Origin of the sequence: Bacteroides mucinivorans, from assembly GCF_034654355.2 — a bacterium.
Taxonomy (GTDB): Bacteria; Bacteroidota; Bacteroidia; order Bacteroidales; family Bacteroidaceae; genus Bacteroides; species Bacteroides nordii.
Map to the genome: position 1 here is coordinate 5,824,819 of NZ_CP178179.1, position 57,671 is coordinate 5,882,489.

A 57,671-nucleotide genomic window follows, 5' to 3' on the forward strand; every position below is an offset into this window, starting at 1 on the left:
GAAGTGTCCTCCATTGCTGTAGATTGCTTCAACCAGATATGGGTAGGTACATGGTTCAACGGACTTTGCAGAATATACAAAGACTCTAAAGGTAAATACCAAACAGAAATATTGAGACAGAGCAAACCGGATTATCCGGCCTTCACGCCCGAAAGAATCCTTACGGTATATGCAGATTCCATCCGGCCGGAAATACTTTTCTCCTCCGGCGAAAAACTCACACGCATCTTTCTGAATGAGGATGGAACAGTGAACAAGACATTAATCTATCAGGCAAATAACAACAAGCAACACTCCCTCAGTTCCAATTTCATCTGTTCCATTGAGCGGGAAGATGATTCTACCCTATGGATAGGCTGTATCGGTGGAGGACTAAACAAAGTTACTCTCCTGAATGACGGCAATTACGAAGCACAAAGTTTCTTTGATAAAGAAGGACTTAAACTGAAAGATGTGGAGTGCCTGCAAAAAGATGGCCAGGGAAATATATGGCTCGCAGGTAATGGTATCGTCAGGTACCACCCGGAAACGAATACATTCAAACCATACACAATTGACAATACCTACACAAACAGTTATAAAGTAGGAGCATCGTATAAAGGAAAAAGCGGGAACATTTATTTTGGAGGGATCAACGGGCTCATCTACTTTAATTCCAAAGAAATAGCAGAAAACCCTTTCCTGGCCCAACCTGAGATTTCAGCTATATCCATTAATAACCAATTGGCAGAGGTTCAAAAAGAGAACCGGTTATTACCCCAAAGCATTACTTACCTTGAACAGATTAAACTACATTACAACCAGAATAATTTCACTCTTTTTTTCACCCCTTTGCATTATGCCAATCCGGGAAACTGCAAGTTTCGTTACAGGCTATTAGGTTATGATAAGGAGTGGAACGTAATTGAAGGTAATAACCCATATGCCAGCTATGCCAACCTCCCCTACGGAGATTATATATTTGAATTGCAGGCAGCTAACAACGATGGATTGTGGAATAATGAAATCAGGACTTTAAAGATACTTATTACTCCTCCCTGGTGGTTATCTCTTCCTTCAAAAATAATATATGGTATACTTATCTTAGCCTGTCTTATCATTATCTACTATTATCTTCTGCGTTGGGTCGGATTAAAGAAACAACTTGAGTTCAAAAACATGGAAGAAAAGAAGAATGAAGAGATGCACCAACTACAACTACAGTTTTTTACAAACATATCTCACGAATTTCGTACACCGTTGACTCTTATTCTTGGCACAGTAGAGCAAATGTCACTAAATAAAGCAGAAAGAGGTAGGAAAGAATATATTAATATTCTATCTAAAAATGCTCAACGTCTAATGAGGTTGGTCAATGAGTTAATGGACTTCAGAAAAGCAGAGACCGGAAGTTTTCACCTCATCGTACAAGAAAAGTACATAAATGATTATTTGGAGATGATTACAAATGAATTTCATAGCTTAGCGCAAACAAATGAAATCCATTTTGAAATTTATATGGATAAACAATATGAAAAAGTTTGGTTTGACCCACAACTGATAGAAAAAATCTTCCTGAATCTACTAAATAATGCATTCAAGTATACCAAGAAAGGCGGATATATCGAAGTCAAAGTCTTATCAGAGATCAAAAGATATAAATCTGCATTTGCTAACAGTTATACAATCGACAGTGGATTTAATGGTAATAAATATTTTTACATATGTATAAAAGACGATGGGATCGGGATATCAAAAGATTCCATAGACAAAGTATTCAATCGTTATTATCAGATAGAAGATTCAGAACATGACCCACATCTCGGCTCCGGCGTTGGACTTGCCTTAGTAAAAAGTCTCATTTTACTCCACAAAGGCCGGCTCACTGTTTACAGCGAAAGAGATAAAGGCTCTGAGTTTATTGTGGCTATTCCATGCGAATACAACGATTATTTAGAAGAGGAAAGAACGCTTATTTCACAAACTCCTGCCATTCTGACTCAGCATTTCTCCGGAGCTGATACATATACGGAAACAGAGTCCAAACTTTCTCTCGTCAACAAAGCCAACCTCCATATTCTGTTAGTTGAAGACAATGACGACGTAAGGCATTTCTTATCCCAGTCTCTAAGTGAGGCTTATAATATCCGTGAAGCAATCAACGGTGTAGACGCCCTTGCCAAAATAGAAGAAGATAAACCCGACCTGATCATCAGTGATCTGATGATGCCACAAATGGATGGAAATAAATTATGTTCCCGCCTGAAAGAGAATAGTATAACCAGCACCATTCCTTTTATCATGCTTACGGCAAAGGACACTTTGGATGCAAGAATAGAAGGTCTTAATTCCGGAGCAGATGCCTATTTGAGTAAACCAGTCAGCATTCAATTATTACTTTCTACTATCCAAAACCTATTGACTCAGCAGAAACGAATAAAAGAACATTTATCCTCCAATTATCTTTCAACAGCTATTGACGATACGATGCAAATGAAAGATAAAGATTTTTACGACCAATTGATTTTAGTAATAGAATCGAATATTGCCAACATAGACCTGGATGTCGATTTCATCAGCAAAGAGTTAAGCCTGAGTCGTACAAAACTTTATCAACGGGTTAAAGATCTTACCGGTAAACCGATTATGGAACTTGTACGTTCTATACGCCTGAGGAAAGCTACACAGATCATGGTAGAAGAAGATATCTCCATTCAGGAAATTATCACAAAAATCGGAATACAAAGCCAGTCTTATTTTACGAGTTCATTCAAAAAAGAATTTGGTAAAACCCCTACCCAGTTTCTAAAAGAATTGAAAGGAAATCCAACAGATACCAACTCTTGATCATTCATAAATGATCAAATCGTGAAAAGTCTACATCCTTCTTATAAAGTAGTTATACATAAAGAAAGGATGTTGGCTAACTTTCTAAAAGTGTATTATTTTAATCGGAATAATATCAGTGATCATTCGTCTTTCAGATAATCAGCCAATATTATTTTCCCCATTTTGTATCTCTTCTTACCATCCGACTCACTATAAGGAAGTTCAAAAACAGGTGTGCCATCTTCCTGCCCGACAGAAACATACAAACTATATTCTCCAGGGGTACAGGTACGAGAAAAGCAATTAATCTTATCTTGAAATCTGGGGGCTACCCGAAAACCGGAATTCAATGTTGAAAAGGCTATTTTAGTTCGCTCTGCCACAGAAAGAAACTTTACATTAAAACTCTTATCCACCAATACTGATACAACTCCTCCTTTTGCATCTTTCAGAGTAAAGCAAGGATAGCCTCCGCGATAGCAAGGAGTTACCCCGGAGTTATACCATTGTGACTGAATAAAAAACACTTCTCCAAGATGGACAACAAGTGGATATTTCAGGGATTGTAACTGAATACGATATCCCATTCTTAGATTGATTTTACGAATAATGTCTTTATTCTCTTCCAGAAATATATCCGGCCACCAATGAATTGACATATAAGCAGCATGGTAATCCTCTACTGATTTTAACAATAAATCTTTATCCCATGCACCTTTCTTCTTCGACCCTCCATAATGTTCATGTTCCAGAATAACTGGTAATGAAGGCCAAAACAATTGAGCCATTTCACTATGGTACCAATGCCTGGGGATTTTCTGTACCAGTATACTGTCATCCCGCATCGAAACACCTCTCGAAAAAGCATAATCCATTATAGGAAAACGTTCACCTGGTAAATCGTGTCCCGCATAATCATCAGAAATACATAATAATGTTTGTTTGAAATGACGAAGATATAAATCGATATATTTCTTTTGTACTTCTACACCCCACGATTTACCATGTTTCGGAGTAGTCAATACCGTATGCCCTTCTCCCCACATTCCATAATGGCCTATATCTATAAATGCTACATTCGGATTACCATCATACCTCTCTCCCATAGCACGAACGAAATTTTCCACCTTTTCCAGAAAGACAGGATCGTCATAATCAGGTTCATAAATCGTACCGTCAACATCATATCCTTTAGCACCGGCATCAAATACCCATTCGGGAGTAGCTTTATACATCCAACTCTCTGTTGCAGTAATCCTTATCGAAATCTTCTTGCCTTTATCAATCCATCTTTGAGCTGGTGTATCTAAGGTTTCCCAGCAAAATTTTCCTTCTTCCGGCTCAACAAAAGCCCACGGTATACGAAGGTATACTGTACTTAATCCGGGAAAATAATCCAGTGTATCAGCCGGTTCCAGCCGGGAACCATAGTTTTCAAGTAAGTTGGAATAGAAATGCATCGTCCATCCCATATCAGGATTTATCAGAGCTTCGCCATGATCAGTCGGGTAAACTACACATAGTTCATTTACCTGTTCTAATTCCTCAACAGTTGCAAGATACGGTCTATTCTGCTCCGGAAAAGCCTGTAATACTGAGAATTTATCTCCAACAGCCAATGCAGCTGCTGATAATCCGACACGCCGTATAAAAGTACGCCTGTTTATTGATTTCATTTTTAGTCTATTTCTTAAAGAAGTATTAACGAACTACCGGAAATGCAACAATACGAATTTTAGTACATCCATAGGGAATCAGGCAAATCTGTTCCTCATTATTACCAACCAATCCTTTATAATATCCTTCTCTGTCAGTAACAGGTTGTTTTAAGACTCCCGACTCACCAGACTTCCACCAAGGTAACTGTTTTGCCGGTGCTACCAACTCAATAGGGGCATGTGCCTGATTCCAGACAAAAAGAGAATCTACAGGATCAAGATAAGACACTTTTATATGGGTTGCAGGATCATTTATTACACATTCATGTAAGGCATAATTCCATTTCGATTCAGGGAAAACACTCCAATAGTTTCCTTGTATATCACTATGCCCTTCTTCCCAACGCTCTTTAATTTTTAGTCCATATATTAGGGGACCTCTCTCCACCGTATGAGAGTTACGGGCCCAATTAGAAATGAATATGCTCATTGGTAAACGTAATTCTAACACATCGCCATTCTTCCACTTACGATTCACAACAATCAATGAGTCCTTACCATCAACTTCTCCTTTTTGGCCATTTATATATATTTGCGCTTTTTCACACCAAGAGGGTATCCGAAGGTGAAAAGGAAAAACAGTCTCTTTATCTAATGTAAAGTGAAAACGGATATTTTCTTCAAACGGATAATTGGTTTCCTCCCAAATTGATAAATTTGCATCTCTGAGTTTAGTAATTATACGGGAAGGAGCATAAATCAAGGCAGCAATTCCTTCATCGGGAGTTGAATACCAGAGAGAAGAAGTAAATTTTGTCCAACCCTGATGCATATTAGCGTAACAACAGGTATAACCGCTGGCCGTTCCATATACATTTGATGTTCCTTGATAAGCAGTTAATGAAAAATCAAAAGAACCTAAACAGGCTTGTGGCTGATTGGGTATCTGAAAATATTGTTTATAATTATAATCATCTGTAGTTTGTGCCGGAAGTGCATTAAAGGCAATACGCTCCAATGCATCCATATAACTATTTTTTCCGGTAATGGCTATTATATTTTCCAACGAATACATAGACTCAACTATTGTGCAGAGTTCGGTTCCCTGTGAAGGTTCATTTCCGTGTATGTCCTCATCACCGGAAATACAACCATTCGGTAAACCATGAAGTAACATCAAATCTTTAAAGCATCTGTCTTGAATCGCTAAAAAAGCAGTATTGCCAGTCCGTAAATAATCAATAGCCGGTGATTTCATTGCCATTGCAACATTAACAGAATGACGTTCCATCCAGTTTTCTCCATTCTGATTGGCGGCCGCTCCCATCACCCAATCTCGTTTTTCGAACCATTCGGTCCATTGAAATGATTGTTTTCTAATTCTATCGGCGAGACACAAAAGTTCATTCTTTCTAGTAATTCTGTAAAGCCAAAGAATCATATTTATATTTTCAATACCACGAGCTTGTGACCATTCCGACCAATGACCAATCGAAATATTCTTCAATGCTTCTTCCTGATACTGAAAATATTTACTCATAAATGTAATAACACGTTCATCATGAGTAGCACTATAATATTGTTGCATAACCTTTAGCATGATCATACGTGGCCACCAATCCTCTCCTTTATCCGCAATTTGTGTTGTTATTAGCTTCCCACTTTCGCGTTCGTAAGTCGTAATGGGACCAAAATAGCCGGAAGGCCGCTGATTGTCAAGACTCCAATTGATATATTTTTCAACTTTAGCTATTAGGCCCTTGTCCTTAGTGAGATATGCCAAAGGAACTGCTCCATCAAGCCAATACGGAGTTTCTTCCCAAGCATCTCCTTTACCTCCCAACCAAGCATTATCATTTTTTACTTTGTCATAAATCTCATCCAGATGCCCAGAAGATCCATCACACATTATATCTAACTGATTTTTTAACCAACCTTCCGGCTGAATATCGCTGATTGGTACAGGCACATATTTTAGCTCTATAATATCATTATCTTTCAATAAAGGCTGCACACATCCCAATAATCCAAATAAGCCAGTCAAAGCGATAACAAGTTTGCCATTGTTCTTCATCATCATTTCAATTATAAAGTTTACCTGACAAAAATACGACCAACAACCAATATCGCTTTGTTCGAACGTACATTTCATTTGCCGGAGCATCCTCATTTACACATAAAGTGGCGAAAACCCATAACCGGAAATACCTGAATACAGATGTAATACTTAATTTTATTACCTTTGCAGCGTTTTTACTGATTAACGCCATCCCTTGATATGAATAAACTAAATGGTTTCCTGTATGGTCTACTGTCTTCGGCATCCTTCGGCCTCATCCCTATGTTTACCATTCCTGCAATGCAGCAAGGGATGCAGTTTGAGTCCATTTTGCTATATAGATTCGCTTTTGCCACACTGGCCTTAGGAGTTATTTTGTTAATTGACGGACAGTCATTTCGTATCAACCGTCGTGATATACCTTCCCTTCTTTTACTGGCATTTTTTTATCTTATATCTGCGGTGTTCTTATTCTGGGGATATAAATTTATGGCAAGTGGGATAGCTACAACTTTGCATTTCATGTATCCTGTATTGACTACACTGATCATGATGCTATTCTTCCGGGAAAAGAAATCGATCTGGCGATTTATGGCCATAGCTCTGGCTGTGGCGGGAGTATTCTTTCTTTCTCAAGGAGATGATTCGGGAAGTATTACATTTATAGGTATTTTTATCGTTCTCCTCTCTGCTTTGGGATATGCGCTCTATTTAGTCACTGTGAGCCAGCTAAAAGTAGGTCAGATGAAGGGGCTACGGCTCACATTCTATGTCTTCCTCTTCGGAACCCTGCTCCTTTTCATAGGAATTGGTACAACAGGACATATCCAACCGATCCCCAACCTGCATACAGCCGGAAATCTGGTAATGCTTGCCATTATCCCAACCGTTATTTCTAATCTTGCACTGGTAAGAGCAGTAAAATGTATCGGTTCCACACTCACCTCAGTCTTGGGAGCAATGGAACCGGTAACAGCTGTATGTGTAGGTATCTTCATGTTCGGCGAACCCTTCACGAACAGCGTAGGTTTGGGAATAATACTCATTATTACCGCAGTAACAGTGATCATTCTCAAACGGTAGAAAGATGCATATTACTCGCTTTTACCGGATATCTAACTCTTTTATAAGGTTGCCTGCTTCTCCATACTTCTCAATAACGAAAAGTATATAACGTACATCTACGCCGATACAACGCTGCAAATCGGGTTCAAAAACAATATCACTGCTCATCGCTTCCCAGTTGCCATCAAAAGCAAGCCCGAGCAATTCTCCTTTGGCATTAAACATGGCACTACCGGAGTTACCACCTGTTATGTCATTGTTGGAGATAAAACAGACTCTCATTTCGCCCTTTTCATCGGCATAACGCCCAAAGTCTCCGGCACTGAACAATTCCAGTAAACGAGGACTGACCTCAAAATCCGGATCGTCCTGATGGTCCCGCATCTTTTCAAAAATCCCCAACGGAGTAGTATAATAGTTATAAATAGCGCCATTAAACGGAGAATAACTGCAAACCGTCCCGAAACTAAGCCGCATGGTGGAATTGGCGTCAGGATAGAAGTTACGGTCGGCATACATCCGGCGAACAGCCGCATTAAACAACCGTTCATCCTTTTCTATGCTTTGCGAAGCCTCCACGATGGCCTGGTTCATATCATAATAAGACACCAGCAGATCAATGCCCAAAGAAATGGCTGGATCATCCAGCATACTAAATGTTGTATCACGCTCCAGATAGCGTTTCAATCCCCGTGGAGTAGTTATCTCGGAGCGAGCATACAAAGTGTCGATATAGGCCCGTTCATTGCCGTTATACAGCGTATCAATCGTCTGATACATCGGTGGCAGATATTCAGGAGAAACCTTTTCACGATATTCTTTCAGAAGTGCAGTAAACACATCTTTATCGATCGAAAGGTCCAGATTGTCATATTTCTCCAATAATTTCTTCAACCGCGCAACAACCTGCTTTTCTTCGGCTTCAAAATCGAAGTTAAGAATCTCAAGAGACAGCTGTACCAGCTCGGGCCCATTGATAAAGGATTCACCGAAATAGGCCAACGCACGGTTGGTTTCCCGACGGCTCTTATAGTTCAGTTCCAGGGAAGATAACAAATGCATCAGTTTCTCCCGTTCGGCAGGAGTATTCTGAATCCATTGACGGAGGGTCGTTTCCAACTCTCGTTTCTTTTCAAGTACTTTCAGCTTGCGGATGGCTTTGTTTGTCCCGATACTGTTTTTCCAGTAATTGGAGCTTTCATCATACTTTGAAGCATATTTGATACGAATATCTGCCCGCCGATCCATCTCACGCTTCCAAATAGCCTGCTTTACACCACGCACATCTATCATCGCCTGGTTCATACCATTCATCATCTCCTCAATGCCGAAGGAAGAGAGGAAACGTTCCGTACTACCGGGATAGCCCAAAGTCATACAAAAAGACCCTTCTTTATATCCGTCAAGCGAAACAGGCGCTACATAGGTCGGATGATAGGGTACATTGTCCGGTGAGTAATCAGCCGGACGATTCTTTTTATCGGCATAAATGCGAAAAACACAGAAGTCACCGGTATGGCGGGGCCACATCCAGTTATCCGTATCCCAACCGAATTTTCCAATAGAAGAAGGAGGAGCAAACACCAGACGAACATCGTTGAAATCGCGATAAACTGAAAGCCAAAACTCATTTCCACCATAATAAGCATCAACGACTCCCACAAGAGTAGAATCTTTGAGACTCACTTCGTCTGCTATAAGACGCGAAATAGAATCAACAGCAACCATACGTTCCTGCTCGGTCATAGCGTCATGGGTTACTTTCAGCACCCGCTTGGTCACATCTTCGGTGCGAAGCAGAAAACGAACATAAAGCTCCGGATTGGGTAACTCCTCGTCCCGGTTACGGGCCACAAAACCATCTTTCAGGTAATCGTGTTCTACGGTGGAATGTTGCTGCACACTGCTGAAACCGCAATGGTGATTAGTAAAAACCAATCCGTCTTCTGAGACAACTACCCCCGAACAAAACCCACCAAAACTAACAACGGCATCCTTCAACGAAGCCTTCTTAGGATTATAGAGTTTATTGGCAGGCATCTGCAAACCCAGTTCTTTCATCGTTTGCCGCGTTTGTTTATTCAGGTTCCCCAATAGCCACATTCCCTCGTCAGCATGAACAGCCGATGAGATGAAAAGGGCAATAATTGTAAATAGTTTAAGTCTCATCTATATTGAATTTAGCAGTCAGTTTTTTATTTTACTCTGTTATCAGACGTAGTTTCTTCGCCCCTACACGGGCTTGCAGCCATTCGGTTATTTTCCTCTTCTCACTCTCACTCGGATGACGGGTAAACTTCAGTACAGCCAATGCAATCGTATCCGTTTTCAACGAATCCACCGTAGTTTCAAGTGTATGCGAGATCGAAACGGTTGTCACTGAAGGGTACAATACCTTTAGTTCCGGTATAATAGTACGACTCATTTCATCATAAGATTTATACTTCTCAAGGTTCTTTTCCAGAGAGGAAATCTTTTTTTGTTGTTCTTGCAGCCGTTGTTCACTGTTCTTATAAAAGTCTTCCATGACCATGGCACGAATGGACGAAATATCCATTGCATCGTTGTTCATACCTTGTAGCACAACCAACTTTGTTTCCTCCAGTTTATACTGTTTCATCTTACTACGCGCCAGAGCAATAGAAGCCTCAGGAACTTCAGGACCAATAAGCACCACACGAATCTCCCGGTGTTCGTAACTAATCTTCTTATCAAGCACCTGTGTATTTTCAAAATTCAATTCCGTATTGATAAAGTGATTGGCAGCCGTTTCATAAAAAGTGCTTTTGATAATGCCGAATGTCAGATAAACAGCCGGGCACATCGTAAGGACAACGATCAGGATAATATATTTGCGTACCGTCTTCTCACGTTTCTTGTCTACAAATTCCTTCCGTTGGAAATGCATCACCCGTACTCCGATAAAGGTAGCCAGGCTAATGAAAACGGAGTTGATAAAATAGAGGTAGAAAGCGCCTAAAAAATAAATCAGGTTACCCGAAGCCAACCCGTATCCTGCCGTACAGAGGGGAGGCATCAATGCCGTAGCAATAGCAACACCCGGAATCACGTTTCCCTTTTCCTTTGTAGAGAGGGCAACAACACCTGCCAATCCACCAAAGAGTGCGATGAATACGTCATAAATCGTAGGTGAAGTACGTGCCAGCAATTCCGACTGCGCCTCGGCAATGGGGGTGAAAAGGAAAAAAACAGTTGCCGTAGTAACACTGAATGCAGTGGTTATGAGGAAACTCTTTAAGGAGCGTTTCATCAATTCAAAGTCGTTCAGCCCGACGGATAACCCCACTCCCATAATAGGTCCCATCAAGGGGGAAATCAACATCGCACCGATAATTACTGCGGTAGAGTTCACATTCAGTCCTAACGAAGCCATAAAGATTGCGAAGATCAGAATCCAGAGGTTAGCTCCTTTAAATTCCACTCCTTTACGGATAGAGTCAATGGTTTCCAACTCATTGTCCTTGTCCTTTCGCAAATCGAGATACTCACGAAGAAAGCTCTTTACGGCAAAAATGTTTCGGTTGTCTGTTTTCATAATCACTTCTTCACAAAACGGTTAATAACTGGAATTTGCTTCAACGGCAAATCATGTTTGATGATATATCCTATAAATACAAACAGTAGCAACGTACGTAAAAGCAGGCGGAGCAACATATTATCCACCGGTATCCACTCTCCTGCCACATAGATCATTAATGCCAAAAGTACGTATCCACCGATACTCTTCAGGTCATATGCGATCGGGTATTTCTTTTGTCCCACGAAATAAGAGAGCAACATGGCAACAGCATATCCGGTGAAACCTGCCCAGGCACAAGCCATATAGCCATACACAGGAATCAGAAAGGCATTCATCAGAATAACAATCGTACAAGCTGTCAGCGAAAAGTAAGCTCCCCATTTCGTCTCGTCCGTCAGTTTATACCAGAACGAGAGATTAAAATACACACCCATAAACATCTCGGCAGCCATAACGATAGGCACTACTTTCAACCCTTCCCAGTAATCACGTCCGATAACATAACGCAATATATCGAGATAAAACATCACCGTGAGGAAGGCTAAAAGAGTGAAAATGATGAAGAACTTCATGGCTTGTGCATACATTTGCCGGTTATCCTTCTCTTTACTCTTACCAAACACAAATGGTTCGTAAGCAAAGCGGAATGCTTGTGTAAACATAGCCATAATCATCGCTATCTTACTGGTGGCTCCATATATACCCAACTGCACATCAGCCTCTACCGGATCGGGATAAACAAACGGAAAGATAATCTTATCAACCACCTGGTTCAGTATACCCGCAATACCTAATATAAGAATAGGAAAAGAGTAACGAAACATCCGCTTCATCAAATCACGATCCAGTGTATAACGGAAACCGCGCAGTTCGGATATCAGGCAAAGCATTACCAGCGATGTACAAATAAGATTAATCAGAAAAGCAGCGCCTACATTGGTTCCTTTCATAAACACGAAGTAGACAATGTTGAGAATAATGCTGGCAAAGATGAATAACATCTTTAAAGCTGCAAACTTAATAGGACGATTTTTATAACGCAGATAAGCAAAAGGGATAGCCTGTATAGCATCCATTGCGATCACAATGAGCATCATCCCAAGATACCAGGGATGCTCTTCATACCCCATTACTCCGGCTATCGGCTCAAGAAACAAAAGACATACGGCAAGAAACGAAAGAGAAATAGCTGCTACAGTCAATAAGGTAGTAGAGTAAACTTTCACCGGGTCTTCTCCGCCCTTATTGGCAAAACGGAAAAATCCGGTTTCCATACCGCATGTAAGTAGTACAAGCAGAAGTGCCGTAATGGCATACATATTCGTAATAATACCATATCCTCCCGTAGAAGCGGGCATAGAAATTGTATAAATAGGCACCAACAGATAATTGAGGAAACGCCCTACTATGCTGCTAACACCATAAATGGCAGTATCTTTGGCTAATGACTTTAATCCACCCATGTTAATTAGTGATTAACGAGTTAGTGATAAGTGATTAGTTTTGGCTGTGCAGATACTTGCTGTTAGCAACTTCATTATCTCTTCGGCATCAGTAAACATACTACTATATTCTTCTGTATTTAAATACGAAGTTTCATGAAGTAACTCCAGCCAATAAAGAGACTCGTTACATTCTTTCTGCGCAATAGCATATTTATGAACGAAATCAAGTTTACTTTCTGCATATTCTCCTTCGCGTTGTAAAGCACCAATAGCTGTACCCGAACGTAGCAATTGTTTTGACATTATATGTTCATTTTTAGTTTGTGACAGATACTGATAGAGCTTTACAACACGTACAGCAAAAGCCTTGGTCTTAGTTTTCAAAATCCCTTTTCTATATTCCATACGCTCAATCGCTTATCACTAATCATTTATCACTAATCACTAAAACAGTGTTTGTTGACTACTATAAAGACTCCTCCCCAAATGTTTGTAAGCCAGTTCCGTCACTTCACGCCCACGAGGGGTACGTTTCAGGAAACCTTCTTTAATCAGGAACGGTTCGTATACCTCTTCGATTGTTCCGGCATCTTCACCCAAAGCGGTGGCAATGGTAGTAAGTCCTACCGGACCACCCTTGAACTTATCGATAATGGTACAGAGGATCTTGTTGTCCACTTCATCCAATCCGTATTTGTCGATATTCAGTGCTTCAAGTGAAAAAGTAGCAATCTCCGTATCAATAGAACCGGAACCCTTCACCTGAGCAAAGTCGCGCACACGACGAAGCAGTGCATTGGCAATACGAGGGGTACCCCGGCTACGCGAAGCAATCTCTCCCGCAGCGGGTATCGAACAAGGTACATCAAGGATAGCAGCCGAACGACGGATAATATTACTCAGCACATCGTCATCATAATATTCAAGATGCAGGTTAATGCCAAAACGCGCACGCAACGGAGCTGTCAACAGCCCACTACGGGTAGTAGCTCCCACCAGCGTAAAAGGATTCAGATCTATCTGAATACTGCGTGCAGAGGGTCCTTTATCTATCATAATATCAATCCGGTAGTCTTCCATAGCAGAGTACAGGTACTCCTCTACCACAGGTGACAGACGGTGGATCTCGTCAATAAACAGGACATCGTTCGGTTCAAGACTGGTAAGTACACCCGCCAGATCACCGGGTTTATCGAGAACCGGGCCCGAAGTGACTTTAAAGCCTACTCCAAGTTCATTGGCTATAATGTTTGAGAGAGTTGTTTTTCCCAATCCGGGAGGGCCATGCAGCAATACGTGGTCTAATGCTTCACCACGAAGACGGGCGGCTTTTACAAAAATGCGGAGATTCTCCACCACCTTATCCTGCCCGCTGAAATCCTCGAAGCTAAGGGGACGGAGCGCATTCTCAAAATCCCGTTCCCGGCTTGTCAACTGATGATCGCGTATATTGAAATCTTCTTCCATAAAATCACATCCTCGTTCTTTTATATATCGTACAAAGATAATGCAAACCGAGAGTAGAATAAAATGAACGCGTTCATTTTTTATGCCAAGGTGCAGCTTATCTTCGCTTTTTTAACAAAGATAGTACAAATCAGAGAATAGTTGTATCGAGCAGACAGGATAATTGCCTCCTTTTCCGAATATACCTCTGATAAAGTAGCCGGAATACATGGATTATCTCAAACTATTTCATCTTGTTCAATTAGCGCTGCATATAGTGTTTCCGCTCTTCATCCGTCAACTTCTCTATCGAATAGCGAAGCATCGTACGGGGCATTTCACGTGCATACTTATCAAGAAACTGTAGTAATAAGTCCCGATTCCGTTTCCCCATTTCACGAAGCATCCAGCCGATAGCTTTCTGCATCAGATCGTGTTTGTGATGTAACAACAGTTCCGACAAACGGAGGATATCGACGAAATCGTTGTTTCTTATCAATGTAGCCGTAGCAACTACCGCGATACGCTGCTCCCAAAGAAGCGTACTACCGGCAAGACGATACAGATCTTCACGCGATTTGTCTCTCAGATACTCTCCTACAATATAGGGAGCTGACAAATCCACCAAGTCCCAGTTATTGATCCGTTCCGTTTGTGTCAGATAGAAATCATAGATCTCTTTTTGCTCCTTTTCACCGGACTTCTTGAAGCGCTCTACCAACATAAGCAATGCGCAGAGGCGGCACTCGTGCCAGTCACTTTGCAAGAGCTCTGCCATCACCTCAAACGGTTCTTCTTTGTGCCGCTTTGCCACCAGACGTGTATTGGGAACTACTACTCCTAAAAACTTATCACCTTCTCCGTATTGCCCCTTCCCTGTCTTAAAGAAATTGGGCAAATACTCCCTTTTCACCGGGTCAATATATGCTTCCAGCTCTTTCTGAATACTCTCAACTTTTGTCTTCATATCGTTATCTGTATAAATATAGCAAACCGAATCCCCGCCAAAAATAAACAAAATATGGATGATTAATGGAAAGTTATATCTATTTTTGCAAATAATACAGTAAGTACATTATGGTTCTAAATTACATCTGGATAGCATTCTTCATCATAGCTTTTATCGTAGCACTCGGAAAGCTTATCTTCACAGGAGACACACAAATATTTACCGAAATCATCAACTCTACGTTCAGCTCATCCAAAACGGCTTTTGAGGTTTCTCTCGGGTTAACCGGGGTTCTCTCCTTATGGTTGGGCATCATGAAGATTGGTGAAAACAGCGGTCTTATCAATGCACTGTCGCGTTGGTTGAGCCCGGTATTCTGCCGCCTGTTTCCCGATATCCCCAAGGGACACCCCGTAATGGGATCTATTTTTATGAATATGTCTGCCAATATGCTGGGACTTGATAATGCTGCTACTCCGATGGGGCTCAAGGCAATGAAAGAGTTACAGGAACTGAATCCGAAAAAAGATACGGCCAGTAACCCAATGATCATGTTTCTTGTTATCAACACTTCCGGACTGATACTGATACCTATTTCAATCATGGTATACCGTGCCCAAATGGGAGCTGCACAACCTACGGATATCTTTATCCCAATTCTGCTCAGTACATTCATTTCAACATTAGTGGGAGTTATTGTTGTTAGCATTTCCCAACGCATCAACCTGATAAACAAACCCATATTGATATTAATGGGAATATTGAGTCTTTTCTTCGGAGGTTTGATTTACCTTTTCACTGTTCTTTCACGTGAAGAAATGGGAACTTACTCTACGCTGATTGCCAATATCATACTATTCGGAGTAATCATTCTCTTTATCCTGACGGGCATGCGAAAGAAAATAAATGTTTACGATTCTTTTGTAGAAGGAGCCAAAGAAGGGTTCAGTACTGCCGTACGAATCATACCTTATCTGGTAGCTTTCCTGGTAGGTATTGCAGTCTTTCGCACTTCGGGAGCAATGGATATTCTTGTCAACGGAATCGGACAGGTTGTAGGATTTTGTGGACTGGATACCAGCTTTGTCGGTGCTTTGCCTACCGGACTGATGAAATCTCTGAGTGGCAGTGCTGCCAACGGATTGATGATTGACACCATGAAACAGTTTGGCCCCGATGCCTTTGTATCCCGCGTCAGCTGTGTAGTTCGCGGTGCATCAGACACCACATTCTATATTCTGGCTGTCTACTTTGGCAGTGTAGGCATTACAAAAACAAGAAATGCCGTTACCTGCGGTTTGATAGCCGACTTTTCGGGTATCATTGCTGCCATATTTTTCAGTTATTTATTTTTCTTTTAAAACAATACATTATCATGGCTGTAACTTATCAGACAGAGGGCGTAAAGATGCCCGATATTAAGAAACGGGAAACCACAGAATGGATCAAATCCGTAGCTGCCACTTATGGAAAGAGACTCGGTGAAATCGCCTATATTTTCTGTTCGGACGAAAAAATATTAGAAGTGAACCGGCAATATCTGCAACACGATTACTATACAGATATCATCACATTCGATTATTGCGAAGGAGATCGTCTTTCGGGTGATCTTTTTATAAGCCTCGATACTGTAAAGACCAATTCTGAACAGTTCAATACCACCTATAACGAAGAACTTCACCGTACCATTATTCACGGTATCCTTCATCTTTGCGGCATCAATGACAAAGGACCGGGAGAACGGGAAATAATGGAAGCGGCGGAAAACAAAGCACTGGCGTTACGATAGAGTTGAAAACTCTACATATATTGTCCATTATAAGGGGTAGCATTGTCCAAATGAACTATTATGGCATTTACTTAAACAAAGGATACAGACTGATTCCGGTGAAAAAACCTTTATTTGCATAACTGCTGGCGAGGGGTAAGTGCTTTTTGTATCTCACCGGCAGTTAAGCTTATTAAATACATAATCTTAAAAAAGTAAAGGAAACACCATGAAACATCTATTTTCAAGTTGGGCAATCAGCCTGTTTGCCCTGTTTATTATTGTCCCCAACAGTTTTGCCGCCAAATGGAAAGCCGAACATGTCGTTCTTATCGGTCTCGATGGATGGGGAGCTTATAGCGTAGAGAAAGCAGATATCCCAAACACCAAGAGTTTAATGGAGAACGGTAGCTATACTTTAAAAAAACGTTCTACACTCCCCTCTTCAAGTGCTATAAACTGGGCTTCCATGTTCATGGGAGCAGGTCCGGAACTGCACGGTTATACCGAATGGGGATCTAAAACTCCGGAACTTCCCTCACGCGAATTGAACCAGCACGGTATTTTCCCTACCATTTTTCAAGTACTGCGGGATGCTGCTCCGAAAGCAGAGATTGGTTGCCTGTACGAATGGAACGGCATTAAATATCTGGTAGATACACTTGCATTGAGCTATCACAAACAGGCACCGGATTATAACAAGTATCCCACTGCTCTGTGCGAAATGGCAGTTAGCTATCTGAAAGAAAAGAAGCCGACCCTCACACTGGTTGCTTTTGATAATCCCGATCATATAGGTCATGGTGCAGGTCACGACACACCGGAGTATTATGCCAAACTGAAAGAACTGGACGGATATATCGGACAAATTATTCAGGCTACCAAAGATGCAGGAATATTTGACAAAACGATCTTTATTGTTACTGCAGACCATGGTGGCATTAACAAAGGACACGGCGGAAAAACGATGAATGAAATGGAAACCCCATTCATCATCTGCGGAAAAAACATCAAAAAAGGATTAAACTTCAACGAGAGTATGATGCAATTTGACGTAGCATCAACCATCGCCTACATCTTCGGACTGAAACAACCGCAAGTATGGATCGGCCGCCCGATGAAACAGGTTTTTAACAAATAAGAAGTCACGACATAGAGTACTACAAAAGTACGTACTTTATAGATATAAACTATGCATTTTAACTGTGCGTTAAATACGTATTTAACGCACAGTTAAAATGCATAGTTTGTTTTACCGATTATAGTATCTTGAATTATATATCCAAGAAACATTTGCATAGCATCTATAATTTGGTTAGCGTCCTACAGTTAGATAACAAAAATCACATTCGGAACCACCTTTCATTTGTAATTATTTAGAAAGATAAACAGAATAAAAAAGAGAATTGACACATCAAAAATAAGCGACACAAAGTAAACCTACAACTCATTGGCAATCAAGACATTACAAAACACAATTTTCCTCTACGAGAAACGACCCGAAACTCTACGGAGATCGGGTCGTTTCTCGTAGAGCATCGGAGTGATCTTCGTAGAGTTTCAAGATGAAAGTTCACAAAATTGACAATCGGTATAAAACGAAAATAAACCGCACGACTTTATTGTAATAATTTATTCATACCACAAAATCAAGATCCATCTCAAATAATTAAATGGATTGATTCGGGACAATAGCCCTATTTTAGAAATAAAACCTCAATCCGCCCAATACATTGACGCGATTTATTCCGCTCTTTTCATCCTTCTTTAGTTCAACTCCATCCCGTTTCGGCAAGTTACTTGCAATTGAACTGGCTGATACGCCAAGTCCCACATGGCTCGACAACATATATTCTAATCCCATAGTGACATGTGCGCCAAATCCGGCAGTACTGTAATAGGGTTCATTATAAAGAAAAAGCCCCATGCCTACTCCGCACTTCAGAATCCATTTATCAAACTTTGTACGTAATGCAACCTCCGGTGCCAGATAAGACAATACCATATCTCCTCCCGGAAGCTCCGCTTTAAAACCAGAAGTCAGTACAAAAATATCCCCTTTGTCATCGTCGTCATACCTCATTGTCTCTCCACCCAAGGAAGCCGAGCAATTTGATACATCGTAACGGAAGTTTCCCTATGAGCCTCTTACTATCGATATTGTTTACAATATTATTCCTAACATCAATAAAAAGGAATAAAATCTTTACTATCTTTGCTTCCAAAGCGTAAAAACAGCTACCAGGCCGTAATATTAAATAGGTTGACAGTATAGTACTATCTATACATGCCATGATAGTCCATTTATACTATCTCTCAAATAAGATAAAGCAAGAAAAACAGATTGTAGAAATATAAAGAAACATGAACAGAACCACTAAACCAATTGCAAAATGCTTAAGCATTCTATTATTAATCACCTTATTTGCTTGTCACACGAATAAAGAATCGGCCATTGAGTTGTTTGAATACGGAAGGATTATGGAAGAAAGAATGCAACCTGATTCTGCGGTAGTTATGTATCAGAGAGCTATAAAGCAATCCATGGCCTCCAAAGATACAAAGCTAATTGGATTAATTTATAATCAACTGGGAGACTTATATCTGTCCCATTATCTATTTAATAAATCTCTTTTATCGTATCAGTCAGGGTTAAAATATAACCAATTATTCCTTGACAAAATTAATGCATCCAAATCTTTAAGAGGAATAGGGAAGAGTTATACATATCGTTCCATGCCCGATTCCGGTCTAATTTATCTATCTCAAGCCTTGCAACTATCCGAATCAATAAATGATAAGGAAGAAGTTGTTCGTATCCATAATAATATATCGAATGCTTACTTTGAACTGGAACAGTTTGATGAAGCGTTAAAACACAACATCCAAGCATTAAATATGACTAAAGATAGTACAAGCAAATATATTAATAGTTTTGCAAGAGCTGATATTATGTATCAATTACAGAAATATGATTCTGCACAATATTATTACACCATTAGTACTCAGTGCAAGAATCTTAACACCCAGGCTGGTAGTTATTATATGCTCTATGAGCTTTCAAAACTGTTAAACAATTCGGATACAGCATATTATCTCAGTCATTTTACAACACTTCGGGATTCAATTGAGGAAATTAGCCATCCGGACTTAATTCAATCAGCAGAGTATAGTTATTTCACTGACAACATTATCACGGAGCAAAAGAATAATCTAATATTTTGGATAGGCTTTGTTTTGTTTCTTTCATCTGTCGTGTTCTTAGTAACAATATCTATGCACAAAATAAAACTCAGAAATATTGAAAAAAACAGAAGAGAGGAAATAAAAAAATTAGTTAAAGAAATGAATAGGCTACACCGGAAGTTAGCCATACACATTAAAGAAAAGGAAAAGCAAACAGCGAAACTCTCACAAGTCGAAACAATGCAAAAGTTATCATTAATACAAAACAGAATTATTGATGAGATGAAAAAATATGCTACCGGATGCAACGAAAGTTTTGTGAAATCGAAATTCTGTGTCGAAATGAGAATACATTTCAAAAAATATCCTTCATTACTAACGGCTAAAGAACAAAAGAAGTTTTCAGAAGTAGTAAATACAAAATATCATGTATTCATTCAATATTTACAGGCATTTACTGATATGCCAGAAGATGATTGTCTTTTTTGTTGTTTAGCCTTGGCGCAATTTACAACTAAAGAATGCGCATTTATTCGCGGCGTCACAAATGACGCGATTCGTTCTCAAAAGACTCGGATAAAGAAAAGATTAGCAGACTCTTTTGCCTCAATAGAATTATTTGAGTTCATTTTTTCTTCAAAAATAAAAATGAATTGCTGATTTAACACAATATTTAGCTCTACATCATTGATGATCTGCAATTTACACAAAATTCACTTCGCACATCATTTAATTGTCCATACTTGAACATCGCGTTATATTTGCATCATAATAACTAAGAAACATGAGAAAAATTATTTTCATTATTACACTGGCTGTAAATGTAAGCATTCTAATGCAGGCTCAGCCAAGAGTACCGACAAGAGTAATCATCTTAACAGGTAAAGGACAACTTACTTCTCAAAACGTTGAAGTGCAAATGGATTGGAGAGGTGTTTTATTAACAAGGTTTAATCAGCCGTTAGAAAATGCTACTATTGAGATTGTGAATGCAGATGGAAAAGTTACCTATCAGCAAGACATTGATGCTAAAACTGATGATGCTATTTCTATTGAATTATCTCCCAACAAACCGGGCAAATACACCATTGAAATTATTTCTCCTCAAGGTACATTGGAAGGAGAATTTTATCTGTACAATTAATCACAAGCCCTCGCTTAATTAGTTTATACTATTGAATTTAGAAAAACCTTATAAACAAAGAAGTTGCAAAATAGAAATAATATAAACAATTTAGGGTGACGGTAAAGTGTTACTAATATGTAAATAAAACATAATAAAATCACAAATGAAATCATCAGCTATAGTCACATCTATAGAGACATTTTCAACATAAAACCACTATGTTATTCTTTACATATTACATAGTTGACACATGAGATAAAATATTGATTATGAAAAATAATACCACATTTTAAAGCGAATTATTATAGAATATAAGTTTTTTAACACTAAAATTTATTATTATGAAATGTACATTATTACTTGCTGGCTTATTGTATTTTGTAAGCAGCTGCTCACAGGATGAGAAAGTGAATACTGATCCTCCACAACCCAAGAGTGAAATTTCTGAAATGTCCGACGAAGAACTTGAAGCCTATGCGGAATCAATAGGAGCAATAACAATGGACTCATTAATGTCATGGATTAAGGCATATGAAGCAGAACATCCAATTAAAGAAGAAGTTGAACATCGGAATAGGTTGTCCGAGCTTCCTCAGACTCGGGCTCAGGAAAGTGAAATTATATATGTTTATGGATATTCTTCGAAATCTGATGAGCCCATCCCTCCCAAAAACAGAAAAACTATTATTCGAAATTCTCCTACAGGAATGGCGGATGGTGTCTATTTTTGCAATTTGTACAATGTAGCAAAGATGGTGTATCTCCCAGAAGGTGCTTTGGGAGTAGGTCTGCCTTCGCCAAACTGTGGATTAGATCCAAATGCAATAGGCGGCGGTAGCCGAGGGTTTTCATTCAGTCAAACAGGTAATAAGTTTTATATGCGAACAATTGGGTATGTGATTGAATATGACATTACAGGAATAAACTGGGGACGTTGGGATCCGCCTTTGAACAGCCTGGAATATAGATATAAGTACTTTTATTAACATACAAATATCATATGCTTAAACATTTCATCTTAACTATTAGATGTTTAATTATATGACATAGTAGGTGGGGTATAATTATCTTAATAATATAGAGCTCTAGATAATTCTTCCATGAGAGTTCAGGGTCTAGAGCACAAGATTCTATTGTTAGAAACTAATTTAGCTCACCTACTTATGTAAATTTAATTAAAAGCTTTATGCTTTGGAGTATATTTATAATTTATACCCTAAAGATGCTCCGATATTAAAAGTCCGATTATTCCCAAACATTTTATTGGTACTACTATTTTTAAATGTCTTCGTAAATGTCGGAAGGTAATCACAATATATACCCAACTGAAAAGGAAAAAGATCGTAATAAAATCCTGTAGTGCATTTTAGCCCGATTGAAATTTTATTAATATGCGGAATATTGGGTTCAACAAGCTCGTGTATTGATGCATTGTTAAAATCAACCCCATCTTTCATATTTATGTCAAATCGAGGGCCTATACCGCAATAAAATATTGATTTTCTCAATTGAGCTTTCAAATTGAAGGTAGTGTTTACTGTTATGCAATCTATATATAGCGTTTCCACTCCACTACTACTGAAATATTCCTCTACAAGGCCTAATGTTACTTTTCCTCCTTTTCTAAAATATCCGACATTGCTTGATAAAAAACAGAAACCTTTATCAAAATAATCTAAACCAATAGACAGTTGGAAATGATTTGCTCTTTCTTCGTACATAGTTTTTTTTGTAGAAGAAAATGAAACTCCGCTCTCTATCTTTAACCTTTGAGTTAAAGCATTTTGAGAAAAAACTATCAGAAAAAATAACACCAATAAATATTTAAACATAATATTTGAATTTGATTTAATTAATTAACGTAAACAAAATATTTTTATTACATTTATTCGGTATTTTTTTACAATAAATATCAATAATATTTTTAGAATAATAAAATGAACATGAAAACAAAAAACTATCTACTATTGTTATTTGGCATTACTTCTATATTATTTATTAACTGTTCTAATGAAGAAGAGATTACAGGTATTAATACCATGCAAGATGTTGATTTCTCACGCATGTCTGATGAAGAACTTAATATTTATGCAGAATCTGTAAAAGCTATAACGATGGACTCGCTTTGTTCATTGATTAGAACCTATGAAAAGGAAAATCCGAACTTGATGGAAATCGAGCATCAAAAGAAGATTGATAAATATAAAAGCACGCATCCTGCTACCAAGGACATGCCACCTTTGCCACCATATAAGTTTTTCTATGGATATAGTAGCTATGAATTGCTTCAAAGTAAAGTCAAGGTGCTTTTGAGGAATTCTCCGACTAACATTGGTACTGGAATTTATTTTGTTGATTTATACAATGTAACCAAGATTGTATATATGTATATTGATGGTTTATATATGGTTCCTCTCCCTTCACCAAGTTGCGGTTTTGACCCTAATGCAATCGGTAAAGGAGAAAGAGGCTTTACTGTTAGCCAAAATGGACGACAATGTACTATGCGAACAGTTGGATACCAAGTGTTATATCACGCTACAGGTGGAGGTGTTTACAAATTCGACCCCCCTCTGGACGAACTAGAGTACAGGTATAAAATTTTGGATTTTAACAATTAGTATAAGGCGCATGTATCAGGTATAACACATGCGCCTACCACAATAAAAACCTTTGCAATTAAATTTTATTATGTTTTTAAACATGAGATAGGAACGAAGAGTTTATTTAGCTCAAATGACTACTCCCCCATATGGAAAATATAAAGAAAAATGTTCTTAATCTATCATCAGGTTTCACATACTATTCAATAACTGTATGTTTGTTTACCGGATCAAACAATTAAATAAATCTATATTGAGGCAACAGGCCTATTTTAGAAATAAAACCTCAATCCGCCCAATACATTGACACGATTTATTCCGCTCTTTTCATCCTTCTTTAGTTCAACTCCATCCCGTTTCGGCAAGTTACTTGCAATTGAACTGGCTGATACGCCAAGTCCCACATGGCTCGACAACATATATTCTAATCCCATAGTGACATGTGCGCCAAATCCGGCAGTACTGTAATAGGGTTCATTATAAAGAAAAAGCCCCATGCCTACTCCGCACTTCAGAATCCATTTATCAAACTTTGTACGTAATGCAACCTCCGGTGCCAGATAAGACAGCACCATATCTCCTCCCGGAAGCTCCGCTTTAAAACCAGAATATTGCATACCTACTCCCCATCCGGAAGTCCATATATGCTCATAGCCAAGCTTCCACTCTAAACCGCTCTTACTCCCCAAAGACACATTATTAGCATCATAGATTTTACTGCTTATCCAACCATACCCCAAGCTAACTTCAAAGGTATTAGCAGGTGCCGGATTCCTCCGCTCAGGTTGCTTCTTGTCTCTGGCCACTACGAAGTTCATATCGATGGCATACTGTACAGGATTTGCCCTCAATGTATCCACCACATTATCTTTCAGGTAAAGCATCAATCCGGATATCTGATGGCACGAACTTCTCCAGAAAGACGGATCCTCATGCCAGGTTATAGCAAAACCATTTCCACCGGCTTTACCAACAGCCTCCTGTGCAAGATGAACGACCTCATTATACCGGCATTTTGTAGCCGTACCGGGATCTATAACAGAAACGCGTCCAATGGCTTCGGCAGTGTTGGGCACTGTCTCTCCCAATTCAAAGACCCGAACAGAATCGGCCGGAACTGGATTTGGATAAGTTTTTATCAGATTTGTCACGACTTTGGGTGAACAGGAAGCTAAAAGTAGCAATACGGAGATTGACAATAGATTAGTTAGTTTCATAAAGCTTTGTATTATTAAGTTTGTTTTAATGTATGAGTTTTGCCATCTGTCTGCAATATTCGAGCAACATCTTCTTTTATACACAGAAAATAATGATTCCTTATTTCAATGTCTCTGCATCCCATATTACTCCAATGACAAAGATAAACACATTTTTTAATTAAAATACAATAAAGGAGTGCGTAATAGGGTTCAAATATCTATTTTACTGCCGAAAAGGAGAGCTTTTTAATCACGTAGCCAGACAATATACACCAAATAGCAGAACTTTTTTCGTAACTTTGCACCGTTTGCAAATAAGGATTGAACAAATGGATTTTAGGTATGATGTTATTGTAATTGGTGCCGGACATGCAGGCTGTGAAGCGGCTGCCGCTTCGGCCAATCTGGGTTCAAAGACTTGTCTGATCACGATGGATATGAATAAAATCGGGCAGATGAGTTGTAATCCGGCTATAGGTGGTATTGCCAAAGGACAAATTGTACGCGAAATAGATGCACTTGGTGGACAAATGGGGCTGATAACAGATAAAACAGCTATCCAGTTTCGCATACTAAACCGGTCGAAAGGGCCGGCAATGTGGAGTCCACGCGCACAATGTGACCGCAATAAATTTATAGGAGCATGGAGAGAAGTATTGGAAAATACTCCCAATCTGCATATCTGGCAAGATACAGTGAAAGAATTACTCGTTGAAAACGGCGAAGTAACAGGGTTAATTACCATGTGGGGGGTCACTTTTCATGCGAAATGTATCGTACTCACAACCGGAACTTTCCTCAACGGATTGATGCATGTAGGTAAAAATATGCTTCCCGGAGGTCGTATGGCAGAACCTGCATCTTACGAATTAACCGAATCCATCGCACGCCATGGAATCAGTTACGGACGGATGAAAACAGGCACCCCTGTACGAATAGACGGACGAAGTGTACACTATGAATTAATGGACACACAGGATGGAGAAGCCGACTTTCATAAATTCTCATTTATGGATACAAATGTACGCCATCTTAAACAACTGCAATGCTGGACCTGCTTTACCAATCCGGAAGTGCACAACATTCTTCGTGAAGGATTATCAGAATCCCCCCTTTTCAACGGACAAATTCAAAGTATAGGACCGCGTTATTGCCCTAGCATAGAAACCAAGATTGTTACCTTCCCGGATAAAGAACAGCACCAGTTATTTCTGGAGCCAGAAGGAGAAACCACACAAGAATTGTATCTGAATGGTTTTTCATCTTCATTGCCTATGAACATACAGATCGAAGCTCTGAAAAAAGTTCCGGCATTTAAAGATCTGGTTATATACCGTCCCGGGTATGCGATTGAATACGATTTCTTTGACCCAACCCAATTAAAACATACGTTGGAATCGAAGATAATTAAGAATTTATTCTTTGCCGGACAAGTAAACGGAACTACCGGATACGAAGAAGCAGGTGGCCAAGGTATCATTGCCGGCATCAATGCACACATTAACTGCCAAGGTGGAGAACCATTTACACTGGCACGCGATGAAGCATATATTGGCGTATTAATCGATGACCTCGTTACCAAAGGAGTAGATGAGCCCTATCGTATGTTTACTTCCCGTGCAGAATACCGTATTCTTCTTCGCATGGACGATGCTGATATGCGTCTTACAGAAAAAGCCTGGAAATTAGGACTCGTCAAAGAAGATAGATATACTCTGCTGAAAAAGAAACGCGAAGCAGTGGAACGTATTATATCTTTTGCACGAAACTATTCGATAAAAGCGGCTCTTATTAATGATTCTCTTGAGAAATTAGGTACTACCCCGCTGCGTCATGGGTGTAAGTTAATTGATCTGATTAATCGTCCGCAGATAACAATAGAAAACATCGCAGAACATGTGCCGGCATTCAAACGTATACTTGACGAGATCACGGAGAGAAAAGAAGAAATTATTGAAGCCGCGGAAATTCTTATTAAATACGAAGGCTATATCGGACGAGAGCGTATCATTGCAGACAAACTGGCCCGATTGGAAAGCATCAAGATCAAAGGCAAGTTTGATTATAATTCTATCCAATCGCTTTCAACGGAAGCACGCCAAAAGCTAGCAAAAATAGATCCGGAAACAATCGCTCAGGCAAGTCGAATTCCAGGAGTATCGCCAAGTGACATCAACGTATTGCTGGTGCTTTCGGGAAGATAAGAACATGCGTTTCACGTGAAACAAAACATTTAAGAAAACGAAATAAATCCATGATTATGAGCAAAGAAAGGCTTATCAAAAGCATCCGGGAAATACCCAATTTCCCCATACCAGGAATTCTTTTTTATGACGTAACCACTCTATTCAAAGATGCTGTATGCCTGCAGGAACTTTCTGACGTAATGTATGAGATGTACAAAGACAAAGGCATCACAAAAGTAGTAGGTATTGAATCAAGAGGATTCATAATGGGCCCGATTCTTGCGACCCGTTTAAACGCAGGATTCATCCCTATACGTAAACCCGGTAAACTTCCGGCAGAAACCATCGAAGAGAGTTACGATAAAGAGTACGGAAAGGATACTGTGCAGATACACAAAGATGCACTCGATGAAAACGATGTAGTATTGCTACATGACGATTTATTGGCAACAGGAGGAACAATGAAAGCAGCTTGCGAGCTCGTAAAGAAACTAAAGCCAAAGAAAGTATATATAAACTTTATCATCGAACTAAAAGAGCTGAACGGTAAAGCAGTGTTTGGAGATGAGGTAGAAGTAGAATCCGTATTGTCTTTATAGATATAAATGTTATATTTGCAGGGCGTAGTTATTTTACTACGCCTTCTTTATATGGAAACAAACCAGGAACTGAAAACCAACGAATACTTGAAAGGGATTGTATCTAACCTCCCTGAAGGCCCCGGCATTTATCAATATCTGAATGCCGAAGGTACCATTATATACGTAGGAAAGGCCAAAAACTTAAAAAGAAGAGTATATTCCTACTTCAGCAAAGATCATGAGCCGGGGAAAACCAGAGTACTCGTCAGCAAAATCGCAGATATACGTTATATTGTCGTCAACTCTGAAGAAGATGCCCTGTTATTAGAAAACAACCTTATAAAAAAATATAAGCCGCGATATAATGTTCTGCTGAAAGACGATAAAACATACCCGTCTATTTGTGTACAAAATGAATATTTTCCACGAATATTCAAAACACGCAAGATCATTCGTAACGGTTCTTCGTATTATGGACCATACAGTCATGCACCATCCATGAATGCAGTGTTAGACCTAATAAAACATCTATATCCACTACGAACATGCAGCTTGAACTTGTCACCGGAAAACATACGCGCAGGCAAATTCAACGTTTGCCTTGAATACCATATAAAGAATTGCGCCGGACCTTGCATAGGACTCCAATCACAAGAGGAATATCTAAAGAATATCGATGAAATCAAGGAAATATTAAAAGGAAACACCCAGGAAATAAGTCGTATGTTATTCCAGCAAATGCAGGAATTAGCTGCTGAAATGAAGTTTGAAGAAGCACAAAAAATAAAAGAGAAATATACACTTATAGAAAATTACCGTTCAAAATCAGAAGTAGTAAGCTCGATATTACACAATATCGACGTATTTTCTATTGAAGAAGACGAGCACAATTCAGCATTTATCAACTATCTGCACATCACAAACGGAGCTATCAATCAGGCTTTCACCTTTGAGTACAAGAAAAAGCTAAACGAAAGCAAAGAGGAGCTTCTTACACTGGGAATCATTGAAATGCGGGAACGTTACAAAAGCTTTTCACGTGAAATCATCGTTCCTTTTGAAGTAGATATGGAGTTGAATAACGTCGTTTTCACCGTGCCCCAGCGAGGGGACAAAAAGAAACTGCTGGATCTCTCATTGCTCAATGTAAAACAATACAAAGCAGACCGGATGAAACAATCAGAAAAACTAAATCCGGAACAAAGAAGCATGCGACTAATGAAGGAGATCCAACAAGAGCTACATCTGGAAAAACCACCTCTACAAATAGAATGCTTTGACAACTCCAATATCCAGGGCTCAGACGCCGTAGCAGCTTGTGTTGTATTCAAGAAAGCAAAGCCATCGAAACAAGATTATCGAAAGTACATTATCAAAACCGTAGAAGGAGCCGATGACTACGCATCCATGAGAGAGGTCGTGAAACGGCGTTATCAGCGCGCTATAGAGGAAGATAGCCCCCTACCCGACCTCATCATTACAGACGGAGGAAAAGGGCAAATGGAGGCCGTAAGACAAGTTATGGAGAAATTACATTTAAACATCCCTATTGCAGGCCTTGCCAAAGACCGGAAACACCGTACCTCAGAGCTCTTATTCGGTTTCCCGCCTCAAACAATCGGATTAAAACAACACTCTCCACTTTTCAAATTACTGGAGCAGATACAAGATGAGGTACACCGTTTTGCTATTACTTTTCATCGTGATAAACGCAGTAAACGCCAGGTGGCTTCTGCCCTCGATACGATCAAGGGTATCGGAGACAAAACAAAAACCGCATTACTAAAAGAATTTAAGAGCGTAAAACGTATCAAAGAAGCCTCTTTAGAGGATATTAGCGCCATTATAGGCGAAAACAAAGCAAAAGTAATAAAAGAAAATCTGCAATAACAGAGACATTAAATACATTCACAGGTCATATGTCTCATTATAAATAAACGCAAAGCACATGTGATTTTACGAAAAAACTCCGTGAAACATGATTTTTCTATAGCGATTTTTGTAAATTTGCCTTTCCAATAAAACAAAAAAAGAGAAATGAGAGTAGTTATACAGCGCGTCAGCCATGCCTCAGTTACCATCAACGGAAATTGCAAATCGGCCATCAAAAGAGGAATGCTTATTCTGGTAGGCATCGAAGAAGCTGATGGAACAGAAGACATCGACTGGTTGTGTAAGAAAATAATAAATCTCCGCATCTTTGATGATGAAAATGGAGTCATGAATAAATCTGTCATAGATACAAACGGCGAAATACTGGTAATAAGCCAGTTTACTCTACATGCATCTACAAAGAAAGGTAACCGTCCGTCGTATATAAAAGCAGCCAAACCAGATATTTCAATCCCACTGTATGAACAATTCTGCACAGAACTTAGTTCTCTACTTGGAAAGGAAGTAGCCACAGGTGAATTCGGAGCAGATATGAAAGTAGAATTATTGAATGATGGTCCGGTAACTATTTGTATAGATACAAAAAACAAAGAATAATGACACTGGAAGAAGCACAAAAGCAGGTTGACCTGTGGATCAAGAAGTATGGAGTACGTTACTTTAGCGAACTCACAAATATGGCCGTACTCACCGAAGAAGTAGGCGAACTGGCACGTGTAATGGCCCGTAAATATGGTGATCAATCCTTCAAAGAAGGAGAAAAAGACAATCTGGAAGACGAAATGGCAGATGTACTTTGGGTACTCCTCTGCCTGGCTAACCAGACAGGCGTAAACCTCACTGAGGCCTTTACACGCAATCTGGAAAAGAAAACCAAAAGAGATAAGAAAAGACATATAAACAACCCCAAACTGAGTGACCATGGAACAGAATGACAGCCATCTGACTAAGTATGAAGCCGCATTGGCAAAGTACAATACAAACCTGAGCGACGCTGATGTACAAGCCCGGGTAGCTTCAATTATCGAAAACAAAGTAGCGGAAAACAACACAGAAGAGGTAAAAAAACTCCTTTTCAACTGTATTGATCTCACTACCCTCAACAGTACGGATAGTGACGAAAGCGTTATGAAATTTACTGAAAAGGTAAACAAGTTTGACGATGAATTTCCCGATTTAAAGAATGTAGCAGCAATTTGTGTATATCCCAACTTTTCAGAGGTAGTAAAAAACACATTAGATGTTGACGGCATTAATATTGCTTGTGTATCAGCAGGATTCCCGTCGTCACAAACGTTTATTGAGGTAAAAATAGCAGAGACAGCCATGGCACTGATGGAAGGTGCAGACGAAATAGACATTGTTATTTCTATCGGTAAATTCCTGAGTGGAGATTATGAAACAATGTGTGAAGAAATACAAGAGTTAAAAGACACTTGTAAAGAACGCCACCTGAAAGTAATTCTTGAAACCGGAGCACTGAAAACTGCTTCGAACATTAAAAAAGCCTCCATCCTATCAATGTACTCCGGAGCAGATTTTATCAAAACATCCACAGGAAAACAGCAACCGGCAGCCACTCCGGAAGCAGCTTACGTGATGTGCGAAGCCATTAAAGAGTATTACGAAAAGACCGGAAACAAAATTGGATTTAAACCTGCCGGAGGCATTAATACGGTAAATGATGCATTGATTTACTACACAATAGTAAAAGAGATTTTGGGAGAAGAATGGCTTAACAATAAGCTTTTCCGAGTGGGTACCAGCCGATTAGCAAACCTATTACTTTCTGACATTAAAGGCGAAGATATAAAATTCTTCTAATTCAAATAATCCGTGAGGATATGCCAAAGAGGCTTTGTGTTTTTTAAATAAAACATCAGATCCCCCCTTTTGTATATCCTCATTTATTATTCAAATATTTCCATCCGGTTAACCTTAGCACGAATATCATATCTATAATTAAGAAAAACTAAACTTCCTTACTTTAAGATACTCATTTTTTTACTATCTTTGCCGAGTATTAGCCCATAGAGAAAAGGCTAATAAACTGTATTAGAGAACGTTTCATTTATTATCTTTTCCTGGAATTCGGCAAAATTCATGTTATGAAAGGTAATAGGCAAACGGGTCTCACGCACCTTCACGTATATACTCTTGTTATATATCGAATGGAGCGTGAGACTGTTGCTTGTATCGTCATAACGGCTTGCCGAAGCCCCAGGAAAGATACAGAGCAACAGTTCTCACGCTTTTCGGTTAACAAAGAATTAAAAAAAACAAGGGTATGAAACAAAGCAGTATTTCATTACGGTTCAGCCGGAACGGAAAAGGCAATGCCTTATTAGCCAACAAAGAGCAAAGCCTGCTCATTGGACTTATTTCCAGTATACAAACAGGTCTTTTCGTGGATAGTCTGGAGACCGGCATGAGTAAAGATAAAGTCCGCCAGCTACTGGCAGAAATACCTCAACTCAAGCAAGAATCCTTCATTACAGAAATGCTGACTCTCCTCAAAAATGAAGGAGAACGTACTACATATTCCATCCTTTTACCTTATCTCCTGTCATCAGACAATGAAGAAGAGACAGAAACCATCCTCCGCAAGCGTTTTTTCGGCATAGAATCGTTTATACAGCGCGCTCACCATCTGCACTGGTTTATGAAGTATATACGCGAGAAAAACATCGTATCCATCGAAAAAGAAGATTTCGAACGAGGTATTCTGGCATGGGACATGGGGGAACTAATCACCTTAACACGTATGGCATTCGAAACAGGATATATTGATGAGCAGACTGCATGGGAATATATCAGATTTGCCGGTGAAAAATGTCGACAGATATTTAAAAATTGGGAAGAGATAGGTAAGAGTTACCTCATCGGACAGGCTATGAAAACGAATAAAAAAGAAGAAATAGACAACACAATCATAAGCTTCCTCTCAGCCACACAGAATGCAGAGAGTCCATGGAAAAAGTATTATTTATCTCTGTCAACTACATAATCAAGGTAAGCCTCAAGTGCAGTACATACATCAGAAGGGGGAAGCGAATGAAGCAAGTCAAGCGCTTTACCCTTATATAGCTCCATCATTTCAACAGCATACTCAATTCCTCCATTACACTTGGTAAAATCAACTAAACGCCCGATTTCATCAGGAGTAGCAACTCCTTCTTTGACTTTGACAGCCAGCTCTTGCGCCCAGGCACTATTTGTAGAATTCAGAGCATAAAGGACAGGTAATGTCAATTTACCTTCCAGCATATCATTTCCTGTTGGTTTACCTATCTCTTTACTTTCAAAGTAATCAAAAATATCATCCTTTATTTGGAAGCAGATGCCAATATATTCACCAAATAAACGCGAAAATTCCGCCTCTTCATCGCTTGCATTAACAGAAAGCGCAGCCGATTTAGTACAAGCAGCAAAAAGGGCTGCCGTTTTCTTACGAATAACATCAAAATAGATTTCCTCGGAAAAATGAGGATTACTTACATTGGAAAGTTGTAACAATTCTCCATCGGCAAGATCCTGACCTAAGCAAGATACAACATTAATAATTTCGTGACTCATCGTCTTTCCGGCATGCACAAGGCTTGTAGCCAACAAAAAATCACCAGCCAATACCGCCACTTTATTATTAAAAACGGCATTAACAGAAAGCTGTCCACGACGTTCTGTACTTTCATCAACTACATCATCGTGTACTAAACTGGCTGTATGAAGAAGCTCTAAAGAAACAGCAGCATGAAAAGTAGCAGGGCGTATAGCACCGTATAAACGTGCCACGAGGAGTACCAGGATAGGACGCATCATCTTCCCGTTTCTCCGCCGAATATGAGCAATCACATTATTTAGCAGGAAATTTGAACTGGAAAGAGAACTATCAAATAGTTTTTTGAAATCTTCCAGTTCCGTATTTATCGGAGACTTTATAAGAGACGAGCTATCCATATAATAACACTATTTGAGCACAAAAGTAATAATAAAACGGTTAATACCGTATTTTTTTGTACTTTTACCATGAAAAATTAGATAAATATGGACCAAAACAGTAAACTTTTCTTTTTAGACGCTTACGCACTTATATATCGGGCGTATTATGCCTTTATCAAAAATCCACGGATCAACTCCAAAGGTTTCAATACTTCAGCCATTCTCGGCTTTGTAAATACATTGGAAGATGTACTGAAAAAAGAAAACCCTACACATATCGGAGTTGCTTTCGATCCTTCGGGTCCTACTTTCCGGCACGAAGCCTACGAGCAATATAAAGCACAGCGCGAAGAAACTCCGGAAGCGATCCGCCTTTCCGTACCTATCATAAAAGATATCATTCGTGCTTATCGTATCCCTATCCTTGAAGTAGCGAGCTATGAAGCAGACGACGTTATCGGAACACTGGCAACCAAAGCCGGACAACAGGGGATCACAACCTATATGATGACACCTGACAAGGACTACGGCCAACTGGTAACAGAACACGTATTCATGTACCGTCCCAAGTATGGCGACAAAGAATTTGAGGTTATGGGTATAGAACAAGTCAAAGCGAAGTTCGATATTCAGTCACCTTCACAGGTTATTGATATGTTGGGGCTCATGGGTGATGCTTCAGATAACATTCCCGGATGTCCAGGTGTCGGAGAGAAAACAGCGCAAAAGTTAATTGCTGAATTTGGTAACATCGAAAATCTACTTGAACATACCGACCAATTAAAAGGAGCACTCAAAACAAAAGTAGAAACAAACCGGGAAATGATAACCTTCTCCAAATTCCTGGCAACCATAAAAACAGATGTACCTATCGAACTTGACATGAATGCATTGGTACGGGAACAGCCGGATGAAGAAGCACTTCGAAAAATTTTTGAAGAGCTGGAATTTCGTACACTAATGGAGAGAATCTTCAAAAAAGAGAGTCAGCCTCTCCCCTCTTCTGCAGGTCCGCTTTTTACACAAGAAAGTGGCCCAATTCAAGGCGATTTATTTGCAGAAATTACGCCCAACGGACCGATTGAAGAAAAAAAATCGAATCTAGACACATTAAAAACACTCAATGTCGACTATCAACTAATTGATAATAAGGAGAAAAGGAACAAAATTATTCAAAAGTTACTTACAACTAAAATTCTTGCGTTAGATACAGAAACAACTGGGACTGACCCAATGGAAGCCGAGTTGGTAGGAATGAGCTTCAGCGTTACCGAAAATCAGGGATTTTATATACCAATCCCTGCAGATCGGGAAGAAGCGTTAAAAATCGTAAATGAATTTAAAGAAATATTCGAAAACGAAAAATCGTTAAAAGTCGGGCAAAACATCAAATATGATATGATCGTTCTCCAAAATTACGGAGTTGAAGTAAAAGGTCCTCTTTTCGATACAATGGTAGCACATTATGTTCTTCAACCCGAACTTCGTCACGGAATGGATTATCTGGCGGAAATTTATCTGCATTATCAAACAATCCACATCGAAGAACTTATCGGACCGAAAGGAAAGAATCAGAAGAATATGCGTGATCTTGCCCCCGAAGCTATTTATCAATACGCCTGTGAAGATGCGGATGTTACACTGAAACTAAAGAATATATTAGAAAAAGAATTGAAAGAGAACGGTGCTGAGCAATTATTCTATGAAATAGAAATGCCTCTGGTACCTGTATTGGTAAATATCGAAAGCAATGGAGTACTTCTGGATACAGAAGCGCTCAGACAGTCTTCAAAACATTTCACAACACAAATGGAGGCTATTGAACAAGAGATTTATCAGTTGGCAGGCGAAGAATTCAATATCGCTTCACCCAAACAGGTAGGTGAGGTATTATTTGATAAACTCAAAATTATCGATAAAGCAAAGAAGACCAAGACCGGCCAATATGTTACATCAGAAGAGGTACTCGAAAGCCTGCGTCACAAACATCCTGTAGTAGAAAAAATTCTGGAACATCGTGGACTAAAGAAACTGTTAAGTACCTATATCGACGCTCTTCCTCTGTTAATAAACCCACGTACAGGCCGTGTACACACCTCTTTTAACCAAACGGTAACAGCGACCGGACGCCTTAGCTCCAGCAATCCGAATTTACAAAACATCCCCATCCGGGATGAAAATGGAAAAGAGATACGCAAAGCATTCATTCCTGACGAAGGTTCTCTTTTCTTCTCTGCCGACTATTCACAAATAGAGCTACGAATTATGGCGCACCTGAGCGAAGATAAAAATATGATAGACGCATTCCTAAGCGGTTATGATATTCACGCAGCTACAGCAGCCAAAGTATATAAAACCGATATAAAAGAGGTAAATCCGGATATGCGCCGTAAAGCTAAAACTGCCAATTTTGGTATCATTTATGGTATCTCTGTCTTCGGTCTGGCTGAACGAATGAATGTAGATCGTAAAGAGGCTAAAGAGCTCATAGACGGCTATTTTGAGACCTATCCCCAGGTAAAGGCTTATATGGATAAAAGTATTGAGGTAGCACGCGAAAAAGGCTATGTAGAAACTATTTTTCACAGGAAACGCTTCTTACCGGACATCAATTCACGCAACGCTGTAGTACGCGGATATGCTGAACGCAATGCTATTAATGCTCCGATCCAGGGAAGTGCAGCCGACATCATCAAAGTTGCAATGGCTCGTATCTACGAACGCTTCAAACGTGAAGGATTAAAAGCAAAAATGATATTACAAGTACACGATGAATTGAATTTCAGTGTTCCGGTAGAGGAAAAAGAACAAGTGGAACAAGTTGTCATTGAAGAAATGGAGAAAGCTTACCGGATGCATGTTCCTCTGAAAGCTGATTGTGGCTGGGGAAAAAACTGGTTAGAAGCTCATTAAAAAGACAATTATTACCTGCTGAAACATTTATAACATTAATTAACTTATCAAACAGAAAGCTGCTAAATACTTCATTAAACACGCGAACTGTTTAAACATATATCCGGCAAATAATCTGCCGGATATTTTTTTATCATTAACACCTGCAAAAAGAAAGTTATACAAGAGAACACACACTATCATTATGACAATAAATTAATTCATTTTAAGTATTAATATCCATTTAATATGTAACTTTGCAGCAAATAAAGAGATTTAATATAACATAATGATAATATAACCCTAAAAACAGTATAGTCATGAAAGTAAATGTTTCCATAAGAACAATCGCATTATCAGCAGCTCTTTTTGTAGGTAGCCTGACCGTCTCAGCTCATAATAACGACAGAAATCTCATCTACAACTCAGAAGAAAAAGACGGAGTAATGGTAGAACAAACCGTTTATAAAAAGGAAGGTACTGCACTCGCTAACTATATGAAATACAACTATAAGTATAACGATCAGAAACGTATGACAGAAAGCGAAGCGCTCAAATGGAATGCCAGCAGCCAAAAATGGGAAAATAGCTTGCGCATTACTTATACTTATGAAGGCAAAACCGTAACTACCAATTATTACAAATGGAACAGCAAGAAGAATAGCTATATTCTTGTTCCGGAAATGACAGTTACAATGGACGATACAAATATCTGATACAAATATTCTCTCTAATTTTACACTTTACATTAATACAACAAAAGGCTGGAATTTATATTCCGGCCTTTTCTGTGCCACGTGGAACAAATCGATAAGTGCTAAGACATTACAAGAAATTTAGTATCTTTGTTTTCTCTTTATTAAGTAAGATTTTCCCAGATGGACGAACAGTTAAAAGAATACATAGAAACGGTTATTATTCCACAGTATGAATCGTTTGATAAAGCACATAATTTAATGCATGTAAATGCCGTAATAGCGGAGAGTCTGGAACTTGCCAAAGATTACCCTGTACGTGCAGATATGGTATATGTCATTGCCGCCTATCATGACACAGGACTGTACAAAGACAGGGCAACTCATCACCTTATTTCAGGAACTATTCTTGAAAATGACACGAGACTCCGTCAATGGTTTTCTGCCGAAGAAATACAAACAATGAAAGAGGCCGTAGAAGATCATAGAGCTTCTTCAAATCACGAGCCACGCAGCATTTATGGAAAAATTGTAGCCGAAGCAGACAGGATCATAGACCCAGAAATTACATTGAGAAGAACTGTACAATATGGATTAAAACAAAATCCATCAGGAAACAAGGAATGGCATTATGAACGCTTTCTTAATCATCTCCTGAATAAATATGCCGAAGGAGGATATTTAAAACTATGGTTTGAAAACTCAAAGAACGGAGAAAGGCTAAAAGAGTTAAGAGCTCTAATAAATAACCGAAAACAGCTAAAAGAGACTTTTGCCAGAATGTTTATGGAAGAAAAATAATCACAAGAGTTATATAAAAAACAAATCTACACCACCATTTCACAACATTCGGTTCGCCTTTTTGTTATAAGTACCAAATGGGCGCTCACAAACAGAACTCATCAATAAAAAAATAGCCGGAGACTTTTTCACAAAAGCTCCGGCTCAACCAGTTACATAGAATTGATCATCTAAAAACCAAAAAACATTCAATTCCTACCTAACATCACAAAGATAACATTAAAAAGGATAATATGAAATACCATTTTTGCGAAAAATGAGTATTTTACCGCAAATCACATATAAAATGTCTAAATAAGTGCTTATACAACAAAAAAAATCAGATAAGACAGAAACGTTCCTGTAATTCTTTCAAAAATCCACGCGAAATACACAGGTCTTTTCGCTCATTAAAAGGGGGATAAAGCTGACATTGCTTGCCATTAATAACAGCCAAATAGCCGACATTAATAATAACCGACTGGCTGATCTGTACAAATGATACTGAATAACTTATAATATCCTCTGCTTTTGTATTCTTTTTAAGACTTAGTTTTGTCTGATTAAAAAGAGTCACCTGCCACTGCCGTTTATCCTTAGAATATTCAAAAAAACCAATTTCCTCAATACGAAGTAGTTTGAAACCAGTTACACTACTGATCATAAACGTATCCCGCTGTGGCAATAACGCAGCGATAGATGCCGAAAATGAAGGAGTAACCTGATGAGTGGCCATTGCCTTCCGGTAGCGTTCTATAATCCCATCTAATTCTTCTGTACCGAAAGGTTTCAATAAGTAATCAAACGCCGACTCCCGCAAAGCCTGAAGTAGATATTTATCATATGCCGTATAGAAAATAACTTTCATATCCCATACAATCTCATCACGCATGTCACTCAGTAGTCTGATACCCAGCACATCCGGCAACTCTATATCCAAAAACAGTAAATCCGGACGTTGTTCCATTATTATTTTCTTCCCTTTAACTCCATTGACAGCCGTACCCCTGATTGACATATCAGGATAAGCCGTAAGCCTCTTTTTCAAATCTTCTGTCGCCGTATAGTCATCATCTATAATTACGACTTTATAAATTTCGTTCATTGTCATCATAAATCATAAGAATATTTGCATGGGATATACACAGAAATACAAGTCCCTGTTTGTTGTCCATCGGCAAGATTTTTTATTTCAAAACAGATCTTCTCTCCCTTATTTTTCTGATTGAGTAACTGGATAGTCTGATAAAGAACTTTCAAACCTGTACCCGTTCCTCTGGAGGGAGATATCATATGGGGAAGATATCCCCTACCATTATCTACAATTATTATCCGAACACCATTGCCTTCAGGAATTACAGAAATAGTAAGCCGCTTCTCTCCTTCGATTCCGGCAAGTCCATGTTTCATAGCATTCTCTACCGGAATCTGTATAATCATAGAAGGAATAATAACCTGTTCTGTATTCAATTTGTCATCGACTGACAATGTCAATATAAAATCATTTCCCAAGCAGATCCGTTCCAAGTTAATATAAGTCTGCACAAAATCCAGTTCTCCCCGAAGCGGAATACTTAACTTTTCGGTTAACTCCAGGCTTTTTCTTAAAAGTTTTACTAAGCCTACCAACCCCTCCCGTTCTTCTTCAGAACCTTTGAAATGACTAATCTCTCTATTCAGTACATTAAAAGTAAAATGAGGCGAAATATGATTACGTATGTTTTCCATGCGAAGACGACTTATCTGGTTCAAATGCCGTTCCTGCAAGAAAGCACGCTTTTTCTTCATCAACCAGTAAAAAACACTCAATGCAGCTATTAAAACGATACAACCAATAGCCCAGATAAACGATGTCAAACGCAACACCTGCATTTCACTCTTTTGCCTCTCTATCACCAATTCACGCCGCATCACAATCGTATCCTGACGATAACGCATGTCAAGTTCCGCTACACGCGTACGAACCCGCTCGTTCCGAATAGAATCATTCAGTGCGACATCCTGCTTCAGATACTCATAAGCACGTCTGTAATCACCTGTACGTTCGTAATAATGCTCCAGATATTGATTCCGGATATTTATCATATTCGCATCAATGTGTACGCCAGGCGTTGCATTGGCAATCAACCTGCCAGCCCGTGAAATATCACCTTGCTTTAAAGCAAGCTCTATCAACTGGGTTTCTATGTAATAAAGTGCTGAACGGTTATTTATCTCCGTGAAATAGCGATAGCTGTCATTCAGATAGATTTGAGCCGAGTCCAGTTTACCATTCAACATATAAAGTTCTCCCAGATTTCCTTTACTAAGATTCCGCTCAAAAATCATTTGAGGATAATCATCCAATACATGTAATCCTCTACTGATATAGTATTCGGCTTGTAAGTAATCCTTTTTGTAATAAAAATGATTCCCTCTGTTATTGAGATATCCCCATTTCTCATATGGATTCATTTCCTGATAATAACTTCCTGCCAGTTCATAGTAATAATTGGAAAGTTCAAAATCACGTAACTCCATGTAAGTCTGCCCTAATCCCCAGTAAACAGTCCATTTCTTTGTATCAGGTAACTGGAGTGAATCACAAATAAACAATCCCCTACGATAATAGAAGGCTCCATCGGCATAATTACCCAAATGATTACTGGCATCTGCCAAATTAAAACAAAGTTCGGGAAGATTAAAAACATTATTTCCCAACCGCTGCTCTTCATATGCCTTTCGATAATATGCCAGAGATGAATCAGGCTCTGCTTTCTGTATCCAGTAATTACCGGTCATATTATAAACATTCGTCTTAATATCATGTACGGAAGGAGAATCGGGCGCTTCCCTGCAAAAGCGGGAAATTATCTGATTATAATATAGCACAGAGTCAAAGTCAGAAGAGGCAAAGCAAGCTTTTACGTAATGATTCATTAATCTATAGAAAGTAAGACTATCTGTGGCTTTTGCCATTCCGTTACGCAACAGATTACGGGCATACGTATTATTAGCAAATAAAGAATCTCTTGCCTGTTTTTCCAGCGAATCAGTCTGAGTATTCTTTTTTATTGCTTCTCCTGTTTGTGTGTGTTCTCCGCAACCATTGATACACAAGAATAAACAAATTATTGCAAACCCTTTGATGGTTTTATTCCCCATAAACTTCTTTGTTAATAGAATGTCGCAACAAAGATAGAAAAATGTGCATAATATTTCTTACCTTTGTAGCCAATTAATTAGAAAAGGAATCTAATGAGTCCACTAAATTTCACCCACATTCTGACACAGGCAGTCGATGAGCTTTCGGAAAGCGAATCATACAAAGGACTGTTCCATCAACACAAGGACGGCGAGCCCTTGCCTTCGGCACGGGTATTGTGTGACGTCATCGAGCTGGCACGCTCTATTCTTTTCCCCGGATATTTTGGAAATTCTACTATCAACAGTCGTACAATCAACTATCACATAGGGGTTAACATTGAAAGATTATTTGATCTGCTGACTGAGCAGATTTTAGCCGGACTCTGTTTCGGAAGTAATGAAGGATGTGATACCTGCAATGATTCTTTACGAGAAGAAGCTGCCCGCCTGGCTGCTAAATTTATCAGCAAATTACCACACATGCGTCGTGTATTGGCAACAGATGTAGAAGCAGCCTACAATGGTGATCCTGCAGCTCAGAGTTTTGGCGAAGTAATTTGTTGCTATCCAGCTATCAGAGCTATCAGCAACTATCGTATCGCTCACGAACTATTAGAACTGGGAGTACCACTGATCCCCCGTATTATAACAGAAATGGCCCATAGCGAAACAGGTATAGACATTCATCCCGGAGCACAGATAGGTAGTTATTTCACCATTGACCATGGAACGGGTGTGGTAATCGGAGCAACCAGTATCATTGGCAATAACGTAAAACTCTATCAGGGTGTCACACTAGGAGCCAAAAGTTTCCCTCTGGATACTGATGGTAAGCCGATTAAAGGTATTCCCCGCCATCCGATACTGGAGGATAACGTTATAATCTACTCAAATGCAACTATATTAGGACGTATTACCATTGGACGCGATGCCACAGTAGGGGGTAATATCTGGGTAACAGAAGATGTTCCCGCAGGAGCGAGAATCGTACAGACGAAAGCAAAGAAATAATGGCCCAATGTGCGAACATGCCAATGTGCCAATTGAGAGAATCAGATATTAACAATTTGAAAAAATAACAACTTTAACGCGCCAGCCAATTGGCATATCACCACATTGGCATATTGGCACATTATTCATTATGAGCGAACAATTTGAAATGATTGCCAAAACCTTCCAAGGACTGGAAGAAGTACTGGCCGAAGAACTGACAGTGCTGGGAGCAAACGACGTACAAATAGGCCGGCGAATGGTTTCATTCTCTGGAGACAAGGAAATGATGTATAAAGCAAACTTCTGCCTGCGTACTGCCATCCGCATTCTGAAACCAATCAAACATTTCAAGGCCAAAGATGCCGACGAGGTTTATGATCAGATCAAAGCCATTGCCTGGGAGGAAATACTCGATGTAAACAAAACATTCGCTGTAGATGCCGTCGTATTTAGTGATGAATTCCGTCATTCTAAGTTCGTTTCTTACAAAGTTAAAGATGCCATTGTCGACTATTTCCGTGAGTTGAATGGTAAACGTCCGTCCGTTCGCATTAATAGACCGGATGTATTACTGAACATTCATATTGCGCAAACCACCTGTACCCTTTCACTAGATTCCTCCGGTGAATCACTTCACCGCCGCGGCTATCGTCAGGAAGCTGTAGAAGCACCACTCAATGAAGTTCTTGCTGCCGGAATGATTCTAATGACGGGATGGAGAGGAGAATGTGACCTTATTGACCCGATGTGCGGTTCAGGTACCATCCCTGTAGAAGCTGCATTGATTGCCCGTAACATTGCTCCGGGAGTATTCCGTAAGGAGTTCGCATTTGAAAAATGGGTGGATTTTGATCAGGATATGTTTGATAATCTATATAATGACGATAGCCAGGAACGTGAATTCACACACAAAATATATGGCTATGATAATAACCCTAAGGCAAACGAAATAGCCACACACAATGTGAAGGCAGCAGGGGTTTCTAAAGATATCATTCTGAAGTTACAACCCTTCCAGCAATTTGAGCAACCGGCAGAAAAATCTATCATCATCACCAACCCTCCTTACGGTGAACGTATTTCTACCAATGATCTTTTAGGATTATACAGCATGATTGGCGAACGTCTGAAGCACGCTTTCGTTGGAAATGATGCCTGGGTACTCTCCTATCGTGAGGAATGCTTCGACCAGATCGGCCTGAAACCCAGTCAAAAAACGCCATTATTCAACGGAGCATTGGAATGTGAGTTCCGCAAATATCAGATATTCGACGGAAAGTACAAAGAGTTCAAAGGCCAGGAAGGCGAAGAAGAAAATAAAGAAGGTGCTCCCAAAGAAAAAAGAGAATTTAAACCTCGCCGTGAAGAGGGCGGACGTAGCTTTTCAAGTGACAGAGACAGAAAACCGAGAGAAGGACGAAACTTCAACGGAGACAGAAAGCCAAAGGAGTTTAAGAAGAACTGGGAACCGAGAGGTGATAAGAAGGAATAATAGATGAACTTGTTATCATAGAAACTAAGATATACGAAATCAGAAGTCAGAAAGTAATGCTGGATTGGTTCAATAATAAAGATAAAAAACAAGAAGATAATGAATAAAAGAGGCTATCTATTATTAATGGGGTTGCTTCAAGCTCTATTTATCACGAACGTTATGGCACAAGAATTAAAAACTCCTACGCTGGAAGATCTAATTCCGGGTGGTGAAACATATCGTTATGCAAAAAACCTTTATGGGCTACAATGGTGGGGTGATGAATGTATAAAACCAAACATAGATACCCTGTTTGTTATTAATCCAAAGACGGGAAAAGAAAAGATTATCACTACACGGGAGATTGTAAACAAAGTATTGGAAGAAAACCAGTCCGGAAAAATACAACACTTCCACTCTGTCAGCTTTCCCTGGTCTGACAAAGAGCAAATGCTGATTAAGCTACCCGGTAAATATATTGTTTACGACTTCAAAAACAACCAAATAGTTTCCACAACAGCTCTGAAAAAAGAGGCTGCCAATCAGGATTACTGCACTACCACCGGAAATGTCGCTTATACAGTAGGCAACAATCTGTATATAAACGAAAATGCAATAACCGATGAATCCGAAGGTGTTGTCTGCGGGCAGTCTGTACATCGTAATGAGTTTGGCATCAGCAAAGGCACTTTCTGGAGTCCGAAAGGCAACTTGCTGGCATTTTATCGCATGGATGAAAGCATGGTTACAAAGTATCCACTGGTAGATATCACTCAACGTATAGCAGAAGTGAACAACATTCGTTATCCGATGGCAGGTATGACCAGCCATTTGGTAACAATAGGTATTCATAATCCTTCCAACGGAAAAACACTTTACCTGAAAGCCGGAGACCCGACTGACCGCTATTTTACCAATATCAGCTGGGCACCGGATGAGAAAAGTCTCTACCTTATAGAATTGAACCGGGATCAAAATCAGGCTAAACTCTGCCAGTACAACGCAGAAACAGGTGAGCTGATGGCAACACTTTTCGAAGAAACACATCCCAAATATGTAGAGCCTCAACAACCCATTGTTTTTCTCCCCTGGGATGCTACAAAATTCATTTATCAAAGCCAACGTGACGGTTTCAACCACCTGTATCTGTATGACACCACAGGCAAACAAATCAAGCAACTCACAGAAGGTAAATGGTTGGTCAGTGATATACTGGGATTCAACGAAAAAAAGAAAGAAGTTCTTTTTAGTGCCAACGACGCTACAGGACGAAATAACTTTTCTGTGAATATAAAAACAGGAAAAAGGAGTTTACCTTTCAGTATGCATACTACCACTGAAGGTGTACACAATGCTATTGCAAGTAAGTCGGGACGCTATGTGATTGACAATTATTCAACCCCTACCCTACCCAGAAAGATTGATATCATTGATACTCAGACAGGCAAAAGCGTTAACCTGCTTACTGCTTCCAATCCATTCCTTGGCTTCAAAATGCCGATTATCGAAACCGGTACAATCAAAGCCGCAGACGGTGTAACCGATATCTATTACCGCCTTATCAAACCTGCTGATATGGATCCGAATAAAAAGTATCCTGCCATTGTATATGTATACGGAGGTCCGCATGCACAGATGGTAACCGGAGGCTGGCAGAATGGCGCCCGCGGCTGGGATATCTATATGGCAAACAAAGGGTACATCATGTTTACTATTGACAATCGCGGCAGTTCCAATCGCGGATTAGAGTTTGAGAATGTAACTTTCCGTCATTTAGGTATTGAAGAAGGAAAAGATCAGGTAAAAGGAGTCGAATATTTGCAAAGCCTTCCTTATGTAGACGGCAATCGTATCGGTGTGCATGGTTGGAGTTTTGGAGGTCATATGACTACCGCTTTGTTGCTTCGCTATCCGGAAATCTTCAAAGTAGGTGTGGCAGGTGGCCCGGTGATAGACTGGGCATATTATGAGATAATGTACGGAGAGCGTTATATGGACACTCCACAAAGTAACCCGGAAGGATATGAACAATGCAATCTGAAAAATCTCGCCGGCAATCTGAAGGGACATTTACTCATTATCCATGACGATCATGATGATACTTGCGTGCCTCAGCATACATTATCTTTTATGAAGGCATGCATAGATGCCCGTACGTATCCGGATCTTTTCATTTATCCCGGACATAAGCACAATGTAATGGGACGTGACCGCATACATCTGCACGAAAAGATAACCCGTTATTTTGAAGATAACCTGTAACAATGGGCAATATGCCGATTGAAAAAGAAACGAGAGAAAAATAATAATAATAACAAGCGCTACATATCCGATGCCAACATTGGCATATTGGCATATTGGCCCATTAACCAATTATTGATATGAAACTGTTACTCTTAGGTTCGGGCGGCCGTGAACACGCTCTGGCGTGGAAAATAGCTCAAAGTCCCAAAGTAGAAAAGCTATACATCGCCCCCGGTAATGCCGGCACCTCTTCTGTAGGCGAAAACGTGAACATCAAAGCTACCGATTTTAATGCATTAAAGGCATTCGTTCTTAAGGAAAACATCAGCATGATTGTAGTTGGTCCCGAAGACCCATTAGTTGAAGGTATTTACGACTACTTTCAGGGAAATCCTGAGACGCAGCATATAGCTGTCATCGGTCCTACCCGCGAAGGAGCACGTCTGGAAGGTAGTAAAGAGTTTGCCAAAGAGTTCATGCAACGTCATAATATTCCTACTGCACGCTATAAAAGTATCACAGCCGACACACTGGAAGAAGGTTTTGCTTTCCTCGAAACACTGGAAGCTCCCTATGTTCTGAAAGCTGACGGACTTTGTGCCGGAAAAGGCGTTCTGATCCTCCCTACTTTAGATGAAGCTAAAAAGGAGCTGAAAGAGATGCTTAGCGGCATGTTTGGCGATGCTTCGGCAACGGTAGTCATTGAAGAATTCCTCAGTGGTATTGAATGTAGTGTATTTGTGCTGACAGATAGCGAACATTACAAAATACTCCCTGTAGCCAAAGACTACAAACGTATCGGCGAAGGTGACAAGGGACTTAATACCGGTGGTATGGGAAGCGTTACGCCTGTTCCATTCGCCAATGATGAATTCATGGAAAAAGTACGTACGCGTATTATCGAACCTACTGTAAATGGTTTGAAAGAAGAAGGCATTCTTTACAAAGGCTTCATCTTCCTGGGGTTGATAAAAGTAAAAGGAGAACCAATGGTTATTGAATATAATGTTCGTATGGGCGATCCTGAGACAGAAAGCGTTATGCTACGTGTCAAGAGTGACCTCGTAGATCTCTTTGAAGGTGTAGCAGAGAAGAACCTCGACACAAAAACACTGGAAATAGACCCACGTACGGCTGCTTGTGTAATGTTGGTAAGTGGCGGTTATCCGGAAGCTTACGAAAAAGGATTTCCTATCACCGGCTTCGATCAGGCTGTTGCCACAGACAGTATCCTATTCCATGCAGGTACTACCCTGAAAGACGGACAAGTAGTAACCAGCGGCGGACGTGTCATTGCTATTAGTTCGTATGGAAGTACTAAAGAAGAAGCACTGGCAAAAAGCTATAAAGTGGCTGAAATGGTACAGTTCGAAAAGAAGAATCTTCGAAGAGATATTGGTTTTGATCTGTAGTGAGGAAAGGTTATAACCCTATAACATCATAACTTTATAACCCTATAATGAGAAATAATAGACTACAAGGTCGGGTGACAGCAGGACGGTTTACATTGCCTGTTGTCATTCTTATCTGCACCATCTGCTGGATAAGTACTTCCTTTCTTTTGCCCGACATGAGTTCAGCAAAAGAGACGGGATACGCTTTGTGGCAATCTATTTGTACTTCCTGCCTGCCTTCCTGGGCAAACAGAATTATCAGCTTCATGCTATACGCCTCTATCGGTTATTTCTTGATTGAGCTAAACAACACATTCACTATTATCCGCATGCGCGCCTCGGTGCAGACCTCGCTTTACTTTCTTTTAGTTACCATCTGTCCAGGTATGCATTTGCTGTATGCAGGCGATATAGCTGCCGTAGCTTTTCTTATCTCATTGTTTTTCCTATTCAAGAGCTACCAGCAGCCTTACCCGGTGAGTTATATATTCCATTCCTTCGCCTTCATCGGTGCAGGAAGTTTATTATTTCCACAATTACTCTACTTCATCCCCCTTTGGCTGATAGGAGCTTATTCGTTTCAGTCACTCACAATACGCAGCTTCTGCGGAGCTATTATCGGAATAAGTCTTCCCTACTGGTTCTTATTGGGGCATGCCTTCTTTTACGGACAGATGGAATTATTCTACCAACCATTTATCGAATTGGTTCATTTCCAACCGATAGAATTGGGTAAGAATCTACAGCTTTGGGAACTTGTTACATTGATTTATCTGTTTATCCTCTTCATTGTCAGTGCTGCCCATTGTATTATTAGCGGATATGAAGATAAAATACGAACGCGTTCCTATCTGCATTTCCTGATATTCCTGAACTTCTGTATCTTCCTGTTCATTTTCCTGCAACCCATACACTGTATGGATCTGTTGTCACTCCTTCTGACCGGTGTCAGCATTCTCGTAGGACATCTTTTTGTATTGACCAGCAGCAAGACTTCTAACGTATTCTTTATCGGTTCCACCATCGGATTAATCCTCTTATTCTGCTTCAACGTATGGACGCTTTTATAAACTCAGTGATACAGCTACTTATCGACTGGGGTATTCCTGGTTTGTTTCTTTCTGCCTTACTGGCAGGAAGCATTGTCCCGTTCAGTTCCGAACTGGTGTTGGTAGCATTAGTAGAAGTAGGGTTAAACCCGGTCGCCTGTGTGCTCGCTGCTGCATTGGGAAATACTTTGGGTGGTATGACCTGCTATTATATGGGACATCTCGGCAAGGTAGACTGGATAGAGAAATACTTTAAAGTAAAAAAGGAGAAAGTAGATCGTATGGAGGCATTTCTGCAAGGCAAAGGGGCACTTATGGCATTTTTTGCTTTCCTTCCGTTTGTAGGGGAGGTGATTGCCATTGCACTGGGGTTCATGCGCAGCAATGTATGGCTTACGACGATTTCTATGTTTGCTGGTAAACTGATACGCTATATTCTCATGTTGCTTGCATTGAAAGGCATTATCAATTTCGTTTTATAATCATGAAACGGGTTATCGAACAAACAGCCGACGGGAGTGCTACTCTTTTCGTTCCGGAATTGAACGAGCACTATCATTCCGTGAAAGGTGCACGTACAGAATCCCAACATATCTTTATTGATATGGGCCTGAGTGCCTCTGAAGTGACCGAACCGCATATCCTCGAAATAGGTTTCGGAACAGGTTTGAATGCTCTGCTGACACTCGAAACTGCAGAAGCGACTCAAAGAAAAGTACATTACACCGGAATTGAGCTCTATCCCCTCTCCTGGGAAATGATAGAACCACTGGGCTATAGTGACAATCCGTTATTCAAAACGCTACATATTATTCCCTGGGAAGAGGATGCAATAATAACCCCCTATTTTACGTTAAGAAAAGTACAAGCTGACTTTACAACGTTTACTACGGATTGCTCGTTTGACATTATTTACTTCGATGCTTTTGCTCCCGAAAAGCAACCGGAGATGTGGTCACAAGAACTATTCGACCGGCTACACGTTAGATTAAGCGAGAAAGGCATACTCACCACCTACTGTGCCAAAGGAGTAGTACGCCGGATGCTCCAGACAGCAGGATTTACAGTAGAACGTCTCCCCGGCCCTCCGGGAGGAAAACGGGAAATACTGAGAGCAAGAAAATAAAACTGCCGGAGGGAAAATATACTAAACCCAAAGAACATATGAAACATATACCTCTTCTTCTGATAATCGTTCTTCTGGCTTCCTGCAACATGGGTAAGTCCGGGAAGAATCAAGATAATGGGAAACCCGTCATCACCGTCACCATAGAGCCTCAACGCTATTTTACCGAGGCTATTGCCGGAGATAAATTCGATATTATCAGTATCGTACCCAAAGGCAGCAGTCCTGAAACCTACGATCCTACCCCCCAGCAACTCGTTTCGCTGGGAGACAGTAAAGCATATCTACGTATCGGTTATATCGGTTTTGAACAAGTATGGATGGACCGCCTGATAAACAATACTCCGCATATACAGATCTTCGATACTTCCAAAGATATTGATCTTATCCTCGGAGAGGCACACGACCATGGCGATCACCAGCATGCCGGTGGAGTAGAACCGCACATCTGGAACTCAACCAATAATGCACTGATCATTGCCCGTAACACCTACAAGGCTCTCTGCCAGCTTGACAAAGAGAATGAGGCTTATTATCTGAACCGCTATGACAGCCTTTGCCAACGCATTATGCACACCGATAGCATCATCAGGAAAACCCTGCAACAGCCTGGTACAGCCCAAAGTTTTATGATTTACCATCCGGCTCTCTCCTATTTTGCCCGTGACTACGGTTTGCAACAGATTAGCATTGAAGAAGGCGGAAAAGAACCTTCACCTGCTCATTTGAAGGATCTGGTAGACCTTTGTCGCCAGGAAGATGTCCGTATCATTTTCATACAACCGGAATTTGACCGCCGCAATGCAGAAATTATTGCCAGGGAAACCGGTACTGACATCGTCCCTATCAACCCGCTGAGTTATGACTGGGAAACCGAAATGCAGGCTGTTGCTCAGGCACTAACGGATCATAACAAGAAATAAGATTCTCCCAATATGGCACAACCGATTATAGAAGTTCGTGGACTCTCCGCCGGATATGATGGTCGTACAGTATTGCACGACGTTAATCTCACTGTATATGAACGTGACTTCTTAGGAATTATCGGACCGAATGGAGGTGGAAAGACAACCCTTATCAGATGTATTCTGGGATTGCTGAAACCTACAGCCGGAAAAATCACTTATTATGGAGCAGATCACTCACAACTCCCGGCACTCAACTCCCAGTTTTTTATGGGTTATTTGCCTCAATACAACACAATAGACCGCAAATTTCCCATCTCTGTAGAAGAAGTAATACTCTCCGGACTGAGTTCTAAAAAATCGCTTATCAGCAAGTTTACAGCCCGGCAGCACGAAAAAGTTCATGCTGTCATCGCCCGTATGGGACTGGAAGGTCTGGAGAAACGTGCCATCGGACAACTCAGTGGCGGACAATTGCAACGTGCCCTGTTAGGACGTGCCATTGTCAGCGATCCATCCGTTCTCATTCTCGACGAACCAAGTACTTATATCGACAAACGTTTTGAAGCCCGTCTTTATGAGCTTCTGGCAGAGATAAACAAGGAATGCGCCATTATCCTTGTCAGCCATGACATTGGTACGGTATTACAGCAGGTAAAGTCTATCGCCTGCGTCAACGAAACGCTGGATTATCATCCAGACACAGGTGTCACAACAGAGTGGCTGGAACGTAATTTCAATTGCCCTATCGAATTATTGGGTCACGGAACGTTGCCTCATCGCATATTGGGGGAACATCACCATCATCATGATTAAAAAAAGCCCGAAGAACCCTGCTCACATTCGTTCATTAGCATGTAGAAGAAGCTAAATAGCTTTGTGTTTTCTATAGGCACACGGATGAAACTGGTAAAACGGATGACGACGGATCAGATTTTCTTACTTCCTGATTACCAATAAATAAAATAAAAAGATCCGTTATCATCTGTCCGATCTGTTTTATCTCGTATGCCATAAAAGTAGAATACAGTTTGATTCAAATCAGATCAGTAACGAAGATTATGGCTCTATCTTTTCGGTGACGAAAGTGCCCATAGACGGCATCGTTACCCTTGTCCGGTATTGTACTTTGTCTTTCTCAGAAAGGAACATTCTTTTTCTCGGTGCACAATCTTGTTTTAGATGTACATGTAAAGCTATACGAGATGCACATGTCGTACTGTCCCACATGCACATGTCGTATCGCTTTACATGTACATCTAAAACAACGTTACACACCGAGGCTTCATACGTTACTCTACGAGAGGGGGCTTTATCCATTGGCGTACGATCCACCGAAGTAAATAAGAACACAGCAGCCACCGGATTGTATAATCAGACTCTGCTAAGCTTGCACAGCACACTCCGTATTCATCCCCCCTGCCAGTATGTAAGAAATGCTCAGGGGATTACCTATACAAGCAACAAGTCGGTTTCTATAGCCTAGAATGATTGATAAATAGAAATCATGCTTTCTTCATCTGAATGAAGAAATGGCCTGCACCCAGATGGAATAGACATCACTTCTATCTGGGTGTATCATTTTATAAAAGATAAAATAGCACAAGAAAGTGTTCGCAAATTTGCAAACAATTTAAAAAAGTACTATCTTTGTAATAACAAACAAGCTAATATGGTCGTTACATTTGAAAAAGAATATTTGCGTGACTTGTACGAAAAGGGTATATCCCCTGATAAAAAGCATCGGTTTCAACCCGAAATTATCAAAAACTACATACGTCGCATTAAAACGCTTGAAGAAGCTGATGAAATAGAAGACCTATTCAGTATCAATTCATTGAATTACGAAATCCTCACAGGTGACAAGCAAGGAATCTCGTCAATAAGAGTGAACAATCAATATAGAATTGAGTTTACTGTAACACATCAAGAGAGTGAGCCTGTTATAACAGTGTGTAACATATTAGAGTTGTCAAACCATTATAAATAAGTTCATTATGATTACAATAAAGGGAGTTTCCCCCCAAATGATAGCCAACAACCTCACACCATGTATGGCTACACATCCGGGGGATATATTGAAAGAAGAAATTGAATATCGTGGTATTTCACAACGAAAATTTGCTGCGCAAATCGGTATGTCTTATTCCGTATTAAATGAAGTTCTGAATGCCAAACGTGCTATTACAACTGAGTATGCATTGCTATTTGAAGCAGCCTTAGGCATCAATGCAAAGTTGCTCGTCAACATGCAAACTGACTATAATATGCAAATAGCGAAGCAAAATGCAAGTTTCATGGACAAACTAAATAATATCCGTAAAATAGCAGCACTATTATAAACCCGACCGCAGGCAGAACTTTGCATAAAACAGTCCTACAGGAGGCAGGAGACTACTTCACCTCCTGTCCCCTTCCTAAAATCTTATAATAATTATTACTTTTACTTCTATTGTACACGTAAATCATTATCTTTGCGCCCACTTAACATGTTAATGAATAAACATCTATCGTCTTAATGAAACAGTACAAAACCGTAAACAACCTAATCGGTTGGCTTACTTTCATTATTGCTGCCACGGTCTATTGCATGACAATAGAGCCGACAGCCAGTTTCTGGGATTGTCCCGAGTTCATTACTACCGGCTATAAACTGGAAGTCGGCCACCCGCCCGGCGCCCCTTTCTTCATGCTGACAGCCAATCTGTTCTCACAGTTTGCTTCAGATGCTACCACTGTAGCCAAAATGGTAAATTACATGAGTGCCCTGATGAGTGGGGCCTGTATCCTATTCCTTTTCTGGAGCATCACCCATCTGGTACGTAAACTGATTATCAAAGACGAAAACAATATTACCACCGGTCAGTTAGTTACCATCATGGGTAGTGGCCTTGTTGGTGCATTGGTATATACATTCAGTGACACTTTCTGGTTCAGTGCCGTAGAAGGGGAGGTTTATGCCTACTCTTCCCTCTTCACAGCCGTTGTATTCTGGCTCATTCTGAAGTGGGAAGATGTAGCCGATGAACCGCATAGTGACCGTTGGATTATTCTTATTGCTTATCTGACCGGATTAAGTATCGGTGTCCACTTGCTAAACCTGCTCTGTCTGCCGGCTATCGTACTGGTATATTACTACAAAAAAGTTCCTAATGCCAACGCAAAAGGTTCTCTGTTAGCTCTCTTCGCTTCTATGGTGCTGGTAGGAATCGTGCTTTACGGTATCGTGCCAGGTGTAGTAAAAGTAGGCGGATGGTTCGAGTTGCTTTTCGTCAACAGTATGGGACTACCCTTCAATACCGGTGTAATTGTCTATATCATCATACTTGCCGCCAGTATCATTTGGGGAGTATACGAAAGCTATACCGAAGCCAGCCGTGCACGTATGAATATCTCTTTCATGCTGACTATTGCCTTGTTAGGAATCCCGTTCTACGGACACGGAGCAAGCAGTATTATTATCGGTATCATCGTACTCGCCGCATTAGGACTCTATCTGTTTGCTAAAAACCTCAATAAGAAATACCAGATTTCGGCCCGCAGTATGAACACCGCACTGCTCTGTACAATGATGATTATGGTAGGATACTCTTCGTATGCACTTATCGTAATCCGTTCTACTGCCAATACTCCGATGGACCAGAACTCTCCGGAAGATATCTTCACGTTGGGCGAATATTTAGGACGTGAACAGTATGGTACACGCCCGTTATTCTACGGACAAGCTTACTCTTCAAAGGTAGCTCTGGAAGTGAAAGACGGATACTGCATCCCTGTAGAGGCAAACAGTACAACCAAATACATCCGCAAAGAAAAAACGTCATCGGAAGAGAAAGATTCGTATGTTGAAGTACCGGGACGTGTAGAATATCAATATGCACAGAACATGCTCTTCCCGCGTATGTATAGTAGTGCACATATTCCGCAGTACAAAGGCTGGGTAGACATCAAAGGATATGACGTACCCTATGATGAATGCGGCAACGCAATTATGGTCAATATCCCCACACAGTGGGAAAATATCAAGTTCTTCTTCCGCTACCAGCTCAACTTCATGTACTGGCGTTACTTTATGTGGAACTTTGCCGGACGCCAGAACGACATCCAGGGCAGCGGCGAAATAGAACATGGTAACTGGATTACAGGTATTCCTTTCATCGACAACTGGTTGGTAGGCGATCAAAGCTTGCTTCCGCAGGAACTGAAAGACAATAAAGGGCACAATGTATTCTACTGCCTGCCCCTGTTGCTGGGTCTTATCGGACTATTTTGGCAGGCATATCGAGGCCAGAAAGGCGTACAACAATTCTGGGTAGTATTCTTCCTGTTCTTCATGACGGGTATTGCCATTGTGCTCTACCTCAACCAAACTCCCAGCCAGCCCCGCGAACGTGACTATGCTTATGCCGGTTCGTTCTACGCATTCGCTATCTGGGTCGGTATGGGTGTAGCAGGTATCATCAAACTGCTGCGCGACTATACCAAGATGCAAGAATTACCGGCTGCTATTCTTGTCTCTGTACTCTGCCTGCTGGTACCCATTCAGATGGCAGGCCAGACCTGGGATGACCACGACCGTTCAGGACGCTATGTAGCCCGTGACTTCGGACAAAACTACCTGATGTCCTTGCAGGAAAGCGGCAATCCGATTATCTTCACCAATGGTGACAACGACACATTCCCGTTGTGGTACAACCAGGAGACAGAAGGCTTCCGCACAGATGCCCGCACCTGTAACCTGAGTTATCTGCAAACAGACTGGTATATTGACCAGATGAAACGCCCTGCTTATGACTCTCCGTCACTGCCAATCACCTGGGACCGTGTTGAATACGTAGAAGGAACGAACGAATACATACAAATTCGCCCGGAGATTAAAAAGACAATTGACGCTCTTTACGCACAGGCAGACAGTAGCGGCAACCCGGAAGCATTGCAAAATATCCACAATGAATTCGGTGAAGATCCGTATGAACTGAAGAATATCCTTAAATACTGGATACGTTCAGACAAAGAGGGCCTGCATGTCATCCCGACAGACAGTATCGTCATCAAGATTGATAAAGAAACGATACGCCGCAGTGGCATGAAGATTCCGGAAGCTTTGGGCGACTCTATCCCCGATCATATGAATATTCTGCTGAGAGATGACAATGGAAACCCGAAACGTGCCCTCTATAAGAGTGAACTGATGATGCTTGAGATGCTGGCAAATGCCAACTGGGAACGTCCTATGTATATGGCTATCACCGTAGGCAGAGAAAATCAGTTAGGTATGGACAAGCATTTCGTTCAGGAAGGACTCGCCTCTCGCTTCACACCGTTTGAAACCAAGAAATTGGGGGCAACCATAGACAGCGAGAAGATGTACGACAACCTGATGAATAAGTTTAAATTTGGTGGTATCGACAAGCCCGGCATCTATATCGATGAAAACGTGATGCGTATGTGCTATACACACCGCCGTGTTTTCGCGCAACTCATCGAACAGCTGATGAAGGAAGGTCAAAAAGACAAAGCCCTCGCTGCTTTGGATTATGCCGAGAAGATGATTCCTGCTTACAACGTACCTTATGACTGGCAGAATGGCGCCGTACAAATGGCGGAAGCCTACTATCAGTTAGGACAAACCGAGAAAGCAGACAAAATCATGGATGCATTGGCCAATAAGGCACTCGAATACATGACCTGGTATCTCAGTCTGGACGACTCACAATTCTTCGTATCAACCCGGGAATTCGAGTACCACATAGCCTTACTGAATGAAGAGCTGAAACTCATGGAGAAATATAAATCGAAACTGTCAGAAAACTATTCCGGCAAACTGGACGAACTGTACGGCATGTACGTCTCCCGTGTAAAAGGAACGAGATAGAAAGATGTTTATAGAGCAACCACCGTGGTTTTTCCGCATTTTATACCCGAAAGCTATCTTCCGGATGAACCCTGCCGAAAAAGCAGTTTACCTGACTTTCGATGACGGGCCTATTCCGGAAGTAACTCCCTGGGTGCTGGATCTGCTGGATAAGTATGAGATCAAAGCCACTTTCTTTATGGTAGGTGACAATGTACGGAAGTATCCGGATATTTTCCGGATGGTGATTGAGCACGGGCACCGGATCGGTAACCACACCTTCAATCACATCCGTGGATTCGAGTATTCCGCAAATGATTATCTGGAAAATACGGATCGTGCGAATCAAGAGATGAAGACCGATCTTTTCCGCCCGCCACACGGACACATGGGATTCAAGCAATATCACGCGCTGAAACAGTACTACAGCATTATCATGTGGGATCTGGTAACACGTGACTATAGTAAGAAAATGCGTCCCGAACAGGTGTTGGCAAACGTAAAACGCTATGTACGGAATGGTTCTATCATCACGTTTCACGATTCGCTGAAATCCTGGAATAACGGAAACCTTCAGTACGCTTTGCCGCGTGCCATCGAGTTTATGAAAGAACAAGGCTACGAATTCAAGATGCTTCCACACTTCCCGCATGGAGAGGTTCGGCAAGCGGACAGGTAACGAAAAATAAAAAGACAGGATGGGAGAAATTATTCTTTCTGCTAAACAAATAAAAGCCGAAGCTCTGCGCCTCGGCTTTTCTGCTTGTGGAGTGGCACCGGCAGAAGCGGTAAATGAAACCGTCTCCAATGCCTTTTGCCACTGGCATTCGCACGGCATGCAAGCAGGAATGAATTACATGGGCAACCACCTCGAAAAGCGCCTCGATCCCCGTTTACTGGTAGAAGGAACACGCAGCATTGTATCCGTAGCCCTCAACTATTACCCTGCCCGATTCTTACGAGAAGATCAGTATCAGTTTGCCTGGTATGCATACGGCAAAGATTACCACGATATCATGAAAGCCCGGCTGACCGCCTTACAGGAATATATCTCCGCACACTCTCCCCTACCCTTACAAAGCCGTATATTCTGTGATACAGCCCCCGTATTAGAGCGTTACTGGGCATGGCGTGCCGGATTGGGTTGGATAGGTAAAAATACCCAGCTTATTATTCCGCATGCCGGTTCCTGCTTCTTTTTAGGAGAAATATTTCTCAGTGCAGAAGCAGACGAATACGACCAACCGTTAAAAAGCTGCTGCGGAAACTGTACCCGATGTCTTGATGCCTGTCCGACAAAAGCACTGGAAGCCCCTTTTTTGCTCAATTCAGGCCGTTGTCTGTCTTATCTTACCATTGAGCACCGGGAAGCTATTCCGCCCGCAGAAGGCAAAAAAACGGGCAATAAGATATATGGCTGCGACGAATGCCAGAAAGCCTGTCCCTGGAACAGATTTTCCACTCCCTGCCAGACACCGGAATTGCAACCCACTGATGCCTTCATGCAGATGGAAAAAGAGAACTGGCATGCACTGACAGAAGAACAATACAGAGTAATCTTTAAAGGAAGTGCGGTAAAAAGAGCCAAGTACACAGGCTTGATGAGAAACATACATCAAGTAGAGAGTAACAACAAAGACGAAGTACAAACATTGCCAGACGTGTAAACATAAACATGAGACGGGAT

47 protein-coding genes (1 of these 47 running past the window's edge) are annotated in these 57,671 nt (G+C 40.5%); 33 read left to right on the forward strand and 14 right to left on the reverse strand.

The features are described from left to right. On the forward strand, nucleotides 1-2,826 hold the 3' portion of the coding sequence (locus VCM39_RS21740) for a response regulator (RefSeq protein ID WP_263667010.1). Its footprint begins 1,362 nt before the window's first position; 2,826 of the gene's 4,188 nt are visible here — the last part of the coding sequence; its start codon lies off the left edge, out of view; its stop codon occupies nucleotides 2,824-2,826. A 122-nt stretch (nucleotides 2,827-2,948) separates the two neighbouring features. Here the strand turns inward: VCM39_RS21740 and VCM39_RS21745 are convergent, their stop codons facing one another. Further along, nucleotides 2,949-4,484 (reverse strand): beta-galactosidase, encoded by a 1,536-nt coding sequence (locus VCM39_RS21745; protein WP_122201175.1) that lies wholly within the window; start codon nucleotides 4,482-4,484, stop codon nucleotides 2,949-2,951. Nucleotides 4,485-4,509: 25 nt separating this feature from the next. Then, a complete protein-coding gene (locus VCM39_RS21750; RefSeq protein ID WP_182416610.1) occupies nucleotides 4,510-6,546 on the reverse strand; it encodes a beta-L-arabinofuranosidase domain-containing protein in 2,037 nt (678 codons plus the stop codon). Nucleotides 6,547-6,744: 198 nt separating this feature from the next. Here VCM39_RS21750 and VCM39_RS21755 point away from each other — a divergent pair, with 198 nt between their 5' ends. Then, nucleotides 6,745-7,608 carry a DMT family transporter gene (locus tag VCM39_RS21755; RefSeq protein ID WP_196039273.1) on the forward strand — a complete coding sequence of 288 codons (864 nt, stop codon included), beginning with the start codon at nucleotides 6,745-6,747 and terminating at the stop codon, nucleotides 7,606-7,608. Nucleotides 7,609-7,629: 21 nt separating this feature from the next. Here VCM39_RS21755 and VCM39_RS21760 read toward each other — a convergent pair whose 3' ends face one another. The 6 genes from VCM39_RS21760 to VCM39_RS21785 all read right to left on the reverse strand — a co-directional run bounded on the left by VCM39_RS21760 (nucleotide 7,630) and on the right by VCM39_RS21785 (nucleotide 14,989). Continuing rightward, nucleotides 7,630-9,759, reverse strand: coding sequence for a S46 family peptidase (locus VCM39_RS21760; RefSeq protein ID WP_007483260.1), 2,130 nt, complete (start codon nucleotides 9,757-9,759; stop codon nucleotides 7,630-7,632). Nucleotides 9,760-9,790: 31 nt separating this feature from the next. Continuing rightward, on the reverse strand, nucleotides 9,791-11,146 hold the full coding sequence (locus VCM39_RS21765) for a TIGR00341 family protein (RefSeq protein ID WP_002558612.1): 1,356 nt from the start codon (nucleotides 11,144-11,146) through the stop codon (nucleotides 9,791-9,793). A gap of 2 nt (nucleotides 11,147-11,148) precedes the next feature. Next, a complete protein-coding gene (locus VCM39_RS21770) occupies nucleotides 11,149-12,594 on the reverse strand; it encodes a lipopolysaccharide biosynthesis protein (RefSeq protein ID WP_195571852.1) in 1,446 nt (481 codons plus the stop codon). Between the two features lie 12 nt (nucleotides 12,595-12,606). Beyond that, entirely contained in the window at nucleotides 12,607-12,981 is a 375-nt protein-coding gene (locus VCM39_RS21775; RefSeq protein WP_002558610.1) for a four helix bundle protein, read from the reverse strand. A gap of 39 nt (nucleotides 12,982-13,020) precedes the next feature. Next, the gene (ruvB, locus tag VCM39_RS21780) at nucleotides 13,021-14,043 is read right to left on the reverse strand and encodes a Holliday junction branch migration DNA helicase RuvB (protein WP_002558609.1); all 1,023 of its coding nucleotides are present in this window, start codon (nucleotides 14,041-14,043) and stop codon (nucleotides 13,021-13,023) included. Nucleotides 14,044-14,284: 241 nt separating this feature from the next. Next, a complete protein-coding gene (locus VCM39_RS21785; protein ID WP_025866543.1) occupies nucleotides 14,285-14,989 on the reverse strand; it encodes a DNA alkylation repair protein in 705 nt (234 codons plus the stop codon). 110 nt (nucleotides 14,990-15,099) lie between these two features. Between VCM39_RS21785 and VCM39_RS21790 the strand changes: the two genes are divergently transcribed. The 3 genes from VCM39_RS21790 (at nucleotide 15,100) to VCM39_RS21800 (ending at nucleotide 17,880) form a co-directional block, all read left to right on the forward strand. Continuing rightward, on the forward strand, nucleotides 15,100-16,332 hold the full coding sequence (locus VCM39_RS21790) for a nucleoside recognition domain-containing protein (RefSeq protein WP_234130704.1): 1,233 nt from the start codon (nucleotides 15,100-15,102) through the stop codon (nucleotides 16,330-16,332). Between the two features lie 14 nt (nucleotides 16,333-16,346). Continuing rightward, the gene (gene ybeY / locus VCM39_RS21795; RefSeq protein ID WP_002558606.1) at nucleotides 16,347-16,760 is read left to right on the forward strand and encodes an rRNA maturation RNase YbeY; all 414 of its coding nucleotides are present in this window, start codon (nucleotides 16,347-16,349) and stop codon (nucleotides 16,758-16,760) included. Nucleotides 16,761-16,968: 208 nt separating this feature from the next. Next, nucleotides 16,969-17,880, forward strand: a complete 912-nt coding sequence (locus VCM39_RS21800; RefSeq protein ID WP_122201181.1) for an alkaline phosphatase — start codon at nucleotides 16,969-16,971, stop codon at nucleotides 17,878-17,880. 561 nt (nucleotides 17,881-18,441) lie between these two features. Here VCM39_RS21800 and VCM39_RS21805 read toward each other — a convergent pair. After that, nucleotides 18,442-18,822, reverse strand: a complete 381-nt coding sequence (locus VCM39_RS21805) for a hypothetical protein (RefSeq protein WP_223381688.1) — start codon at nucleotides 18,820-18,822, stop codon at nucleotides 18,442-18,444. A 281-nt stretch (nucleotides 18,823-19,103) separates the two neighbouring features. Between VCM39_RS21805 and VCM39_RS21810 the strand changes: the two genes are divergently transcribed. From VCM39_RS21810 to VCM39_RS21820, 3 genes are all read left to right on the forward strand, one after another. Continuing rightward, complete coding sequence (locus VCM39_RS21810; RefSeq protein ID WP_025866703.1) at nucleotides 19,104-20,585, forward strand: tetratricopeptide repeat protein; 1,482 nt, start codon at nucleotides 19,104-19,106, stop codon at nucleotides 20,583-20,585. A 124-nt stretch (nucleotides 20,586-20,709) separates the two neighbouring features. Further along, nucleotides 20,710-21,069 (forward strand): DUF3244 domain-containing protein, encoded by a 360-nt coding sequence (locus tag VCM39_RS21815; protein WP_025866702.1) that lies wholly within the window; start codon nucleotides 20,710-20,712, stop codon nucleotides 21,067-21,069. 323 nt (nucleotides 21,070-21,392) lie between these two features. Continuing rightward, nucleotides 21,393-22,037, forward strand: coding sequence for a hypothetical protein (locus VCM39_RS21820; protein ID WP_025866701.1), 645 nt, complete (start codon nucleotides 21,393-21,395; stop codon nucleotides 22,035-22,037). Between the two features lie 216 nt (nucleotides 22,038-22,253). Here VCM39_RS21820 and VCM39_RS21825 read toward each other — a convergent pair whose 3' ends face one another. Next, nucleotides 22,254-22,883: a hypothetical protein gene (locus VCM39_RS21825; protein WP_147351256.1), complete on the reverse strand. Its 630-nt coding sequence runs from the start codon at nucleotides 22,881-22,883 to the stop codon at nucleotides 22,254-22,256. 111 nt (nucleotides 22,884-22,994) lie between these two features. On the opposite strand from VCM39_RS21825, the gene VCM39_RS21830 reads away from it, so the two are divergent. Beyond that, nucleotides 22,995-23,672, forward strand: a complete 678-nt coding sequence (locus tag VCM39_RS21830; RefSeq protein ID WP_044157887.1) for a hypothetical protein — start codon at nucleotides 22,995-22,997, stop codon at nucleotides 23,670-23,672. 254 nt (nucleotides 23,673-23,926) lie between these two features. On the opposite strand, the gene VCM39_RS21835 is transcribed toward VCM39_RS21830, so the two are convergent. Further along, entirely contained in the window at nucleotides 23,927-24,871 is a 945-nt protein-coding gene (locus VCM39_RS21835; protein WP_322933585.1) for a hypothetical protein, read from the reverse strand. 311 nt (nucleotides 24,872-25,182) lie between these two features. Between VCM39_RS21835 and mnmG the strand changes: the two genes are divergently transcribed. The 7 genes from mnmG (at nucleotide 25,183) to VCM39_RS21870 (ending at nucleotide 32,520) form a co-directional block, all read left to right on the forward strand. Further along, nucleotides 25,183-27,057 carry a tRNA uridine-5-carboxymethylaminomethyl(34) synthesis enzyme MnmG gene (gene mnmG, locus VCM39_RS21840; protein WP_322933584.1) on the forward strand — a complete coding sequence of 625 codons (1,875 nt, stop codon included), beginning with the start codon at nucleotides 25,183-25,185 and terminating at the stop codon, nucleotides 27,055-27,057. 50 nt (nucleotides 27,058-27,107) lie between these two features. Then, nucleotides 27,108-27,638, forward strand: coding sequence for an adenine phosphoribosyltransferase (locus VCM39_RS21845; protein ID WP_323674018.1), 531 nt, complete (start codon nucleotides 27,108-27,110; stop codon nucleotides 27,636-27,638). 51 nt (nucleotides 27,639-27,689) lie between these two features. After that, nucleotides 27,690-29,510: an excinuclease ABC subunit UvrC gene (gene uvrC / locus VCM39_RS21850; RefSeq protein ID WP_322933582.1), complete on the forward strand. Its 1,821-nt coding sequence runs from the start codon at nucleotides 27,690-27,692 to the stop codon at nucleotides 29,508-29,510. Nucleotides 29,511-29,657: 147 nt separating this feature from the next. Beyond that, nucleotides 29,658-30,110: a D-aminoacyl-tRNA deacylase gene (gene dtd, locus VCM39_RS21855; RefSeq protein WP_221648442.1), complete on the forward strand. Its 453-nt coding sequence runs from the start codon at nucleotides 29,658-29,660 to the stop codon at nucleotides 30,108-30,110. Next, nucleotides 30,110-30,448: a nucleotide pyrophosphohydrolase gene (locus VCM39_RS21860; protein ID WP_221648441.1), complete on the forward strand. Its 339-nt coding sequence runs from the start codon at nucleotides 30,110-30,112 to the stop codon at nucleotides 30,446-30,448. The genes dtd and VCM39_RS21860 overlap by 1 nt, the downstream gene beginning before the upstream one ends. Further along, nucleotides 30,435-31,337 (forward strand): deoxyribose-phosphate aldolase, encoded by a 903-nt coding sequence (gene deoC, locus VCM39_RS21865; protein WP_322933581.1) that lies wholly within the window; start codon nucleotides 30,435-30,437, stop codon nucleotides 31,335-31,337. Before VCM39_RS21860 ends, deoC begins: the two co-directional genes overlap by 14 nt. 463 nt (nucleotides 31,338-31,800) lie before the next feature. Then, complete coding sequence (locus VCM39_RS21870) at nucleotides 31,801-32,520, forward strand: DUF1266 domain-containing protein (protein ID WP_322933580.1); 720 nt, start codon at nucleotides 31,801-31,803, stop codon at nucleotides 32,518-32,520. Here VCM39_RS21870 and VCM39_RS21875 read toward each other — a convergent pair. Continuing rightward, nucleotides 32,496-33,470, reverse strand: a complete 975-nt coding sequence (locus VCM39_RS21875; RefSeq protein ID WP_221648438.1) for a polyprenyl synthetase family protein — start codon at nucleotides 33,468-33,470, stop codon at nucleotides 32,496-32,498. The two genes, VCM39_RS21870 and VCM39_RS21875, sit on opposite strands and share 25 nt — an antisense overlap. A gap of 87 nt (nucleotides 33,471-33,557) precedes the next feature. On the opposite strand from VCM39_RS21875, the gene polA reads away from it, so the two are divergent. The 3 genes from polA to VCM39_RS21890 all read left to right on the forward strand — a co-directional run bounded on the left by polA (nucleotide 33,558) and on the right by VCM39_RS21890 (nucleotide 37,840). Then, on the forward strand, nucleotides 33,558-36,365 hold the full coding sequence (polA, locus tag VCM39_RS21880) for a DNA polymerase I (protein WP_322933579.1): 2,808 nt from the start codon (nucleotides 33,558-33,560) through the stop codon (nucleotides 36,363-36,365). Nucleotides 36,366-36,664: 299 nt separating this feature from the next. Next, a complete protein-coding gene (locus VCM39_RS21885) occupies nucleotides 36,665-37,060 on the forward strand; it encodes a DUF3836 domain-containing protein (protein ID WP_289292627.1) in 396 nt (131 codons plus the stop codon). Nucleotides 37,061-37,222: 162 nt separating this feature from the next. Continuing rightward, the gene (locus VCM39_RS21890; protein WP_322933578.1) at nucleotides 37,223-37,840 is read left to right on the forward strand and encodes an HD domain-containing protein; all 618 of its coding nucleotides are present in this window, start codon (nucleotides 37,223-37,225) and stop codon (nucleotides 37,838-37,840) included. Between the two features lie 319 nt (nucleotides 37,841-38,159). Here the strand turns inward: VCM39_RS21890 and VCM39_RS21895 are convergent, their stop codons facing one another. Together VCM39_RS21895 and VCM39_RS21900 are read right to left on the reverse strand one after the other, a co-directional pair. Next, the gene (locus VCM39_RS21895; protein ID WP_221648434.1) at nucleotides 38,160-38,933 is read right to left on the reverse strand and encodes a LytR/AlgR family response regulator transcription factor; all 774 of its coding nucleotides are present in this window, start codon (nucleotides 38,931-38,933) and stop codon (nucleotides 38,160-38,162) included. Beyond that, on the reverse strand, nucleotides 38,930-40,963 hold the full coding sequence (locus tag VCM39_RS21900; RefSeq protein ID WP_322933577.1) for a histidine kinase: 2,034 nt from the start codon (nucleotides 40,961-40,963) through the stop codon (nucleotides 38,930-38,932). Before VCM39_RS21900 ends, VCM39_RS21895 begins: the two co-directional genes overlap by 4 nt. A 93-nt stretch (nucleotides 40,964-41,056) precedes the next feature. Here VCM39_RS21900 and epsC point away from each other — a divergent pair, with 93 nt between their 5' ends. The 14 genes from epsC (at nucleotide 41,057) to queG (ending at nucleotide 57,651) form a co-directional block, all read left to right on the forward strand. Beyond that, a complete protein-coding gene (epsC, locus tag VCM39_RS21905) occupies nucleotides 41,057-41,956 on the forward strand; it encodes a serine O-acetyltransferase EpsC (protein WP_002558581.1) in 900 nt (299 codons plus the stop codon). Nucleotides 41,957-42,086: 130 nt separating this feature from the next. After that, nucleotides 42,087-43,430, forward strand: a complete 1,344-nt coding sequence (locus VCM39_RS21910) for a THUMP domain-containing class I SAM-dependent RNA methyltransferase (protein WP_289292625.1) — start codon at nucleotides 42,087-42,089, stop codon at nucleotides 43,428-43,430. A gap of 99 nt (nucleotides 43,431-43,529) precedes the next feature. After that, entirely contained in the window at nucleotides 43,530-45,674 is a 2,145-nt protein-coding gene (locus VCM39_RS21915; protein ID WP_323674017.1) for a S9 family peptidase, read from the forward strand. A gap of 119 nt (nucleotides 45,675-45,793) precedes the next feature. Beyond that, complete coding sequence (gene purD, locus VCM39_RS21920; protein WP_289292622.1) at nucleotides 45,794-47,068, forward strand: phosphoribosylamine--glycine ligase; 1,275 nt, start codon at nucleotides 45,794-45,796, stop codon at nucleotides 47,066-47,068. A 47-nt stretch (nucleotides 47,069-47,115) separates the two neighbouring features. Then, a complete protein-coding gene (locus VCM39_RS21925) occupies nucleotides 47,116-48,120 on the forward strand; it encodes a hypothetical protein (RefSeq protein ID WP_221648429.1) in 1,005 nt (334 codons plus the stop codon). After that, nucleotides 48,105-48,581, forward strand: a complete 477-nt coding sequence (locus tag VCM39_RS21930; protein WP_221648428.1) for a YqaA family protein — start codon at nucleotides 48,105-48,107, stop codon at nucleotides 48,579-48,581. Before VCM39_RS21925 ends, VCM39_RS21930 begins: the two co-directional genes overlap by 16 nt. 2 nt (nucleotides 48,582-48,583) lie before the next feature. Continuing rightward, on the forward strand, nucleotides 48,584-49,225 hold the full coding sequence (gene mnmD / locus VCM39_RS21935; protein ID WP_221648427.1) for a tRNA (5-methylaminomethyl-2-thiouridine)(34)-methyltransferase MnmD: 642 nt from the start codon (nucleotides 48,584-48,586) through the stop codon (nucleotides 49,223-49,225). A 38-nt stretch (nucleotides 49,226-49,263) separates the two neighbouring features. Next, on the forward strand, nucleotides 49,264-50,148 hold the full coding sequence (locus VCM39_RS21940) for a metal ABC transporter solute-binding protein, Zn/Mn family (RefSeq protein WP_221648426.1): 885 nt from the start codon (nucleotides 49,264-49,266) through the stop codon (nucleotides 50,146-50,148). Nucleotides 50,149-50,160: 12 nt separating this feature from the next. Continuing rightward, nucleotides 50,161-50,946 (forward strand): metal ABC transporter ATP-binding protein, encoded by a 786-nt coding sequence (locus VCM39_RS21945; RefSeq protein ID WP_322933575.1) that lies wholly within the window; start codon nucleotides 50,161-50,163, stop codon nucleotides 50,944-50,946. 856 nt (nucleotides 50,947-51,802) lie between these two features. Then, nucleotides 51,803-52,120 carry a type II toxin-antitoxin system RelE/ParE family toxin gene (locus VCM39_RS21950; protein ID WP_002558569.1) on the forward strand — a complete coding sequence of 106 codons (318 nt, stop codon included), beginning with the start codon at nucleotides 51,803-51,805 and terminating at the stop codon, nucleotides 52,118-52,120. A gap of 7 nt (nucleotides 52,121-52,127) precedes the next feature. After that, on the forward strand, nucleotides 52,128-52,472 hold the full coding sequence (locus VCM39_RS21955; RefSeq protein WP_221648419.1) for a HigA family addiction module antitoxin: 345 nt from the start codon (nucleotides 52,128-52,130) through the stop codon (nucleotides 52,470-52,472). A gap of 176 nt (nucleotides 52,473-52,648) precedes the next feature. After that, complete coding sequence (locus VCM39_RS21960; protein WP_322933574.1) at nucleotides 52,649-56,005, forward strand: DUF2723 domain-containing protein; 3,357 nt, start codon at nucleotides 52,649-52,651, stop codon at nucleotides 56,003-56,005. A 4-nt stretch (nucleotides 56,006-56,009) separates the two neighbouring features. Next, complete coding sequence (locus tag VCM39_RS21965; RefSeq protein WP_221648417.1) at nucleotides 56,010-56,663, forward strand: polysaccharide deacetylase family protein; 654 nt, start codon at nucleotides 56,010-56,012, stop codon at nucleotides 56,661-56,663. Nucleotides 56,664-56,682: 19 nt separating this feature from the next. Continuing rightward, nucleotides 56,683-57,651, forward strand: coding sequence for a tRNA epoxyqueuosine(34) reductase QueG (gene queG / locus VCM39_RS21970; RefSeq protein WP_322933573.1), 969 nt, complete (start codon nucleotides 56,683-56,685; stop codon nucleotides 57,649-57,651). The last annotated feature ends 20 nt before the right edge of the window (nucleotides 57,652-57,671 follow it).

Excerpts from the sequence above, each read along its gene's own strand:
- VCM39_RS21745 (WP_122201175.1), bottom strand. The coding sequence starts at position 4,484 with ATGAAATCAATAAACAGGCGTACTTTTATACGGCGTGTCGGATTATCA.
- VCM39_RS21750 (WP_182416610.1), bottom strand. The coding sequence starts at position 6,546 with ATGATGATGAAGAACAATGGCAAACTTGTTATCGCTTTGACTGGCTTA.
- VCM39_RS21755 (WP_196039273.1), top strand. The coding sequence starts at position 6,745 with ATGAATAAACTAAATGGTTTCCTGTATGGTCTACTGTCTTCGGCATCC.
- VCM39_RS21760 (WP_007483260.1), bottom strand. The coding sequence starts at position 9,759 with ATGAGACTTAAACTATTTACAATTATTGCCCTTTTCATCTCATCGGCT.
- VCM39_RS21765 (WP_002558612.1), bottom strand. The coding sequence starts at position 11,146 with ATGAAAACAGACAACCGAAACATTTTTGCCGTAAAGAGCTTTCTTCGT.
- VCM39_RS21770 (WP_195571852.1), bottom strand. The coding sequence starts at position 12,594 with ATGGGTGGATTAAAGTCATTAGCCAAAGATACTGCCATTTATGGTGTT.
- VCM39_RS21775 (WP_002558610.1), bottom strand. The coding sequence starts at position 12,981 with ATGGAATATAGAAAAGGGATTTTGAAAACTAAGACCAAGGCTTTTGCT.
- ruvB (WP_002558609.1), bottom strand. The coding sequence starts at position 14,043 with ATGGAAGAAGATTTCAATATACGCGATCATCAGTTGACAAGCCGGGAA.
- VCM39_RS21785 (WP_025866543.1), bottom strand. The coding sequence starts at position 14,989 with ATGAAGACAAAAGTTGAGAGTATTCAGAAAGAGCTGGAAGCATATATT.
- VCM39_RS21790 (WP_234130704.1), top strand. The coding sequence starts at position 15,100 with ATGGTTCTAAATTACATCTGGATAGCATTCTTCATCATAGCTTTTATC.
- ybeY (WP_002558606.1), top strand. The coding sequence starts at position 16,347 with ATGGCTGTAACTTATCAGACAGAGGGCGTAAAGATGCCCGATATTAAG.
- VCM39_RS21800 (WP_122201181.1), top strand. The coding sequence starts at position 16,969 with ATGAAACATCTATTTTCAAGTTGGGCAATCAGCCTGTTTGCCCTGTTT.
- VCM39_RS21805 (WP_223381688.1), bottom strand. The coding sequence starts at position 18,822 with ATGAGGTATGACGACGATGACAAAGGGGATATTTTTGTACTGACTTCT.
- VCM39_RS21810 (WP_025866703.1), top strand. The coding sequence starts at position 19,104 with ATGAACAGAACCACTAAACCAATTGCAAAATGCTTAAGCATTCTATTA.
- VCM39_RS21815 (WP_025866702.1), top strand. The coding sequence starts at position 20,710 with ATGAGAAAAATTATTTTCATTATTACACTGGCTGTAAATGTAAGCATT.
- VCM39_RS21820 (WP_025866701.1), top strand. The coding sequence starts at position 21,393 with ATGAAATGTACATTATTACTTGCTGGCTTATTGTATTTTGTAAGCAGC.
- VCM39_RS21825 (WP_147351256.1), bottom strand. The coding sequence starts at position 22,883 with ATGTTTAAATATTTATTGGTGTTATTTTTTCTGATAGTTTTTTCTCAA.
- VCM39_RS21830 (WP_044157887.1), top strand. The coding sequence starts at position 22,995 with ATGAAAACAAAAAACTATCTACTATTGTTATTTGGCATTACTTCTATA.
- VCM39_RS21835 (WP_322933585.1), bottom strand. The coding sequence starts at position 24,871 with ATGAAACTAACTAATCTATTGTCAATCTCCGTATTGCTACTTTTAGCT.
- mnmG (WP_322933584.1), top strand. The coding sequence starts at position 25,183 with ATGGATTTTAGGTATGATGTTATTGTAATTGGTGCCGGACATGCAGGC.
- VCM39_RS21845 (WP_323674018.1), top strand. The coding sequence starts at position 27,108 with ATGATTATGAGCAAAGAAAGGCTTATCAAAAGCATCCGGGAAATACCC.
- uvrC (WP_322933582.1), top strand. The coding sequence starts at position 27,690 with ATGGAAACAAACCAGGAACTGAAAACCAACGAATACTTGAAAGGGATT.
- dtd (WP_221648442.1), top strand. The coding sequence starts at position 29,658 with ATGAGAGTAGTTATACAGCGCGTCAGCCATGCCTCAGTTACCATCAAC.
- VCM39_RS21860 (WP_221648441.1), top strand. The coding sequence starts at position 30,110 with ATGACACTGGAAGAAGCACAAAAGCAGGTTGACCTGTGGATCAAGAAG.
- deoC (WP_322933581.1), top strand. The coding sequence starts at position 30,435 with ATGGAACAGAATGACAGCCATCTGACTAAGTATGAAGCCGCATTGGCA.
- VCM39_RS21870 (WP_322933580.1), top strand. The coding sequence starts at position 31,801 with ATGAAACAAAGCAGTATTTCATTACGGTTCAGCCGGAACGGAAAAGGC.
- VCM39_RS21875 (WP_221648438.1), bottom strand. The coding sequence starts at position 33,470 with ATGGATAGCTCGTCTCTTATAAAGTCTCCGATAAATACGGAACTGGAA.
- polA (WP_322933579.1), top strand. The coding sequence starts at position 33,558 with ATGGACCAAAACAGTAAACTTTTCTTTTTAGACGCTTACGCACTTATA.
- VCM39_RS21885 (WP_289292627.1), top strand. The coding sequence starts at position 36,665 with ATGAAAGTAAATGTTTCCATAAGAACAATCGCATTATCAGCAGCTCTT.
- VCM39_RS21890 (WP_322933578.1), top strand. The coding sequence starts at position 37,223 with ATGGACGAACAGTTAAAAGAATACATAGAAACGGTTATTATTCCACAG.
- VCM39_RS21895 (WP_221648434.1), bottom strand. The coding sequence starts at position 38,933 with ATGATGACAATGAACGAAATTTATAAAGTCGTAATTATAGATGATGAC.
- VCM39_RS21900 (WP_322933577.1), bottom strand. The coding sequence starts at position 40,963 with ATGGGGAATAAAACCATCAAAGGGTTTGCAATAATTTGTTTATTCTTG.
- epsC (WP_002558581.1), top strand. The coding sequence starts at position 41,057 with ATGAGTCCACTAAATTTCACCCACATTCTGACACAGGCAGTCGATGAG.
- VCM39_RS21910 (WP_289292625.1), top strand. The coding sequence starts at position 42,087 with ATGAGCGAACAATTTGAAATGATTGCCAAAACCTTCCAAGGACTGGAA.
- VCM39_RS21915 (WP_323674017.1), top strand. The coding sequence starts at position 43,530 with ATGAATAAAAGAGGCTATCTATTATTAATGGGGTTGCTTCAAGCTCTA.
- purD (WP_289292622.1), top strand. The coding sequence starts at position 45,794 with ATGAAACTGTTACTCTTAGGTTCGGGCGGCCGTGAACACGCTCTGGCG.
- VCM39_RS21925 (WP_221648429.1), top strand. The coding sequence starts at position 47,116 with ATGAGAAATAATAGACTACAAGGTCGGGTGACAGCAGGACGGTTTACA.
- VCM39_RS21930 (WP_221648428.1), top strand. The coding sequence starts at position 48,105 with ATGGACGCTTTTATAAACTCAGTGATACAGCTACTTATCGACTGGGGT.
- mnmD (WP_221648427.1), top strand. The coding sequence starts at position 48,584 with ATGAAACGGGTTATCGAACAAACAGCCGACGGGAGTGCTACTCTTTTC.
- VCM39_RS21940 (WP_221648426.1), top strand. The coding sequence starts at position 49,264 with ATGAAACATATACCTCTTCTTCTGATAATCGTTCTTCTGGCTTCCTGC.
- VCM39_RS21945 (WP_322933575.1), top strand. The coding sequence starts at position 50,161 with ATGGCACAACCGATTATAGAAGTTCGTGGACTCTCCGCCGGATATGAT.
- VCM39_RS21950 (WP_002558569.1), top strand. The coding sequence starts at position 51,803 with ATGGTCGTTACATTTGAAAAAGAATATTTGCGTGACTTGTACGAAAAG.
- VCM39_RS21955 (WP_221648419.1), top strand. The coding sequence starts at position 52,128 with ATGATTACAATAAAGGGAGTTTCCCCCCAAATGATAGCCAACAACCTC.
- VCM39_RS21960 (WP_322933574.1), top strand. The coding sequence starts at position 52,649 with ATGAAACAGTACAAAACCGTAAACAACCTAATCGGTTGGCTTACTTTC.
- VCM39_RS21965 (WP_221648417.1), top strand. The coding sequence starts at position 56,010 with ATGTTTATAGAGCAACCACCGTGGTTTTTCCGCATTTTATACCCGAAA.
- queG (WP_322933573.1), top strand. The coding sequence starts at position 56,683 with ATGGGAGAAATTATTCTTTCTGCTAAACAAATAAAAGCCGAAGCTCTG.